At 53.0% G+C, this 57671-nt stretch carries 53 protein-coding genes (2 of these 53 cut by a window edge); 9 read left to right on the forward strand and 44 right to left on the reverse strand.

Annotated features, from left to right (window positions below):
• The 9 genes from DWX59_RS04770 to DWX59_RS04810 form a co-directional block, all read right to left on the reverse strand.
• Positions 1–648 carry the 5' portion of a sugar phosphate isomerase/epimerase family protein gene (locus DWX59_RS04770; RefSeq protein ID WP_166460164.1) on the reverse strand. 261 nt of this gene lie to the left of the window's left edge, so the window shows 648 of its 909 coding nt (coding positions 1–648); its start codon is at positions 646–648; its stop codon lies off the left edge, out of view.
• A 57-nt stretch (positions 649–705) separates the two neighbouring features.
• Entirely contained in the window at positions 706–1104 is a 399-nt protein-coding gene (locus DWX59_RS04775) for a cupin domain-containing protein (RefSeq protein ID WP_117556558.1), read from the reverse strand.
• Positions 1105–1114: 10 nt separating this feature from the next.
• The gene (locus tag DWX59_RS04780) at positions 1115–2506 is read right to left on the reverse strand and encodes an ABC transporter substrate-binding protein (protein ID WP_227115864.1); all 1392 of its coding nucleotides are present in this window, start codon (positions 2504–2506) and stop codon (positions 1115–1117) included.
• Positions 2507–2620: 114 nt separating this feature from the next.
• On the reverse strand, positions 2621–3448 hold the full coding sequence (locus DWX59_RS04785) for a carbohydrate ABC transporter permease (RefSeq protein ID WP_117556560.1): 828 nt from the start codon (positions 3446–3448) through the stop codon (positions 2621–2623).
• A gap of 16 nt (positions 3449–3464) precedes the next feature.
• On the reverse strand, positions 3465–4349 hold the full coding sequence (locus DWX59_RS04790; RefSeq protein ID WP_117556562.1) for a carbohydrate ABC transporter permease: 885 nt from the start codon (positions 4347–4349) through the stop codon (positions 3465–3467).
• A gap of 37 nt (positions 4350–4386) precedes the next feature.
• Entirely contained in the window at positions 4387–5319 is a 933-nt protein-coding gene (locus DWX59_RS04795) for a transketolase family protein (RefSeq protein ID WP_117556564.1), read from the reverse strand.
• 2 nt (positions 5320–5321) lie between these two features.
• Complete coding sequence (locus tag DWX59_RS04800; RefSeq protein WP_117556566.1) at positions 5322–6140, reverse strand: transketolase; 819 nt, start codon at positions 6138–6140, stop codon at positions 5322–5324.
• Positions 6141–6159: 19 nt separating this feature from the next.
• Positions 6160–6819 carry a fructose-6-phosphate aldolase gene (fsa, locus tag DWX59_RS04805; RefSeq protein ID WP_008719743.1) on the reverse strand — a complete coding sequence of 220 codons (660 nt, stop codon included), beginning with the start codon at positions 6817–6819 and terminating at the stop codon, positions 6160–6162.
• Between the two features lie 611 nt (positions 6820–7430).
• Positions 7431–7706 (reverse strand): helix-turn-helix domain-containing protein, encoded by a 276-nt coding sequence (locus DWX59_RS04810; protein ID WP_117556568.1) that lies wholly within the window; start codon positions 7704–7706, stop codon positions 7431–7433.
• Between the two features lie 127 nt (positions 7707–7833).
• Between DWX59_RS04810 and DWX59_RS04815 the strand changes: the two genes are divergently transcribed.
• Both DWX59_RS04815 and DWX59_RS04820 read left to right on the forward strand, forming a co-directional pair.
• Positions 7834–8163: a helix-turn-helix domain-containing protein gene (locus tag DWX59_RS04815; protein ID WP_117556570.1), complete on the forward strand. Its 330-nt coding sequence runs from the start codon at positions 7834–7836 to the stop codon at positions 8161–8163.
• Positions 8164–8544: 381 nt separating this feature from the next.
• A complete protein-coding gene (locus DWX59_RS04820) occupies positions 8545–8874 on the forward strand; it encodes a helix-turn-helix domain-containing protein (RefSeq protein WP_117556572.1) in 330 nt (109 codons plus the stop codon).
• A 66-nt stretch (positions 8875–8940) separates the two neighbouring features.
• Here the strand turns inward: DWX59_RS04820 and DWX59_RS04825 are convergent, their stop codons facing one another.
• The 12 genes from DWX59_RS04825 to DWX59_RS29200 all read right to left on the reverse strand — a co-directional run bounded on the left by DWX59_RS04825 (position 8941) and on the right by DWX59_RS29200 (position 19723).
• Entirely contained in the window at positions 8941–9903 is a 963-nt protein-coding gene (locus DWX59_RS04825) for a uroporphyrinogen decarboxylase family protein (RefSeq protein ID WP_166460165.1), read from the reverse strand.
• A gap of 79 nt (positions 9904–9982) precedes the next feature.
• Positions 9983–10975, reverse strand: a complete 993-nt coding sequence (locus DWX59_RS04830) for a Gfo/Idh/MocA family protein (protein ID WP_117556576.1) — start codon at positions 10973–10975, stop codon at positions 9983–9985.
• A 9-nt stretch (positions 10976–10984) separates the two neighbouring features.
• Positions 10985–11956, reverse strand: coding sequence for an aldo/keto reductase (locus tag DWX59_RS04835; RefSeq protein WP_117556578.1), 972 nt, complete (start codon positions 11954–11956; stop codon positions 10985–10987).
• Between the two features lie 83 nt (positions 11957–12039).
• A complete protein-coding gene (locus tag DWX59_RS04840) occupies positions 12040–12759 on the reverse strand; it encodes an ABC transporter ATP-binding protein (RefSeq protein WP_117556580.1) in 720 nt (239 codons plus the stop codon).
• The gene (locus DWX59_RS04845; RefSeq protein WP_117556582.1) at positions 12752–13525 is read right to left on the reverse strand and encodes an ABC transporter ATP-binding protein; all 774 of its coding nucleotides are present in this window, start codon (positions 13523–13525) and stop codon (positions 12752–12754) included. The genes DWX59_RS04840 and DWX59_RS04845 overlap by 8 nt, the downstream gene beginning before the upstream one ends.
• On the reverse strand, positions 13522–14550 hold the full coding sequence (locus tag DWX59_RS04850) for a branched-chain amino acid ABC transporter permease (protein ID WP_117556584.1): 1029 nt from the start codon (positions 14548–14550) through the stop codon (positions 13522–13524). The genes DWX59_RS04845 and DWX59_RS04850 overlap by 4 nt, the downstream gene beginning before the upstream one ends.
• Position 14551: 1 nt before the next feature.
• Entirely contained in the window at positions 14552–15427 is an 876-nt protein-coding gene (locus tag DWX59_RS04855; RefSeq protein WP_025485551.1) for a branched-chain amino acid ABC transporter permease, read from the reverse strand.
• Positions 15428–15489: 62 nt separating this feature from the next.
• Complete coding sequence (locus DWX59_RS04860; protein ID WP_165640694.1) at positions 15490–16722, reverse strand: ABC transporter substrate-binding protein; 1233 nt, start codon at positions 16720–16722, stop codon at positions 15490–15492.
• Entirely contained in the window at positions 16706–17524 is an 819-nt protein-coding gene (locus tag DWX59_RS04865) for a triose-phosphate isomerase family protein (RefSeq protein ID WP_117556588.1), read from the reverse strand. Before DWX59_RS04865 ends, DWX59_RS04860 begins: the two co-directional genes overlap by 17 nt.
• 28 nt (positions 17525–17552) lie before the next feature.
• The gene (locus tag DWX59_RS04870) at positions 17553–18014 is read right to left on the reverse strand and encodes an RpiB/LacA/LacB family sugar-phosphate isomerase (protein WP_117556590.1); all 462 of its coding nucleotides are present in this window, start codon (positions 18012–18014) and stop codon (positions 17553–17555) included.
• A gap of 52 nt (positions 18015–18066) precedes the next feature.
• Complete coding sequence (gene dhaL / locus DWX59_RS29195; protein ID WP_227115859.1) at positions 18067–18714, reverse strand: dihydroxyacetone kinase subunit DhaL; 648 nt, start codon at positions 18712–18714, stop codon at positions 18067–18069.
• A 4-nt stretch (positions 18715–18718) separates the two neighbouring features.
• Entirely contained in the window at positions 18719–19723 is a 1005-nt protein-coding gene (locus tag DWX59_RS29200; RefSeq protein ID WP_227115858.1) for a dihydroxyacetone kinase subunit DhaK, read from the reverse strand.
• Positions 19724–20528: 805 nt separating this feature from the next.
• Between DWX59_RS29200 and DWX59_RS04885 the strand changes: the two genes are divergently transcribed.
• Positions 20529–21317: a DeoR/GlpR family DNA-binding transcription regulator gene (locus DWX59_RS04885; RefSeq protein WP_117556594.1), complete on the forward strand. Its 789-nt coding sequence runs from the start codon at positions 20529–20531 to the stop codon at positions 21315–21317.
• Positions 21318–21475: 158 nt separating this feature from the next.
• Here the strand turns inward: DWX59_RS04885 and rpoC are convergent, their stop codons facing one another.
• A complete protein-coding gene (gene rpoC, locus DWX59_RS04890; RefSeq protein ID WP_207660396.1) occupies positions 21476–25189 on the reverse strand; it encodes a DNA-directed RNA polymerase subunit beta' in 3714 nt (1237 codons plus the stop codon).
• An 11-nt stretch (positions 25190–25200) separates the two neighbouring features.
• On the reverse strand, positions 25201–29091 hold the full coding sequence (gene rpoB / locus DWX59_RS04895; protein WP_117556596.1) for a DNA-directed RNA polymerase subunit beta: 3891 nt from the start codon (positions 29089–29091) through the stop codon (positions 25201–25203).
• A 347-nt stretch (positions 29092–29438) separates the two neighbouring features.
• On the opposite strand from rpoB, the gene DWX59_RS04900 reads away from it, so the two are divergent.
• A complete protein-coding gene (locus DWX59_RS04900; protein ID WP_117556598.1) occupies positions 29439–29888 on the forward strand; it encodes a hypothetical protein in 450 nt (149 codons plus the stop codon).
• 74 nt (positions 29889–29962) lie between these two features.
• Here the strand turns inward: DWX59_RS04900 and DWX59_RS04905 are convergent, their stop codons facing one another.
• Both DWX59_RS04905 and DWX59_RS04910 read right to left on the reverse strand, forming a co-directional pair.
• Positions 29963–30403, reverse strand: coding sequence for a YwiB family protein (locus tag DWX59_RS04905; RefSeq protein WP_117556599.1), 441 nt, complete (start codon positions 30401–30403; stop codon positions 29963–29965).
• 17 nt (positions 30404–30420) lie between these two features.
• Positions 30421–31482 (reverse strand): D-alanine--D-alanine ligase family protein, encoded by a 1062-nt coding sequence (locus DWX59_RS04910; RefSeq protein ID WP_117556601.1) that lies wholly within the window; start codon positions 31480–31482, stop codon positions 30421–30423.
• A gap of 144 nt (positions 31483–31626) precedes the next feature.
• Between DWX59_RS04910 and DWX59_RS04915 the strand changes: the two genes are divergently transcribed.
• On the forward strand, positions 31627–32274 hold the full coding sequence (locus tag DWX59_RS04915; protein ID WP_117556603.1) for a stage II sporulation protein R: 648 nt from the start codon (positions 31627–31629) through the stop codon (positions 32272–32274).
• A gap of 10 nt (positions 32275–32284) precedes the next feature.
• On the opposite strand, the gene DWX59_RS04920 is transcribed toward DWX59_RS04915, so the two are convergent.
• The 4 genes from DWX59_RS04920 to DWX59_RS04935 all read right to left on the reverse strand — a co-directional run bounded on the left by DWX59_RS04920 (position 32285) and on the right by DWX59_RS04935 (position 35159).
• A complete protein-coding gene (locus DWX59_RS04920) occupies positions 32285–32488 on the reverse strand; it encodes a hypothetical protein (RefSeq protein WP_117556605.1) in 204 nt (67 codons plus the stop codon).
• Positions 32488–33189 carry a GntR family transcriptional regulator gene (locus DWX59_RS04925; protein WP_117556607.1) on the reverse strand — a complete coding sequence of 234 codons (702 nt, stop codon included), beginning with the start codon at positions 33187–33189 and terminating at the stop codon, positions 32488–32490. Before DWX59_RS04925 ends, DWX59_RS04920 begins: the two co-directional genes overlap by 1 nt.
• 78 nt (positions 33190–33267) lie before the next feature.
• The gene (gene ispE / locus DWX59_RS04930) at positions 33268–34164 is read right to left on the reverse strand and encodes a 4-(cytidine 5'-diphospho)-2-C-methyl-D-erythritol kinase (RefSeq protein WP_117556609.1); all 897 of its coding nucleotides are present in this window, start codon (positions 34162–34164) and stop codon (positions 33268–33270) included.
• Between the two features lie 266 nt (positions 34165–34430).
• Positions 34431–35159, reverse strand: coding sequence for a YesL family protein (locus DWX59_RS04935; RefSeq protein ID WP_117556611.1), 729 nt, complete (start codon positions 35157–35159; stop codon positions 34431–34433).
• A gap of 171 nt (positions 35160–35330) precedes the next feature.
• Between DWX59_RS04935 and DWX59_RS04940 the strand changes: the two genes are divergently transcribed.
• Positions 35331–36002: a hypothetical protein gene (locus DWX59_RS04940; protein ID WP_117556613.1), complete on the forward strand. Its 672-nt coding sequence runs from the start codon at positions 35331–35333 to the stop codon at positions 36000–36002.
• Here DWX59_RS04940 and DWX59_RS04945 read toward each other — a convergent pair.
• The 12 genes from DWX59_RS04945 to DWX59_RS05000 form a co-directional block, all read right to left on the reverse strand.
• Entirely contained in the window at positions 35917–36843 is a 927-nt protein-coding gene (locus DWX59_RS04945) for a GNAT family N-acetyltransferase (protein ID WP_117556615.1), read from the reverse strand. The two genes, DWX59_RS04940 and DWX59_RS04945, sit on opposite strands and share 86 nt — an antisense overlap.
• A 31-nt stretch (positions 36844–36874) precedes the next feature.
• Entirely contained in the window at positions 36875–37393 is a 519-nt protein-coding gene (locus DWX59_RS04950; RefSeq protein ID WP_117556617.1) for a peptidylprolyl isomerase, read from the reverse strand.
• Positions 37394–37449: 56 nt separating this feature from the next.
• Complete coding sequence (locus DWX59_RS04955) at positions 37450–38853, reverse strand: MATE family efflux transporter (protein ID WP_117556619.1); 1404 nt, start codon at positions 38851–38853, stop codon at positions 37450–37452.
• A gap of 129 nt (positions 38854–38982) precedes the next feature.
• Positions 38983–39249, reverse strand: a complete 267-nt coding sequence (locus DWX59_RS04960; protein WP_207660397.1) for a type 2 periplasmic-binding domain-containing protein — start codon at positions 39247–39249, stop codon at positions 38983–38985.
• Complete coding sequence (locus tag DWX59_RS04965; RefSeq protein ID WP_117556623.1) at positions 39185–40147, reverse strand: glycoside hydrolase family 28 protein; 963 nt, start codon at positions 40145–40147, stop codon at positions 39185–39187. The genes DWX59_RS04960 and DWX59_RS04965 overlap by 65 nt, the downstream gene beginning before the upstream one ends.
• Before the next feature lie 287 nt (positions 40148–40434).
• On the reverse strand, positions 40435–41280 hold the full coding sequence (locus DWX59_RS04970; protein WP_117556625.1) for a sugar phosphate isomerase/epimerase family protein: 846 nt from the start codon (positions 41278–41280) through the stop codon (positions 40435–40437).
• Positions 41268–42389: a glycoside hydrolase family 88/105 protein gene (locus tag DWX59_RS04975; protein WP_117556627.1), complete on the reverse strand. Its 1122-nt coding sequence runs from the start codon at positions 42387–42389 to the stop codon at positions 41268–41270. The genes DWX59_RS04970 and DWX59_RS04975 overlap by 13 nt, the downstream gene beginning before the upstream one ends.
• Before the next feature lie 55 nt (positions 42390–42444).
• Complete coding sequence (locus DWX59_RS29205) at positions 42445–44607, reverse strand: glycoside hydrolase family 28 protein (protein ID WP_227115856.1); 2163 nt, start codon at positions 44605–44607, stop codon at positions 42445–42447.
• A complete protein-coding gene (locus DWX59_RS04985; RefSeq protein ID WP_227115855.1) occupies positions 44600–45730 on the reverse strand; it encodes a dienelactone hydrolase family protein in 1131 nt (376 codons plus the stop codon). Before DWX59_RS04985 ends, DWX59_RS29205 begins: the two co-directional genes overlap by 8 nt.
• Positions 45723–47249 carry a tripartite tricarboxylate transporter permease gene (locus DWX59_RS04990; RefSeq protein WP_117556629.1) on the reverse strand — a complete coding sequence of 509 codons (1527 nt, stop codon included), beginning with the start codon at positions 47247–47249 and terminating at the stop codon, positions 45723–45725. Before DWX59_RS04990 ends, DWX59_RS04985 begins: the two co-directional genes overlap by 8 nt.
• Positions 47250–47270: 21 nt before the next feature.
• Positions 47271–47738: a tripartite tricarboxylate transporter TctB family protein gene (locus DWX59_RS04995; protein ID WP_117556631.1), complete on the reverse strand. Its 468-nt coding sequence runs from the start codon at positions 47736–47738 to the stop codon at positions 47271–47273.
• A gap of 96 nt (positions 47739–47834) precedes the next feature.
• On the reverse strand, positions 47835–48911 hold the full coding sequence (locus DWX59_RS05000) for a tripartite tricarboxylate transporter substrate binding protein (RefSeq protein ID WP_117556633.1): 1077 nt from the start codon (positions 48909–48911) through the stop codon (positions 47835–47837).
• Between the two features lie 295 nt (positions 48912–49206).
• Between DWX59_RS05000 and DWX59_RS05005 the strand changes: the two genes are divergently transcribed.
• Together DWX59_RS05005 and DWX59_RS05010 are read left to right on the forward strand one after the other, a co-directional pair.
• On the forward strand, positions 49207–51165 hold the full coding sequence (locus tag DWX59_RS05005) for a LysR family transcriptional regulator (RefSeq protein ID WP_117556635.1): 1959 nt from the start codon (positions 49207–49209) through the stop codon (positions 51163–51165).
• Positions 51158–52324, forward strand: a complete 1167-nt coding sequence (locus tag DWX59_RS05010) for an enolase C-terminal domain-like protein (protein WP_117556637.1) — start codon at positions 51158–51160, stop codon at positions 52322–52324. The genes DWX59_RS05005 and DWX59_RS05010 overlap by 8 nt, the downstream gene beginning before the upstream one ends.
• A 736-nt stretch (positions 52325–53060) precedes the next feature.
• Here DWX59_RS05010 and DWX59_RS05015 read toward each other — a convergent pair.
• Both DWX59_RS05015 and DWX59_RS05020 read right to left on the reverse strand, forming a co-directional pair.
• Positions 53061–53642, reverse strand: coding sequence for a zinc ribbon domain-containing protein (locus DWX59_RS05015; RefSeq protein ID WP_117556639.1), 582 nt, complete (start codon positions 53640–53642; stop codon positions 53061–53063).
• A 262-nt stretch (positions 53643–53904) separates the two neighbouring features.
• Entirely contained in the window at positions 53905–55311 is a 1407-nt protein-coding gene (locus tag DWX59_RS05020; RefSeq protein ID WP_117556641.1) for an alanine/glycine:cation symporter family protein, read from the reverse strand.
• 171 nt (positions 55312–55482) lie between these two features.
• Between DWX59_RS05020 and DWX59_RS05025 the strand changes: the two genes are divergently transcribed.
• Complete coding sequence (locus DWX59_RS05025) at positions 55483–56466, forward strand: zinc dependent phospholipase C family protein (protein WP_117556643.1); 984 nt, start codon at positions 55483–55485, stop codon at positions 56464–56466.
• Between the two features lie 374 nt (positions 56467–56840).
• On the opposite strand, the gene DWX59_RS05035 is transcribed toward DWX59_RS05025, so the two are convergent.
• On the reverse strand, positions 56841–57671 hold the 3' portion of the coding sequence (locus DWX59_RS05035) for a ComEC/Rec2 family competence protein (protein WP_117556647.1). Its footprint extends 390 nt past the window's final position; the window shows 831 of its 1221 coding nt (coding positions 391–1221); its start codon lies beyond the right edge, outside the window; the stop codon is at positions 56841–56843.

Genomic DNA, 57671 nt, shown 5'->3' on the forward strand with positions numbered 1-57671 from the left:
GATTTCTCCTATTTTATCATGCATGTGGGCATGACGTATGGCTTCCCCCATATCATCCTCTTCTATATTCATATGGAATGAATCCAGCAGCACCTTGCAGAAACCGCTCTCCGTCTCCTCTGCCATCCTCACCCCTTCCTCTGCCGTGTTCAGCAGATAATGCTCATACCGGTTCACCACCTCCAGGCTCAGGGTCACCTGGTAATCCCCGGCTGTCCTTAATATTTCCTTTAATGAATTGACACTGTGTTCCCAGGCCTGTTTCTTATGGTCCGCAGTAAAAATACTGCCCGGGGCCGGAAGCATTTTCCATGCCCCATAGACAACTCCGGACCAGCTGGTAATGTCCATGCGGCTCAGTCCTTCGATGATCCGCTTTGCCAGTTCAATCCCTCTCCTCCTCACAGCAGGGTCATCTGAAGCAATGTCAGTCTCCGGGCCAAATCCGCCATTGGCCGACAATCCAAGGCCCAGTCCCAAGGCCTTTTGCCGGATTCTTTCCCTTTGCCCCGGGTCAAGCCCTTCCATGGCAGCGGCCGATACCTCGAGATAATCCACGCCGGATCCTGCCGACGCCTCCAGGACCTGGTCCATGGATTCACAGCCAGATCCAATCCAATAACAATTGTGTATTCCCACCTTCCACATACGCAAGCCTCCTCCCGCCCCGGGGGTCATATTATGTATATAGCCCCCGGATATGACTTATGGTATCAGACTCCGCAGTTCCCCGGCTTCCCCGGCTCCCAGATGATATATATCGCTGTTGGACATGCCCGTCCCCGGGTCTTCAATCAGCACCATCCTGGTTCCCGGGACCGTAATGGTATTATGCCACAGCCCCTGCGGGATATTGTATACCTTTCCCATCTCCATGGAAACAGCGCCAAACTTCATTTTTCCGTCCATCTCTTCTGCATATACAAGGGTGCACGCCCCTGAAATCAGAACGAACAGTTCATCTGTTTCATTGTGGCGTTCCAGCTCATTAAAAAGGGATTTGTCATTGGCCGGCTTGTAGTTTTTGATTCCCACGGTCCACTGCCCATTCTCATAGACCCGGCGCATGCCTTCGCCGGTATATTCAAAGGATTGTATTTTCATCCTGCCCTCCTTACTGTCCGTTCAGGGACTGGTTCATAATCTTAAGCGCATCCTCCGGGGCAACCTGCCCCAGCAGCGCCTGCTGGTTGGTATTGGACCATACACTGTTGATAAACTCCGTTACCGTGTCAGTGGGCGGCAGCACGCCTGCTATGGGTATGCTTTGGGAGGAAACCGCCTGGAACGGGTTGGCTGCGTACTCAGGGGTAGAGGTTATGTTGTCCGTCCCCAGGCTTTTGCCTGTGCCTTTAAACCATTTGCTTCCGCCATCGCCTGTAATCATATATTCGATGAACGCAAAGGCTGCTTCCTTGTCCTTGCACTGCTCATATACCACCAGCTCCGTGTCCCCGGTGCAGGTCCACTGCCCTTTTTCCGTGCCGGGCATCACAAAGGCATCCACATCATCCCCGAATGTTTCCAGCCATATGCTGCTGGAGCCCACGTGATGAAGCATCATGGCGGTCAGGCCGGTCTTGAACCCGTCCACCAGTTCCGCATAACCTGCGTTGGGGGCGGATTCAGGCGCCCATCCGTTTTCATAAATGCCAAGATAGGCCTTATAGGCTTCTACGGCCTCAGGCGCTGTCAGGTCGCTCCAGTCCGCCCCGTAGGCATACAGGAAGCTTCCCAGATGTTCCTGTCCCCCGTTGGCGCCCCTCAGGCCATATCCGTACACATCGGTCTGGCCGTCCCCGTCCGTGTCCATGGTACACTTTTCAATGCACTCCAGCCACTGGTCAAAGGTTTCGGGGACACTGACCCCGGCCTTTTCAAAGTAAGACGGCCTGTAATACACATACAATGGCTCCAGGGTCCAGGGCATGACGTTAAGCTGCCCATTCCCCGTGCTCTCCCTCATGATATCCCAAACAGAGTCACTGATCTGGCCCGCCTTGTCCCAATTTTCCACATAGGATGACATGTCGGCCAGCAGCTGGTTGGCAGCGTACATTTTCCCGGCCGACAGCTTGAAGGTGGACACATCCGGGCCGCCTCCGCCCATGACAGCCGTAAAGGTATCCTCGCTGAAGCCCCCGCCGTTCCAAGGATATTCCTCTGCCTTTACCGTAATCCCCCTGCCGTTGTCCCTGTTAAAATCCTCCACAATGCCCTGAATCAGGTCTGACTGTTCCGTGTTGTCGGCCCAATACCAGAACATCAGCTCCACCTCCCTGGCTGCTGCCCCATCCGTGCCTCCGGCAGGGCTGCCTGTCTGGGCGCCTGTCCCTTCGGCGTCCGCATCCTGGGAACTGACGGCCTCCCCGGCCCCAGGACTTCCTGCTCCTCCTGCAGCGCCTCCGCCGGGACTTCCCGCGCCGCTGCCAGAACCGCCTGAGCATGCTGCCAGCATCAGGGCTGCCGCTGTTGCTGCGGCGAATATGGTTAATCTTTTCTTCATAAAATTCTCCTCCTTACTGTCTTTCGTCTTATACTGTCTTTCTATATTCCAAAACACCGGATTATCCTGAGGCATGCAGGGAGGACACACTCCCCCTGCATCCCCGGACCTTCCCTAACCCTTCACAGCCCCGGCGGTCAGCCCTTCCACCAGCCTCTTCTGTGCAAAGAAGAACATGACGCACACAGGAAGGATGGCAACCATGCCGCCAGCACACAGCATATCCCACTCCACCCCCAGCTGTCCGATCAGGCTGTTGAGGGCCACTGGTATGGTCCTTGTCTGGGGGTTGGTAAACATGGAGGACAGCGTGTATTCATTCCATGCCTGCATGAATATGTAGACCCCCGCCGCAATGAGGCACTGCTTCATGATTGGAAGGAATACATGGAAAAACGCGGTCAGCCGGCTGCACCCGTCCACCAGGGCCGCCTCCTCCAGGGAAAACGGGAAATCCCTGATGAATCCCTGAAGCAGCCAGATGGTGAATGGAATCGTAAAGGTTGTATAGGAAAGCACCAGGGCGCCCGGCGTGTACAAAAGCCCAATCTGCCGCATGATGGAATAAAGGGGTATCATCAGCAGCACGGTCGGAAACATATTGTTGGACAGGAAAATGCACATCAGCAGCTTCCTTCCCCGAAACTGGTACCTGGAAAATGCATAGGCAGCCAGGAGGGACACGCTCAATGAAAGGATCATGGTAATCACCGCCACCATCAGGCTGTTCTTCATGTAACGGAGAAAGTTAAAATATCCGAACAGCTTTTTATAGGTTGTCCAGACGACTTCCTTTGGCCAGTAAACCAGGGGGCTGGCATAAATTTCCGCATCTGTCTTCACCGACGTGACAAACATCCAATAAAATGGAAACAGTAAAAACACCAGGAACAATAGGACAAGTATCCATACTAAGACGGAACGTTTCCGGTTATGGTTCATCTGCACTCCTCCCTTCCTAATCATCAATCTGGCGGAAGGTATACCTTAAGTAGGGAACCGATACGGCCAGAAGTATGATTGTCATGATTACTGCCAGGGCGGAAGCGTATCCCAGGTTCAGGACCCTGGCTTTCTGATACACATAGATGCCAATGGTCTGGGTAGCGTAAGCCGGCCCTCCCGCCGTCATGTTCTGTATGATGTCAATGGAATTGGCAACCCAGATGACCCGCAGCAGCAGCGTTACATATATGGTATTCCGTATGGACGGGATGGTGATGTAAAACAGCTTCTGGAAAAAACGGGCCCCGTCAATGTCAGCCGCCTCGTACATTTCCGTGGAAACGCCCTGGAGCGCAGCCAGGAGCATCAGGGCAAAAAACGGAACTCCCTGCCACACAACAGAGAAAATGGCTGCGGGCAGCGCAGTATCCACCCTGGACAGATAGGCAATTCCCCTGGCAAGGAATCCCATCCGTTTCAGAAGGTCGTTGATGACCCCATAATCCCCGTCATACAGCCACCGCCAGATAAGTCCGATGAGGACGCCGGGCGTGACCCATGGAACCATGGCCGCTGCCCGGACAATCCCGCGGAACCGGAACCTGGCGTTCAGCACCAGGGCCAGCACGAACCCCAGAAGGAACTGAAACCCCACGCCAAATATGACCCACAGGATGGTCCTGCATAATGAAGGCCAGAACTGGGCATCCGCTGTCAGCAGGTCGGCATAATTCTGAAGCCCCACCCAGGCCGTACGGTCCGGATAGCGCAGGTCGTGGTATTTAAGGCTGGTGATTACAGCTTCAATCACAGGTATGAACACCACGCAGATAACCACGGTCAGCGCTGGCGTTATGAGCAGGTAGGGCCATATCCAGGAGTATTTCTTTACATTCATCGGGTATATGCCTCCTTTCTCCGGCCGTCTGGCAGTATCATAATAAGCCCTTCACTTTCATGACCGTATCCTCGGCAGTCATATGGTAATACCGCATCAGGTCCGCCGCGTCCCCGGACTGGCCAAAGGTATCGTCCATGCCGATGAAGGCCATCGGCACCGGGCATGTTTCAGAGAGGGCTGCCGCCACGGCGGAGCCAAGGCCGCCCACAACGATTCCTTCCTCCATCACAACCGCCTTTCCAGTCTTTTGGACGGACTTTGTGATGATTTCCCTGTCCAGGGGCTTAATGGTGGCAATGTTGATGATTTCAGCGGAAATACCTTCCTGTAAAAGGATATCCGCCGCCTTCACGGCCACGTCCAGCAGGCAGCCCGTGGCTACCAGGGTCACGTCCCCGCCTTCCCGCACAACGGTTCCCCTGCCGATTTGAAACCGGTAGGTTTCCCTGTCAAATACAACAGGAACCGGATTCCTGCCAAGGCGCACATAGACCGGCCCGTCGTATTCCACCATGGCCTTCACGGCAGCTTCCATCTCAACCGCATCCCCTGGGTTGAGCACCACCATGTTGGGAATGGCCGACATGATGGCAAGGTCCTCTATGGCCTGATGGGTGGCGCCGTCCTTGCCCACCTGTACCCCGCCGTGGCTGCCGCAGATTTTCACGTTCAGCCTGGGGTAGGCCACTGAGTTGCGTATCTGTTCAAAGGCGCGCCCCGCTGCAAATACGGCAAATGTACATGCAAAGGGAATCCTTCCTGTCATGGACAGTCCCGCGGCCGTGTCAATCAGATCCCCCTCTGCAATCCCCACATCAAAAAAGCGCTCCGGATATGCTTCCTTAAACCTTACGCTCATGGTCGCCTTGGCCAGGTCCGCATCCAGCACAACAATATCCTTGTTCTCCCCGCCGCAGGCAATCAATGCGTTGCCAAAGGCGTCCCTTGTTGCTATCAATTCTCCCATGGTCAATTCCCCTCCAATTCTTTCAGTGCCAGCTCCACCTGTTCTTTGGTGGGGGCTGTCCCATGCCATCCGGCCTGGTTCTCCATGAATGAGACACCCTTGCCTTTTACCGTGTTCATGATGATGCAGGTGGGCAGGCCCTGTGTCTTTTTGGCTTCCTCAACAGCGTTCAGGATTTCTTCCATATCATGACCGTCAATGGTCATGGTACGCCAGCCAAATGCCTGGAACTTCTCCTCAATCCTGCCATTGCCGATGACTTCCTCAATGGTGCCGTCAATCTGGAGGTGGTTGTAATCCACGAATCCGATTACATGGTCCAGTCCGTAGTGTGCGCCTGTCATGGCTGCTTCCCAGACCTGGCCCTCTTCAATCTCCCCATCCCCCAGCAGGCAGTACACATAGTAGTCCTTATGGTTCAGCCTGCCGCCCAGGGCAATGCCGTTGGCAATGGACAGTCCCTGGCCCAGGGATCCGGTGGAAACATCCACCCCCGGCGTCTTGCCGGAATAAGGATGGCCCTGGAGCATGGAACCCAGTTCCCGCAGATGGTCCAGTTCCTCCACCGGGAAATACCCCTTTAACGCCAACGCCGCGTACAGCGCAGGGCACGCATGTCCCTTGGAAAGCACAAAACGGTCCCTGTCCTCCCACTGGGGATTCCCCGGGTCGATGTCCATGATATCAAAATACAAAGCCGCAATCAGGTCCGCACAGGACAGGGAGCCGCCGGGGTGTCCGGAGCGGGCCTGTCCAATGGAACGGATGATCAGTTTCCTGATTTCTTTTGCTTTTGTCTGCAATTCTCCTATATTGCCCATGATTTTTCCCTTTCTTTCATTATAGGATTTTCTTGTCGCCCATTGCCTTTTTCCAGTCGCTCATAAAGCCGTCCAGACTCACGTCCGTCATGGGGTGCCAGAACAATTTCTTCATGCACTCATAGGGAATGGTGGCAATATCAGCCCCTGCCTTGGCAGCACCCACAACATAGGCCGGGGTACGCATGCTGGCCGCTATGATCTCCGTCTTTATATTATGGATGCGGTAAATCAGGGATATCTCAGCCAGCATCCCCAGTCCGTCCATCAACACATCATCGGACCTGCCTACAAAGGGACTTACATAGGTGGCGCCTGCCTTGGCCGCAACCAGGGCCTGGGCAGAGTCATAGACCGTTGTCACATTGGTCCTTATTCCCTTTGCCGACAAAGCCCTCACTGCCTTGATTCCCTCCGGCGTCATGGGGATTTTTACCACCATGTTACGGTGCCAGCCCGCAATCTCCAGGCCCTCTTTAATCATGGTTTCCGCATCCAGTGCCAGCACTTCCCCGCTGATCGGGCCGTCCACCATGTTGCAGATCCGGATCAGGGTTTCTTTTAAGTCCTTCCCCTCCCTTGCAATGATGGAAGGATTGGTGGTAACCCCGTCCACGATCCCGTAGGCAGACATTTCCTCAATCTCTTCCAGGTTGGCGGTGTCGATAAAAAATTTCATACTGTTTTCCTCCTTTGTCTGATGTGTATGTTAACAGCGGTGTGACGCTGTGTAACTGTGTGGTTTGGTTGTGTGGTTTGGTATTGCCTTTTGGAAGTCCCAACATACGGCCTGGTTTTCTTTTTTACTGTCCCTTAACCGAAGTGCCGGACCAGCCACCGTTCGAATGTATCATCCAGCCCTTTTTATAGAATATTTGTACATTCCATCCACTTTCCTCCTTTTTATGTGCAAACTTTTGTGATTCTTCTCCTCTAATTACACTCGTTATAGTTAGTTTGTTTTTATGTTTTTGTAAAAGGTATCTTACCTTTCATCCGTCATAAACCGTTATGTTCCAGCTATCGGTCAGCGCTGTACGCATAATATGCCGCCCCAAAGACAACATATCCTCATCAAACGCACCTTCGGGTTATGCGGGCTATAAAGACAGCCCTTAGGTCCGGGGCTATGGGTGCATATATCTTCCAACCGCAGGAATTCCACTGTAGGAAAAAGAACTCCCATCAAGTAATCTATGGCAGTTCTCCCTTCACGTTCCATAAAGCCGTTAAAAATCCATTATGGATACCTTCTATTCACAGCCATCTTACATGAGAATCATAAGGGGTTCAGGGTATCCCCCTTTCTCTTTGTTTTATAAAAGGCTCCATTGTAATCATCCCCCCATAGCGGAGCTGCTTAACCCCCTCTCTCCTATGTCCTACCAGATAGTCCAGTGAACAGCCAAAGAGATCTGCCAGACATTCCATTTCATAAAGGGTGAACTCACACTTTCCATAAAGCTTATAAATCAATGTGTTCAAAGGAAGTCCCAGAATGGCTGCAAGCTGATGGACCGTAAAGCCACCCCGTTCCATCTCAATACGGATATTCGGATAAATCATGTGGTTCCTCCTTTTATATATTAACTTTTGTTAGCATATAGTTTTATTATACTCGCTTTAGATAGTTTGTCAATAAAAGATTGACGCATCTCCTCTCAAATGTTAATATCGTTCTGGAGGTAAGAATATGGAATTTAATGAAAGTCTGAAACGGTTATTGATAGAAAAAAACATGAAACAGGCAGACCTGTGCCGCCTGGCCCACATCCAGACATCCCTTATGTCCGAGTATATCAATGGCAAAAAAAGCCCCACCATCGGCAATGCCATCCAGATTGCTGATGCCCTGGACATATCCCTGGACGTCCTGGCTGGCAGGGAAGAACGGGTCCGCTACTCAGAATCTGTACCTAACGTCTATGTATCGCAGTTAAATGATTGTATGAATGGATTATCTGAAAATGAATGTACATTTGTAATGGATGTCATACGCGCAATGAGGGAAGATTTGAGGTAGTTCACAGAATAAAAAGCAAGGGATGCAGTCTCTTCGGCTACGTCCCCTCTGCCTTAAATCCCCTGCATATCTTTTCTTATACTCAGATATCAGTGAGTAATACAGGTAATGGTATTCTTGACTGGTTAGTTATCCATGTCTCTGTAAATCAGCAGACAGCAGCCAATCCCTGCTCCAAACAGCCAGTCTTCTGGAACCGCCAATTCCTCAGGCCCCAACTAATGTACATTCCATTCATATTACTCAGGAAGATGCCTTTTCCTCCTATAGCATTATCATTTGCGAGTCATGTACACCATTTTTACTATCTTTTATCAGTTTGTCAATAAAATATTGACTGCGGCACACACAAATGCTAATATCTTCCTGGAGGTAGGAAACATGGGATTTAATGAGAATTTAAGATTGTTATTGATACAGAAAGAAATGAAGCAGGCAGACCTGTGCCGCATGACCGGCATACAGACCTCCCTTATGTCCGAATACATAAGCGGCAAGAAAAGCCCCACCATCAGAAACGCCATTCTCATTGCTGATGCTTTCGATATCTCCCTGGACACCCTTGTGGGAAGGGAAGAACGGGTCCGCTATTCAAGACGCGCCGATCATGCATATGGGATACAGCTGAACGAATCCATGGACGGATTGTCGGAAAAGGAATATACCTTTGTGCTGGATGTGATAAAGGCCATGCGCCAGCACCTTAAGTAGGAAAGAGCCAGGCGCATTAACTGCGCCTGGCCTTTGTATACACAAACTTCATTATATTAAATGTAATCATCCCATGGACTCCAGGGCTTCCCGCACCCATATAAGATGCTTCCAGTCAATGGAGAACGGCAGCGAACAGTCCGCGGCCACCACCAGCCCTTCCCGGCCTGCATCCTCAACAATCTTTTTGGCAGCAGCCTTAATCTCCTCCTCACTCCCCATATTCAGGATTCCCTGGGCCGTATTGGCAAAACCGCCCACCACGCAGCGGTTTCCAAACAGCCTCTTACCTTCTGACAGAGGAACCCCTTCCACATTAACAGCCCAGTTAACCGCCTTTGACTTATATCCGGTCCACTGGTCCACATGGTTGTGCCTTCCCTCATAACCGCATACATGTAAAATGGAGCAGTCATTGATGGCATTGGCAGCCTCCAGCACCTGCCGGTCCGCCTCCCCAAAATACTTCTCATGTTCCTCGTCGCTGATAAGATCCACATTCTGGTTCTGCACGCAGTAGTAAATGCCGTCCATACCGCCGTCCTCCATCAAAGCCCGCACCAGGTTCACGGTGCCCTCGCTTATCCGCTTCATGGCATCCCCCATTTTCACCGGATTTTCCCGGAACGCAGCCATGAACACCTCCTCACCGTGCAGTATGCGGAACAGCATGGAAGGCGAGAACACATTATAGATATAAACCGTCTCATCACGCAGCTGTGAAATACGCCGCGCGCTTTTCACATGTGCCTGGATCCAGGGATGTTCCCGGTCCAGGGCCTCAATCCCCGCAAAATCCTCCACGGACTTAAAGTGGACCAGCCCGTCACTTGGATATCTGAACAGCCCATCGCACATGACCTTCACAAAATCCGGCTGCACTTCATTGATATAACGCCGGTGCCCCTCATATAACGCGTCCAGTATGCCCGGATCCTCCATTGCATCAACCTTGTCTTCATTTTTCACAAAATGGAACCAAAAGGAAAACGGTACACGGTCAACCGGCTGCCCGTTAAAAGCAGCCATAATACGTTCGCGGTGATTCATCATAGCCCTTCTTTCTTCAAATTATATGGTAATCCAATGATTTACATTTCCCTGTAATCTAAATCTCGATATAGCGCCCTTCCCGGTTGGAACGGTAAACCGCGTCCACAACCTCCATGACCCGCAGCCCGTCCCTGGCGGATACAGGCGGCGGCCCGCCATTAAGGATGCATTGAAAAAACGCCTCATCCACAAGGGTTTTCTCCACCTCCCTCTGGCTGGGCACATCCGGCAGGCAGAAGTATTCCGTCTGGCCGTCCGCCAGTTCCACGCAGACCGGCGCCTTCTGGCCGTATAAGGTAATGCTGCCTTTGGTGCCAAATATCCGGGTGGTGCGGTCATTGCCGTTATAACTGACACGGCTGGCCGTCAGACTGGCAATCACGCCGTTTTCATACTGGAGGATTGCCATGGCGGTGTCGTCCCCGCTGGTCACGTAGCGGCTGCGCCCCTGTGCGTCAACCCGAGTCAGACGCGCCGTCACACCGCTCACAGAGGATGAGAGCAGGTAATGCATCAAATCAATCCGGTGGCTCAGTACCTCGCTTGCCGCATTGTAATCTTCCGGACAGGCATCATCCATGGGCAGATCCAGTCCCAGGCAGCTGCGCACATTCAGCACTATGCCAATCACACCTGCATCCAGTAATTCCCTGGCCTTTATGTGGGGTCCGTAATAACGCTGGTTATGGGAAACCATCAGTTTGGCTTCTGCATTATCCGAAGCCTCCAGCATGAGCGCTGCCTCCCCGGCCGTAACACTCATTGGCTTTTCACACAGGACATGTTTCCCAGCAGCCAGGGCAGCCAGCGTATACCTGCAGTGGGTAGATGCCGGGGTACAGATGATAACTGCGTCCACGCAGCTGTCCGCCCAGATTTCATCCAGACATGTATAGGCTTTACAGCCCAATTCACCGGCATCCTTCCTGCTGTGTTCCAGGCTGCGGTTATAGATTCCGTGAAGGACCGCCAGACCCGACCGCCTTATATTAGGAATATGCCTGGTATGGGCAATATTCCCGCTTCCGATTATAACTGTGCGTATCATAAAATGCCCCTACTTCTTTTGTTTGGACACAGAGCTGGACAAATCGCTTTTGCCCTCGTCCCTCAGCTGCGCCCGGTACAGTTCATACCACTCTTCCCTGGTCAGCTCCACATCGATGCCCGTGCATATATCCTTCAGCCTCTGTGCATTGGTGGTACCGATAAGGGGCTGGATTTTCGCAGGATGGCGCAGGATCCAGGCAATGGCAATGGCTGATTTGGAAACCTGTCTTTCATCCGCCAGACGCCCGGCCACCTGGTTCAGCTCAGGATACTGTTCATTTTCCATAAAAGGTCCGCCGTAAAAGCCGAACTGGAAAGGGCTCCATGCCTGGATGGTCATTTTATGGATGCGGCTGTAGGTAAGGACATCCCCATTGGTATCCGCCAGGGCATGGGGCTGCATGCGCAGGGGCTGGGACGCGTCCACCAGGTCGGGATGCGCCACGGAAAACTGGAGCTGGTTCATGATAAGGGGCTGCTGCACACAGGTTTTCAGCAGTTCCACCTGCATGGGCTTGTGGTTGGAAACGCCGAAGTACCGCACTTTCCCGGTGGAGTGGAGATAATCAAATGCCTCTGCCACTTCCTCCGGTTCCACCAGGGTATCCGGGTGGTGGAGCAGGAACATATCCAGATAATCCGTGCCCAGACGTTTTAAGCTTGCCTCTGCGGACTTGATGATATGCTCCTTTGACTGGTCGTTATAGAGGGTCTGCACCTGGTCGCGGATAAGGGTGCACTTGGACTGGATCTGAATCCGTTCCCTGACGGAAGGCGTCTTCAAATCCAGTATTTCCCCAAAAATCTCCTCACTTTTCCCAAACCCGTAAACATCCGCATGGTCAAACAGGCGGATACCCAGGTCCAGGGCCTGATGGACCACCTTCCTGGCATCCTCCAGGGGTACACGGCAGATGCGCATACATCCCAGTGCTGCTGCCGAGGATTCCACCATGCCGCCAATCATAATATGTTTCATAAATGCTCCTCTCCTTGGCCGTATCTGAACCTTCTCATTTACGCCATTTTACTTTAACATATATTATACCACATCTGCCTCAATCAGGAATGGGCATTTCCCAGGTAGGCCCTCTTTACCTCTTCATTGCTGCGCAGTTCCTTGGCCGGCCCGTGGAGCGTGATCCTGCCTGTCTCCAGCACATATCCGTAATCAGCTACCTTAAGCGCCATGTTGGCGTTCTGCTCTATCAGCAGGATGGTCACGCCCTGCCGGTTGATATCGCGGATCAGGTCAAAAATCAGCTGTACCAGATTGGGCGCCAGGCCCAGGGAAGGCTCGTCCAGCAGCAGAAGCTTTGGATTGCCCATCAGGGACCGGCCGATTGCCAGCATCTGCTGTTCACCGCCGGACAAGGTGCCTGCCTGCTGCTTCAGGCGTTCCTTGAGCCTGGGGAATAGCTGGCAGACCCGTTCATAGCCGTCGCTAACCAGCTTTTTCTGGTTCCTGACCGGAAATGCACCCAGCCGCAGGTTCTCCTCCACCGTAAGGGAGGGGAACACCTCCCGGCCTTCCGGGGAAAGGCTGACGCCCCTTTTCACAATCTTGTGCGGCCCCATATTGGCAATATTTTCACCGTTCAGTTCAATAACAGAGCCTTCCGCCACCTTTAATATCCCTGTGGCGGAAAGGACCGTGGTGCTTTTTCCCGCCCCATTAGACCCTACCAGGGTTACGATTTTTCCTTCCGGCACATCCAGGTCAATGCCTTTCAGGGCATGGATGGCCCCATAATATGTATTCAGGTTCCGTATTCTAAGCATCCTCATCCTCCTCCTGGCCAAGATAGGCTTCAATGACCCTGGGATTGGCGGCAATCTCCTTTGGCAGGCCGGAAGCTATAAGCTTGCCGTAATCCAGCACATAAATGCGGTCCGAGATATTCATGACCACGTTCATATCGTGCTCAATCATCAGGATGGTATATCCCTGGTCCCGCAGCTCTTTTATGAAATCCAGCAGGTCCCCGGATTCCTGCGGGTTCATGCCTGCCGCAGGCTCATCCAGAAGCAGTACCGAGGTATCCGTGGCAATGGCGCGGGCAATCTCCAGCCGGCGCTGGAGGCCGTAGGGCAGGTTCTGGGCATAGTCATCGGCATAATCCGCCAGACCGATGGATTCCAGGATGTCCATGGCCTTCTGGGTGCTTTCCCGTTCAGCCCTGCGGTATCTGGCCGTCTTAAACACCAGGTCGGGAAATGAATACCGGATATTGATACTGCCGCCTATAAGGACATTTTCAATGACACGCATTTCCTTAAACAGCCTGATATTCTGGAAGGTACGGGCAATACCCGCCCCCACGATGGTCTGGGGCCTGTTATTCTGGATTGGTTTTCCCTTAAATATGATTTCCCCTGATGTCACCTGGTAGACACCGGTCAGCATATTGAACAGCGTTGTTTTGCCCGCCCCATTGGGCCCGATGATGCTGATGATTTCCCCCTGTTCCACGTGGAGGGAAACGTCATTGACAGCCACAAGGCCCTTAAACTTTTTAGTCACGTTTTTCATTTCAAGAAGACTCATACCGTGTCACCGCCTGGACTAGATTTGTGTTTAAAGGTTACGCCCTTTGGAAATCGGTAGGGCCGGTCGGATAAGCTGCCCAAGAGGCCCTGGGAGCGGAAACGCATCATGACGAGAAGTATGAGCCCGTATACCACAAACCGGTATAATGCAAATGACCGCAATACTTCGGGGAATGCCACTAATAGCACCGCTCCGAGGATCTGCCCCTTGATACTGCCCATGCCGCCCAGAATACAGATGCAGACAATGAGCATCGAAGTGTCAAAGTTAAATGTGTTAGGGTCAATGTAACGGTTCATTGCGGCAAAGGTTGCGCCCGCAAGCCCTGCCAGTCCCCCTGCGATGGCAAAAGCCGTTACTTTATAGCGTTCCACGCTGACTCCCATGAGAACGGTGGCCAGCTCATCGTTTTTGATTGCCCGCAGGGTCCGTCCCAGCTTCGAATTGTCAATGGCCGCGCAGAATGCAATGGAAAGGATGAGGAAGGACAGCACCAGCAGGTACAGGCCGCCATTGGCCGTTGTCAGCTCATACCCCATGACGCTGGGACGCGGGATCTGCTGGATGCCAAAGGCCCCATTGGTCACATCCTCCCAGCTGAGCAGGACCATCCGGACAACCTCTGCAAAACCCATGGTGGTGATGGCCAGATAAGAACCGGAAAGCCTCATGGTGGTCAGACCCAGCAGCATGCCAAGAACCACGGAGAACAGGACGCCGATGATTGCTGAGCTAAAAAAGCCCATGCCGTACCGGGTGCCCATGATGGCCGATGCATAGGCGCCGATGGAATAAAATGCAGCATGTCCCATGGACAGCATGCCGGTCAGCCCAAGTATGATATTCAGGCTCAGCGCCAGTATGGCATACAGGCCAATCATAATCAGCACGCGGTACATGTACTGGTTTACGTCAAGGAAATAAAGGGCCGCCAGCGCCATGACCAGCGCCAGATGGACGGGCTTGTCATATTTCCAGTAAAGCTCCTTCAGATTGCGGAATATATTTTTCATGGTATCCATTCTACACCTTCACCGTCACTTTCTTACCAAAAACCCCGTTGGGGCGGATGATCAAAACCAGGAACAGGATGATGAACGCGGTGGCGTCCCTGTAGGCCCCGCCCAGATAGGTAACGGCAAGGGCCTCCGCAACCCCCACCACCAGTCCTCCCACCACGGCCCCATGGAGCACGCCGATACCGCCAAGTACAGCTGCGGCAAAGGCCTTCAGAGCAATCTGGACACCCATTGTGGGATAAACAGTGTTGTAGTAGCCTGCAACCAAAAACGCTGCAAGGGCCGCTGAAATCCCTGAAAGGGCAAAGGTAAAGGTTATGACATTGCGCACATTGACGCCCACCAGCTGCGCCGCACGCACATTCTGTTCCGTCCCCCGCATGGAAAGCCCTATGCTTGTCCGGTAAATCAAGAGGGTAAATACAGACAGCATCACAAGGGATACAAGCGCAATCACCACCTGTGTGGAATTCAGCCGGATACCGGCCACATTCCACACCCCGAAATCAAATATCTTGGGAAATGGTTTGCGTTCGCTTCCAAACGCAATCATCAGAAGATTCTGGACGATATAGGAAAATCCCACCGTACTGATAAGCGCCGCAATGCTGGGCGTGTTTTTTTCCCTCAGGGGTGCCAGCACGATCCGGTCAAAGCCCACATTAATGATGGCGGTCAGGACGCACGACAGGATTAGGGCGGGTCCCCATCCCCATTCCAGCGTCACGAACAGCAGGGCCACATGGGCGCCCAGCGCATATACGGCGCCATGGGACATATTGACCAGACGTAAAATCCCGAATACAAGGGAATACCCCACGGCAATCAATGCATAAATCATGCCAAGAGACAACCCGTTAATAAGCTGCTGAAATAACATGTACTTACCCCCAGTCAATTCATTAAAAAAACAATCCGGTTTCCCTTACCGTGAAGCTTCCCTTACAGAGAAGCAACAAACTCATCCCACGGCAGGATTGCCATGTCTGTCAGTTCCACGAACTTGCCGCCGCTCACTTCAAATACCAGCAGGTTCTTCTGCGCATCGCCAATCCCGTTAAAGGTGATGTGTCCTGTGATGGCGTCATAATCCGTATCATACAGCGCATCCTTGATGGCTGAACGCTCAGCGCTGCCCGCCCGCTCAATGGCCTGGGCAATCATGTTCACATTCTCATAGGTCTGCACCGCCATGTTGTCCGGGTCGTGCCCTGTCTTCTCATTGAACTGCTGCACAAACTTCTGGGCTGCAGGGTCAGGATTCTCAGGATTAAAGCCGGCACACATGCGCACGCCTTCCACCGCGCTTCCCCCAAGGTTAATCAGCTCCGTGGAATAGGCGGAACCAACCGAGAACATTTTAATATCAGGATTTAAGGTGCGGTACTGGTTCGCAAACGGAGCAAAGGTGGCGTACATAGTCAGCACGAAAACCGTGTCGCAGTCCTGTTCCATGAACTTGGTGATATTGGCGGAGAACTCCTCGGTTCCATCCATGACCTCTTCCTGGAGCACGATCTCAAAGTCCACTTTGCCCTTTACCTGCTCATAGGCAGTTTCCATGGCCTGCAGCGCGCCCTGCCCCCAGTCGTTTTTCAGTACCAGCACGCCTACCCGTTTGCTGCCGCTGTTCTGGCATATCTGGAGGACCGTCTCAACCTCCTGTGAAATCAGTACATTGTTGCGGAAAATATATTCACCCATGCCGGAATAGTCGGGATGTGACGCGGACGCGGATAACAGCGGTATCCCTGCGTCCATATATGTATTGGCAGCCGTCATGGCAACGCCTGATGAAAAATGTCCCAGGACCGCTGCAATGGAATCATCCGAAGCAATCATCTCCGCAATGGCGCCTACCTCCTCCTGGCTGTTCTTGTCATCAAACTGCAGCAGTTCCATGGGCGCGCCGTCTAAAAGACCGCCGCTGCTGTTGATTTCATCCACCGCAATCTCGCAGGCAGCGTAGAAGTTCTGGCCGTATTCCGCGTAATCGCCTGTCATGGGACCGGAAAATGCAATCTTAATCGGGGTCTTTCCGGAATCAGCCGCGGTTTCGCCCGGCGCGTCCGCATTCCTGCTCACAGCCGGTGCATCTGTGGTTTTGCCGCCGCAGGCGCCTAGGGCGCTTGCCATCATCAGGACTGACAGGACAATACTAATCTTTTTTTTCATATAATTTTCCTCCATTTTTCTTTATCGTGCAGATATCCACTAAATCATGGATAATCCTGCTGAAGTTATCCGCGTCCCAGGCGCTCCGGCCGATAAAAAGGCCGTCAACATCCTGGGCCTGGATCAGTTCCCGCGCATTCATGTTGTTGACGCTGCCGCCGTAAAGGATGGGGATCCCATCCCCGGCCTCCCTGCCGTATATCTCCCTCAGCGTCTGCCGGATTACCGTATGCATCTGACCGGCATACCGGACTCCGGCCGGCGTGCCTCTAACGCCGATGGCCCAGACCGGCTCATAGGCAATCCATATACCCCGTGCCTGCTCAGGGGTGGTATCCCTCAGCCCTGCCTTTAACTGGTTCCTCAAAATCTCGTCCTGGATGCCCAGCCCTTTCTGCCCATCCGTCTCCCCCACGCACAGCAGCGGGGTGATATGATGCCGCAGGGCTGCCAGGACCTTCCTGTTCTCAGCCTCATCGTCCTCACCAAATACATGGCGGCGCTCGCTGTGTCCTATACAGACCACCCGTACCCCTGTCTCCTCCAGCATAAGAGGCGACACCTCTCCGGTAAACTGCCCTTCATCCTCCCAGTTCATGTTCTGCGCCCCAAGGGTAATGTCCCAGGCATGGGCGGTTCCTGCCGAGGCGTCCAGGGCCGTATAGGAAGGCATCACGAACAGTTCCAGCAGGCTTCTGTCAATATCCCTGGTAAGGCTTCCCAACCGGTCTAAAAAGGCAACGGTCTGGCGTATGGTCTTATACATCTTTGTATTTGTACCGATATACAGTTTTTTCTGCATTTGCCGTATCTTCTTTCTAAAGGATTCTTCAGCGGAAATTCGCTGTTTCCAAACTCGTGATTACCTTTATCTTCGGGGTGGAGGGACCGTCGATATAATCCAGCTTCAGCCACTCCCTTAAAATCGTCTTTGCCAGCTCCGGCCCAATGACGCGAGCCCCAAAACAGATGACATTACCGTTATTGCTGAGCACGGAACGCTGGGCGGAAAAAATATCGTGTCCCACCGCTGCCCGGATTCCCTTAAACTTGTTGGCCGTCATACACATGCCGATTCCCGTACCGCAGATCAGCACTCCCCGTTTCTCATAACCGCTGTCAATAATCCTATCGCATACAGCCTTGGCGGTCAGGGCATAGGGCAGCTGGTCCGCCTCGCTTGACACCCCCATATCCTCCACGGCAATGCCCATCTCCTCTATCGAACGCTTTAAGATATCCTTCATAGGCACCGCAGCGTTATCGCAGCCTATGACAACACATCCTGTCATGTCAGTTTCCTCCATTTTGGTTTATCAAGAATTGTTATGTGGATTCCTTTTCCTAAACGCTCCCCTGCTGTTCCACAAACTCCCGCATGGACCGTATGATGATCCAGACCGAGGTGGCCCCCGCGTCCTGGAAGCCCACGGAACGCTCCATCAGGGATTTGGCCCGCCCGTATCTGGCCTGATACTGTTTTGTGTCTTCCACCCCTTGTGCCGCGGCCTTTTCCGCGGCCTGCAGCATGGGCAGCAGTCCCTGGTCCCAGGTCAGGCCCATGGCCCTTACCGCGGGTTCCAGGGCATCCACCATGGTTTTATCCCCCAGCCGGGCCTTACCTCTTTCCTGGATCACGGCAAGGCTTTTCTCCATCATCCGGTACAGGTCCTCTGCCGTAAGTGCAGGAGCCGGCCCTGCGTCCTTTGCACCGCCCAGGAAAAGGCTGCCGAACAGGACGCCGGACGCGCCTCCCATACTCATCAGCATGGTTTTCCCGGCCAGTCCGAATAAGGCGTACGCGTTCCCGCAGTCAGCTGCCGCCGCCACCTTATCCTTTGCCTTCTGCATCCCCAGTGCCATACCGATTCCATGGTCCCCGTCCCCGATGGCGCTGTCCACCTCCGTCAGATACGCCTTGTTCTCAATTATCCTGTCAGCTATGTATAGAATCAGATTACGGACCTTCTGTTCATTCAGCGTGTCCAGCATTGTCTCACCTTTCCTCTCTTGTATAATATGGGCTGTGGCATGGAGCGTCGTAATACCTTTTCAATTCATCATCCACTTTCATGACCGAAATGGAAAATCCTCCCATCTCCATACAGGTACAATAATTATTAATGTCCGCGTCATATACAATGACGCCGTCCGAATCCAGCAGTTCCTTAAGCTTGCGGTAGACAATGCCCATCTCCATGATTGTGGTGGAGCCCAGGCCGTTAACCAGCACGCAGACCTCATCGCCCGGATTTAAGGGCATATCCTTTACCAGGTTCTGGTACATGACCTGGGTCAGCTCATCGGCCGGGCACATCTTGGCCCGTTTGATTCCCGGCTCCCCATGGATTCCCATTCCATATTCAAGTTCATCCTCTGCCAGCTGGAAGGTGGGCTTTTCAGAGCCCGGTATCTGTCCCGGACTGGTGGCGACCCCAATGGTCCGCAACAATGCCCTGGCTTTTTCAGTGACCCGCACCACCTCCTCCAGTCCAAGTCCCTCATCACAGGCAGCCCCTGCAACCTTGATGACGAACACGTTCCCCGCAATGCCCCTTCTGTCCTCCATACGGTCAGAGGGCGCGGAAGCGCAGTCATCCCAGGTCCGCACATGGGCGGTTTGAATGCCTTCATCCTGCAGCATCTCCTCCGCCATGTCAAAGTTCAGGTTGTCTCCCGCATAATTGCCGTAGATGAAAAGGACGCCCCGGCCTCCATTGACAGCCTGGCCCACCTCCATGATGGTTCCCGGGTCCGGGGAAGCAAACACATTGCCGCAGGCAGCCGCGTCAGCCAGTCCCCGGCCCACAAAACCGGCAAACATGGGATCGTGGCCGCTTCCGCCCCCAATCACCAGCCCAACCTGGTTTTTCCTGTGATTTTTATAGAGTATGCCGTTTACGTCGCCAACCTTCTCATAATAACGGTCATAAGCTGCAACAAACCCTTCCATCATCTCCGACACCACATCATCCGCCTGGTTGATAATTTTCTTGGACATTAATCGTTCCTCCTACGAATTTTTGTTCGTTTACAGAATATATTTTGTTACTTTTAATAGATTATGTTTGATTTACACCAATACTAGCACATATTTTTTTTGCGGTCAATGTTTTATTGTTGTTTATTATAAAAATTGTATAGATTATCAAAAAATGCCCGCTTTTATTGTGCATATTATCTACCATTAATTGTGTGTTTGCAATAAATCGAACACCTTTTTTATATTAAGTCCATTTTTTGTTCGTTTTTGTATCAGAGCCTAAAGCATTCAGATTCATCCATGTAAGTTGTCCGTGATGTATCAGAACCAAACCACGGGCTTGACACACACCGGCCTGCACATATGTAACCCCCGGCTTCCCGCAATCGCTAAGGCATGTGACCTTTATGTACCTAGATATTTCTACGTCCTGGTGAGGTATGCCTGCACCCCAGGCAGGTATCCCCGCGCTACGGATAGGTATCCCCGCGCCACGGATAGGTATCCCCGCCCCGGACGCCTCCCCACCCCCATAAAACCCCGGACCTGCCCGATTCCTCTCTCTGCTTCCGGTCCAGCGCCGCCTCCGGGTCCCTATCAAGAACATTTTAAGTGAAACAAACATATATCCCTAAAAGTCAAACATTTTCTCCCCATTTCAGATTGACATTTTCATTTACATTGTTTAATATGAATACAGGGGTAATTATATCTGCTTGCGGATATTCTGTTCGATTGTTCGTTTTTTATTATACAGACAAACAGTATATACAGCGGAAAGGCAGGCAGGTCCAAGACATTTGCCCATCAGGAAGAGGTAATTATGGAAAAAAAGAGGCAGCGGCTTTCCAAGATTGTGGATATCCTGCGCAGCCAGGACACGATGACCGTGCGTGAGTTATCAGAGCGTCTGGAGGTTTCCCTTATGACGGTCCGCCGGGATTTAGATGAACTTCAGGCAGAAGGTATTGTTGAACGTTCTTATGGAAAGGCGGTTCTGTGCAGGAACGCGCCACACAGCCTTTACGAAAACATTGAAAACATTTACAGCCTGACATGGGCAAGCGGTTCCATGGACGAACAAAAAAGCCGCATTGCACAATATGCAGCCAGCCTGATAGAACCGGGAGAAGTCATAATCCTGGACAACGGATCCACCACGGACCGGATTGCGGATCATATCCCCTATGGCATAGACCTGACCGTGGCCTGTTATAACCTGAACATCCTGGTCAAGCTGGCAAACCGGGACAAGATGAACATTATTTTTGCCGGCGGGTATTTCCATCCCAGCGACCAGATGTTTGAATCAGCGGAGAACATCAATTTCCTGGGTACCATCCGCGCCCATAAGCTGTTCTTATCTGCATCCGGCGTACATACGGCCCTGGGCATGACCTGTGCGCATGACTTTGAGGTTGCAGTAAAACAGACCGTGCTCAAGTCCGCCCTAAAGAAGATATTGGTGGCGGATTCCAGCAAATTCGGGACCGTAAAAACCGTATACTTTGAAAAAATGGATGTGCTGGACATGATCATCACTGACACCGGACTTTCCAGCGAGTGGGCCGAGATTATCCGTGGCAAGGGAATCGAGCTGGTGATGGTCTGACATCCGCCCGCCATGACTCCATCAACCGGACAGGATTTCCCCCAAAGCGTGGCGCGCGGCGTTTTGGGAAATCAGCAGCCCGGACAGCGGCAAAAAACAAAAAAACCATGGTCCTCCCTTCAGGGATTCCCATGGTTTTTTCATATCTATATCCGATTCTATCCTTCTGTTACTTCTGCATCGTCCTCATCAATATCCGCCATATCATCCATTGCCAGGACTTCCTCTGCCACATTGTCCTCGGTCAGGTTGATTTCGTTGTCATCTTCTGCTGAAAGGATGATCTCGTCATCTTCTGACAGCAGGATATCATCCGAAACCATGTCGTCCGTATCCAGCTTCACATTGCGGTAGCGCTTCATACCCGTACCGGCCGGGATAGGCTTACCAATGATGACATTTTCCTTAAGGCCGATCAGGTGGTCAATCTTGCCGTTGATGGCTGCCTCGGTCAGGACCTTGGTGGTCTCCTGGAAGGATGCTGCTGACAGGAAGGAGTCGGTTGCCAGGGACGCCTTGGTGATACCAAGCATTACCTGCCTGCCTTCTGCCGGCGTCTTGCCGTCCGCAATCAGCGCCTCATTCATCTCGTTGTAATCAAGGACATCCATGGATACGCCTGGCAGCACGTCGCTGTCACCGCTTTCCTCAATCTTGATTTTCTTAAGCATCTGATGGACAATCATCTCGATATGCTTATCATTGATTTCCACGCCCTGGAGACGGTAAACACGCTGTACTTCCTGGAGCATGTAATCCTGTACCGCACGCACACCCTTGATTTTCAGGATGTCGTGAGGATTGATGCTGCCTTCTGTCAGCTCGTCGCCGGCTTCCAGCACCTGTCCGTCCAGAACCTTGATCCTGGAACCATATGGGATGAGATAGGTCTTGGAGTTGCCTGTCTCGTTGTCCGTCACCGTAATCTCGCGCTTCTTCTTGGTGTCCTTAATCTGCACCACGCCGCCAAACTCCGTGATGATGGCAAGACCCTTTGGCTTACGGGCCTCGAAAAGCTCCTCTACACGGGGAAGACCCTGTGTGATATCGCCGCCGGCCACGCCGCCCGTATGGAACGTACGCATGGTCAGCTGTGTTCCAGGCTCACCGATGGATTGCGCGGCAATGATTCCGACCGCCTCACCCACCTGCACGGGCTGGCCGGTTGCCATGTTGGCGCCGTAACACTTGGCGCACACGCCGATATGGGACTTACAGCTTAAGACGGTACGAATCTTGACGGTCTTACGTCCCGTCTTATTCAGCACCTTCATGACAGCTGCCGCGCGCTTAGGCGTGCACATATGGTTCGCCTTAACCACAACCTCGCCCGTATCCGGGTCAGTGATGGTCTCAGCAATATAACGTCCTGTAATCCTCTCTTCCAGGTCCTCAATGACCTCGTTTCCGTCCATGAAGGCCTTGATTTCCATAAATGGGATATCCCTGCCCTCACAGCAGTCCACTTCACGGATGATCAAATCCTGTGAAACGTCTACCAGACGCCTTGTCAGGTAACCGGAGTCAGCCGTACGCAGGGCCGTATCGGACAGACCTTTACGTGCGCCGTGGGCGGAAATAAAGTACTCCAGTACGTCCAGTCCTTCACGGAAGTTGGACTTGATGGGAAGCTCGATGGTGTGTCCTGTGGTATCCGCCATCAGTCCGCGCATACCTGCCAGCTGCTTAATCTGCTTATCAGAACCACGGGCGCCGGAGTCAGCCATCATGTAGATATTGTTGTACTTATCCAGGCCGGTCAGCAGGTCGTGGGTCAGCTGGTCATCGGTGGTCTTCCAGGTCTCGATTACCTCTTTGTAACGCTCCTCCTCAGTGATGAGGCCGCGGCGGTAGTTCTTGGCAATCTGATCCACGGTTGCCTGGGCATCCTCAATCAGCCCCGGCTTGCTTGCAGGCACGGTCATGTCGGAAATCGATACGGTCATGGCTGCCCTGGTGGAATATTTGTAACCGATTGCCTTGATATCATCCAGGGTCACGGCTGTCTGGGTAGCGCCATGGACATTGATGACTTTCTCAAGTATCTGCTTTAACTGCTTCTTGGCAACATGGAAATCCACTTCCAGCTTTAATTCATTGCCCGGAACGCTTCTGTCCACGAATCCCAGGTCCTGAGGGATGATTTCATTGAAAATGAACCTGCCGATGGTGGATTCAATGATATCTGTCTTCACAGTGCCGTCGGCCAGGGTCTTTGCAACCCTTACCTTTACGCGTGAATGCAGGGTAGCCTCCTGGTTCTCATAAGCCAGGATTGCCTCGTTGACATTCTTGAATACCATGCCTTCGCCCTTTGCCCCCGGACGCTCCTGGGTCAGGTAGTAGATACCAAGTACCATATCCTGGGAAGGAACAGCAACCGGTCCGCCGTCAGAAGGCTTTAACAGGTTGTTGGGGCTTAACAGGAGGAAGCGGCACTCTGCCTGGGCCTCTACGGACAGGGGCAGATGCACGGCCATCTGGTCGCCGTCAAAATCAGCGTTGAACGCGGTACACACAAGGGGATGGAGCTTAATGGCCTTACCCTCTACCAGAATCGGCTCAAAGGCCTGGATACCAAGCCTGTGCAGCGTAGGCGCACGGTTCAGCATGACAGGATGCTCCTTGATGACGTCCTCCAGCACATCCCATACCTCGGGCTGCAGCCGTTCCACCATCTTCTTGGCATTCTTTATATTGTGGGCGGTTCCGTTGGATACCAGCTCCTTCATTACAAAGGGCTTGAACAGCTCAATGGCCATTTCCTTGGGAAGTCCGCACTGGTAAATCTTAAGTTCAGGTCCGACCACGATAACTGACCGTCCGGAATAGTCAACACGCTTACCCAGCAGGTTCTGACGGAAACGTCCCTGCTTACCCTTAAGCATGTCGGAAAGGGATTTGAGGGCCCGGTTGCCAGGTCCTGTCACGGGCCTGCCGCGGCGGCCGTTGTCAATCAGGGCGTCCACTGCCTCCTGGAGCATGCGCTTCTCGTTGCGGACAATGATGTCCGGCGCGCCCAGTTCCAGCAGCCTTGCAAGACGGTTGTTCCTGTTGATGATCCTTCTGTATAAGTCATTGAGGTCAGAGGTTGCGAAACGTCCGCCGTCCAGCTGTACCATGGGACGGATATCCGGAGGGATTACCGGAATCACATCCATAATCATCCACTCAGGACGGTTGCCCGAGGTCAGGAATGCCTCCACCACCTCTAATCTCTTGATAATCCTTGCGCGCTTCTGTCCCGTGGAATCAGCCAGGGCCTTGCGCAGGTCCTGGGAATCCTTTTCCAGGTTGATGGAACGGAGCAGTTCCTGGATGGCCTCAGCGCCCATACCAACGCGGAAACCGCCTGTGCCGCCGTACTTCTCAACCTCTTCCCTGTATTCCTTCTCGGACAGGACCTGCTTATACTGCAGGCTGGTTGAACCGGCGTCCAGCACAACGTAGGAGGCAAAATACAGCACCTTCTCCAGTGTCCTGGGCGAGATGTCCAGAATCAGTCCCATACGGCTGGGAATACCCTTAAAATACCAGATATGGGATACGGGAGCGGCCAGCTTGATGTGGCCCATGCGCTCTCTACGGACACTTGCCTTTGTAACTTCCACGCCGCAACGGTCGCAGATAACACCTTTATAACGAATCTTTTTGTATTTACCGCAATGACACTCCCAGTCCTTACTAGGCCCGAAGATCCTCTCGCAGAACAGTCCGTCCTTCTCAGGCTTTAGTGTCCTGTAGTTGATGGTCTCAGGCTTCTTAACCTCGCCGTGGGACCACTCCAGAATCTTATCAGGGGAGGCCAGACCAATCTTAATGGCATCAAATGTCATTGGATGATAAGTTTCATTAGTTTCTGGCATGAGCATTAACTCCCTTCTTATTCTTCGTCTTCACCGCAGGCAGAGTCGTCCAGAATCAGTTCGTCCTCCGCATCGTCGGTGTAATCATCGGCCAAATCGTCCTCTACTGCTGCTTCGTCCTCCACTGTCACAAGTTCATTATCCTTGAACTCCTGCTTCTGGTATCCGAACTCAGCGTAGGGCTCCTCAGAAGAGCCAAAGCGGCGGTCGCCCTCTAACATGGCGCGCAGCTCAGTATCGCCGTAATCAATATTTTCCGCCATCTCAACCTCGGTGCCGTCATCCCTCAGGACCTGTACGTCCAGGCCAAGGGACTGCATCTCCTTAAGGAGTACCTTAAATGACTCAGGCACGCCGGGCTCAGGTATATTCTCGCCCTTGATGATGGCTTCATAGGTCTTCACACGGCCTACAACGTCATCGGACTTAACCGTCATGATTTCCTGCAGGGTATAGGAAGCGCCGTATGCCTCCAACGCCCAAACCTCCATCTCACCGAAACGCTGGCCGCCGAACTGCGCCTTACCGCCCAGGGGCTGCTGTGTAACCAGGGAGTATGGGCCGGTTGAACGGGCATGGATCTTATCGTCAACCAGATGGTGCAGTTTCAGGTAGTGCATGTGTCCGATGGTAACCGCGCCGTCAAAGAACTCGCCGGTACGTCCGTCGCGCAGGCGCACTTTTCCGTCCCTGCTGATTGGAACACCTTTCCACAGTTCCCGGTGCTCAAGGTGCGCACCCAGATATTCCATTACAGAAGGCTTGATAAGGTCTTTATATTTAACTTCGAACTCTTCCCAGGGCAGGTTAACATAGTCGTTGGCCAGCTCCAGGGTATCCATGATGTCATTCTCGTTTGCGCCGTCAAAGATAGGGGTGGATACATTAAAGCCCAGGGCCTTGGCTGCAAGGCTTAAGTGGATTTCCAGCACCTGTCCGATGTTCATACGTGAAGGCACGCCCAGGGGGTTAAGCACGATATCCAGGGGGCGTCCGTTGGGCAGGAACGGCATATCCTCAACAGGAAGCACACGGGACACAACACCCTTGTTGCCGTGACGTCCTGCCATCTTATCGCCCACGGAAATCTTACGCTTCTGGGCAATGTAGATGCGCACGGTTTCATTTACGCCAGGTGAAAGCTCGTCTCCATTCTCCCTTGTGAACACCTTTGCGTCCACAATAATGCCGTATGCGCCGTGGGGCACTTTAAGGGATGTGTCACGCACTTCCCTTGCCTTCTCACCGAAGATGGCGCGCAGCAGCCTCTCTTCAGCAGTCAGCTCCGTCTCTCCCTTAGGGGTCACCTTACCCACCAGGATATCCCCTGCGCGGACCTCGGCCCCGATGCGGATGATTCCGCGCTCGTCCAGGTCCTTAAGGGCATCTTCACCAACGCCGGGAACATCCCGGGTGATTTCTTCCGGTCCCAGCTTGGTGTCACGGGCTTCTGCCTCGTATTCCTCAATGTGGACCGATGTATATACATCTTCCTGAACAAGGCGTTCAGAAAGAAGGACAGCATCCTCGTAGTTGTAACCTTCCCAGGTCATGAACCCGATTAAGGGATTCTTTCCAAGTGCAATCTCGCCGTTATCCGTGGACGGGCCGTCCGCAATGACTTCTCCGGCTTCCACATGGTCGTTCTTGTACACAATCGGCTTCTGGTTGTAGCAGTTGCTCTGGTTGCTTCTCTTGAATTTGGTCAGATGATACACATCCCGGTTGCCGTCCTTATCCCTCTTGATGATAATCTCATTGGAAGCGGAACGTTCTACCACGCCTGCATTCCTGGCAACCACACACACACCGGAGTCAACCGCTGCCTTTGACTCAATACCGGTTCCTACCGCAGGCGCTTCCGTGGTCAGAAGAGGCACTGCCTGACGCTGCATGTTGGAACCCATGAGGGCACGGTTGGCATCGTCGTTCTCCAGGAAAGGAATCATGGCCGTTGCCACGGAGAATACCATCTTAGGAGATACGTCCATCAGGTCAATGGTCTTTTTCTGGAACTCGGATGTCTCTGTACGGAAACGTCCGGATACGTTATTATGGATGAAATGTCCTTCCTCGTCCAGGGCTTCGTTGGCCTGGGCCACCACGAAATTATCCTCCTCGTCGGCAGTCAGGTACACAACCTCATCCGTTACCCTTGGATTCGCAGGATCCGTGGTCTTATCCACCACACGGTACGGCGCCTCAATGAAGCCGTACTGGTTCACCCTTGCATAGGTTGCCAGGGAGTTGATCAGACCGATGTTAGGACCTTCAGGCGTCTCGATGGGACACATACGACCGTAGTGGGTATAGTGTACGTCACGCACCTCGAATCCGGCACGGTCCCTGGACAGACCGCCAGGTCCCAGGGCGGAGAGACGGCGCTTATGGGTCAGCTCTGCCAGAGGGTTGTTCTGGTCCATGAACTGGGACAGCTGGGAACTTCCGAAGAATTCCTTCACGGCCGCGGTCACGGGCTTAATGTTAATCAGGGACTGGGGTGTGATGCCATCCATGTCCTGGGTGGTCATACGCTCCCTTACCACACGTTCCATACGTGAAAGGCCGATGCGGTACTGGTTCTGGAGCAGTTCCCCCACCGCGCGGATACGGCGGTTGCCCAGATGGTCAATGTCATCCGCATTGCCCACCTGCTCCTCCAGGTGCATATTATAGTTAATGGAAGCAAGGATATCTTCCTTTGTAATGTGCTTCGGGATCAGGTCGTGGATGTTCCTGCGGACAGCCTCTTTCAGCTCCTTTGGATCCGTGCCAGCTTCTTCCAGGATAGAAGCCAGGGCCGGGTAGTATACTAACTCGGTAATACCCACTTCCTCCGGGTCAAAGGGAACATGTGCAGAAAGCTCAACCATCATATTGGAAAGCACCTTCTGCTTCCTGTCAGGTCCGTCAACCCACACAAACGGAACAGCCGCATTCTGGATCCTCATGGCTGATTCCTTGTCAAGCTTGGTTCCTGCCTCTGCAAGGATCTCACCTGTGGTGGTGTCCACAACATCCTCTGCAAGGATCTGGCCGTTTAAGCGGTACTTAAAGGACAGCTTTTTGTTGAATTTGTATCGGCCTACTTTTGCCAGGTCATATCTTCTGGGGTCAAAGAACATGCTGTTCAGCAGACTTTCCGCACTGTCAACAGATAAGGGCTCACCGGGACGAATCTTCTTATATAATTCCAAAAGGCCATCCTGGTAATTATCGGATGTGTCCTTGCCAAAGCTGGCTAATAATTTGGGCTCCTCGCCAAAGAGCTCAAGGATTTCTGCGTTGGTACCAAATCCCAGGGCACGGATCAGGACAGTTACCGGCACCTTACGGGTCCTGTCTACACGTACATAAAATACGTCATTGGAATCTGTCTCATATTCCAGCCATGCGCCACGGTTGGGGATGACGGTGCAGGTATACAGTTCCTTACCTACCTTATCATGGCCAATACCGTAGTAGATACCAGGGGAACGTACCAGCTGGCTGACAATAACACGCTCAGCACCGTTAATTACAAAGGAACCGGTATCTGTCATCAGGGGCAGGTCGCCCATGAATATCTCGTGTTCGTTCATTTCATCTTTATCTTTATTGTACAGTCTTACCTTTACCTTAAGTGGTGCGGCGTAAGTTGCATCCCGTTCTTTACACTCCTCGATGGTATATTTAATATCATCCTTACACAATGTAAAGTCAACGAATTCCAGACTCAGATGTCCTGCAAAGTCTGCTATCGGAGAGATATCATCAAACGCTTCCCTGAGTCCTTCGTCGAGGAACCACTGGTAGGAGTCTTTTTGAATCTCAATCAGGTTTGGCATCTCAAGAACTTCTTTCTGTCTTGAGTAGCTCATTCTTACGCTTTTCCCGGCCGGTACCGGACGTATTCTGCTTTTCTCCATTGACGTTTCACCCCTGTTTTCTAATTTGGTTCGCAATATTTTCATTCCGTTCATACGGCATGGACGCACCATACGCCATTCCGTAAAAACACAAATATCACTGTCGTTCTCTGTGATTGGGCGAGAGGCACAGGCCAAAGGGCGCAAAAAGCCCACCTCACCACAATAGTGCACACTCCATAATAACACAGCCCTGTCAAGGTGTCAAGCATTTTTTGCTTGCATTTTGTTTACGAAAATGATATACTATTATAGAATGTCTCCTGAGGGGTTGTTGATTTTTACCCTCGTTTTGCCGGGGTAACAGGGGCAAATGATAATATATTTACGTTTGGAGGTATACCTTTATGGCAAATACCATTATGCACGTACTGCTTGTGGTCTTGATCATTGCAGTGGTGGTTCTGGCTGTTCTCTACTTTCTGGGGAACAAACTTCAGAAGCGGCAGGTGGAACAGCAGCAGCTTCTGGACGCGGCGGCCCAGACCGTATCCATCCTGGTGATTGACAAGAAGAAGATGAAGCTTACGCAGGCCGGACTTCCAAAAGCAGTGACAGACCAGACGCCTAAGTACATGCGCTGGGCCAAGGTACCGGTTGTAAAAGCAAAAATCGGTCCCAAAGTCATGACTCTCATTGCTGACGGACGGGTATTTGAGTCCCTTCCCATCAAGACAGAGGCCAAGGTTGTAATCAGCGGGATTTACATCACCCAGATTAAGAGCGTGCGCGGGGGCGCTATCCCAACTCCTCCTAAGAAGAAGGGATTCTTCGCAAGATTCAGGAAGAATAAGTAATTAAAAAGAAGCGGCATGGCCGCTTCTTTTTTATGTTCTTCTTTCTGTCTTCTGTTGAATTCCCGTCCCTGTCCTTACATGGGGGCATACGACTGGGGACACGACTGTACATCCAGCCGGATGCTGCAGTCTGACAGATGCTCATAATTAATATCCAGGGAATAATCGATATCCACCTTCAGTTTGTCAGGCTGTTCATTGATTTTAATCTTGTTGGCCTGGATGCCCACCACCATATCGCCCAGGGGCGTGGTATAGCAGGACAGGTTCTTCTTGTTTTTCTCAAACTGCATATGGGTGTTGGCTATGCCCTTCTTGATGATATCCATCCCGACCTGTGAAATCTTAATCACATTCTTTACCTTGCCCTCAAAGCCCTCCATCACTTCCTCATAGAGGATATAGTGCTTTCCGTTTTTCTGATAATAATCTCCTCTTACTATCATCTCAACATCGGAGTCTTCTTCGTCCATCATCTGGATACCGCTGATTGTAATCAGCACATCTTTTGTCATCCTTCATCCTCTTTCCATTATGCGTAGCGTTCCATACCATGGGACAACAGCATACCTACCAGCTGGTCCTTGCCGATTCCCCTGGCCTCCCACAGCATGGGATACATGCTGATGGCCGTGAAACCAGGCATGGTATTAATCTCGTTGAATACCACTTCTCCGTCATCCTTAACAAAAAAGTCCACCCGGGCCAGACCGTATCCGTCCACTGCCCTGAATATGTCCATGGCTGCCTGGCGCACCTTTTCCGTGGCACCGTCCGGAAGCTCGGGGTCCGTGACCGTCCTGGACTCCTCATTGAAATACTTGGCGTCAAAATCATAAAATTCTGCTGCTGCCAGGATTTCCCCAACCCCTGAGGCTTCAATCCCACGGCGTCCTCCGCCGAATACCGAGCATTCGATTTCCCTTCCGACAATGGTTTCTTCCACCAGCAGCTTCCGGTCATGGCGGGCCGCTTCCAGAAGCCCTGCCTCCAGTTCCTGCCGGTTTCCCGCCTTGCTGATTCCTCTGGAGGAGCCTGCGTTGGACGGCTTGATAAACACGGGATAAGGGAAATGCTTCTCAATCCTGTCCACCACCTGTTCCATGTCCTCCAACTCTTCCCTGTAAACCGGTTCATATCCGGCCTGGCGGATTCCCAGGTCCGACACAATGATCTTGGTGTACAGTTTATCCATGGAAACAGCAGAAGCCAGGACGCCGCAGCCCACATAGGGAATCCTGGCCAGTTCCAGAAGCCCCTGGATCGTGCCGTCCTCGCCGTACAGCCCGTGAAGGACAGGGAACACGATATCCACCCTCACCTCTTCCACCTTGTCTCCATCCATAAGTAAAATACACTTCCTGGTCGCATCCGGCAGGAGGGCTGCGCCTACCTTGCCGTCTCTCCAGGCACCGCTTTTCACATCTTCCAGTGAATCAGCCTTAATCCAATGTCCCTCTTGCGTAATGCCTACCAGTATAATATTGTAACGCGCGCTGTCTATGTGTTCTATGACATTGACCGCCGACATGCAGGACACAATGTGCTCTGATGACTGGCCGCCAAATATAACCGCCACTGTTAGTTTGCTCATGTCTGTCTCCTTTATGTACGCAAAAAAATGCGTTTGGTTCATGATTATAGTATATCATATGTGGCAATAATTACAAACAGAAATTAATTTGGCATTTACATCCAGATTATAGAAAATCTTTGATTCCGGGAGGATTAACCATATATGAAACATAGAATCAGTCTGTGCATTTCCGCTCTTTGTTTTTTTACCGCATTCCTTATCACCATGTCATCCCGCACAGCGGGCGAGGAGGCCCTGGCCGCCCGCATTGCGCCGGAGATACTGCGTTTCCATATCCTGGCAGAAAGCAACGCGGCCCATGACCAGGAACTGAAAATAGGCCTGAAAGGCCTTGTGCTGGACTATGTGCACAGCCAGGTGCCGGACAGCGCCGGCAAGGAAGGACTGATAGAGTGGCTGGAAAACAACAGGACCAGCATTGAAACCATGTCTGAGGACTGGCTTGCCGATCAGGGCGCGCCCTATGGGGTCACCCTGGAAATCACAAAAGACTATTTCCCCACAAAGGCCTACGGGGACATGGTATTCCCCTGCGGCACATATGATGCGGTGCGCATAACCATTGGGCAGGGAAAAGGGCACAACTGGTGGTGTGTCCTCTATCCTTCCCTCTGTTATACGGATTCCCTCAACGCCGTTGTCCCTGAATCATCCAAACAGACCCTTTCCTGCCTTCTGGACCAGGACGACTACGGCGCCCTTCTCCCCCGCAGGGAGAAGGACGGAAAAAAGCCGGAAGTCCATGTCCGCTTCCGGCTGCTGGATCTGCTGCGCCAAGCGGATACGTGAAGTGGTTTCCTTACCCCTTCTGCCCATCCAGCATATCCTGGAGCGCATCGTCGCTCTCATCAATCCACACATCCTCTTCCTCCGCGTTCAGGCCCAGGTACCGGGCCAGGGTGCGGGGATCATCGCTGTTGTTCCAGCGGCTTATATACCGGTCTATCTCCTCAAAGGGAATCTCCCCTGCCAGATACCGTTCCTTAAATGTGCCTTCTGCCATTATTTCCTCCCCCGTCCTAAAACCGCGGTGTCCTGTTCCTTAATATTGCGGGATACCGTAATCTCCTGGTTGTCAATATGTTCCCTGGCGGCATTCTTGGCATCCGCGATATTGCGGTTCCTCAATGCCTTCAAAATGTGTTCATGCTCCACCAGCAGCACCTGCCTCTTATCCTCATCCTTTATATACTCCAGGCGGTAGCGGTACATTTGTTCCCTCAGGTTGTTAAGCATCTGGACCAGCTTGTCATTGCCAGTGCCCTGATAAATCACATCATGGTACTGCTCATCTGTTTCCGCAATGGTCATGGCTTCCCCTTTGGCAATGGCATTCCTGAAATTCCCCTGCACGCGCTCCAGCTCATCCATGTCCTCCTCAGACATCCTCTGACATGCAAGTTCAATGGCAAGTTCTTCCAGTGAGCGGCGCACCTCCAGCACGTCCCTTAGACTTTTTTCCGATATCTTGGCAACCTCAGCGCCTTTCCTTGGAATCATAAGCACCAGGCCTTCCAGTTCCAGCTTGCGGATAGCTTCCCTTATGGGCGTCCTGCTGACCCCCAGCTTCTCAGCCAGCTGTATTTCCATCAGGCGCTCTCCCGGCGCCAGCTCCCCCTTAAGTATGGCCTGCCGCAGCGTATTAAAAACCACATCCCGCAGCGGCAGATACTCATTCATGTTAACCTTAAAATTATTCTCCATTCCGTGAATCCCCTTTCCCGTGTAACCTGGTACGTTTCTCCTGTATGGCTGTTTTACATGTTCCTTCTATAATAATAGTCATGGATTCCTTCCCACATTATAAAAATTGGTCAGGTAAACCTGCTTGGCAAGCTCTGATTCCTTCCCAAAACGCAGCGCCTCATATGCGTCCTGCGCAGCCCTCGGGCTGGTAAACAGTCCGAATACCGTGGGACCGCTTCCGCTCATCATGGCATTGATTGCGCCGTAATCCTTCATTACCCCCTCAATCCTGGCAATGATGGGATATTTCTCTCCTGTGACCAGTTCCAGCACATTGCCGAACTTGCCCGCCACATCCATCAGGTCCCGGCGGCGTATGGCTTCCACCATGCCGTCGATGTCCGGATGGTCTTTTGGCGCCAGGTCCATGGCGTCCAGGCTTTCGTACACGGTCCTGGTGGACACGCTGATGCCAGGCTTGGCAATCAGCACCTGGCACTGGGGCATGGGAGGCAGCTGCGACAGTTTTTCCCCGATTCCCTCTGAAAGCGCGGTCCCCCTCATGAGACAGTAGGGGATATCCGCGCCCAGGGTCACTCCCCGCTTCATGAGTTCGCCGGCTGACAGTCCCAGGCCGAACATCTTATTCACCCCGAACAGGACGGAAGCAGCGTCCGTGCTCCCCCCCGCCATGCCGGCTGACACAGGAATGAATTTACGCAGATGGATGGACACGCCCTGGCTGATATGGAATTCGTCCATCAGAAGCTTTGCCGCCCTGTACGCCAGGTTCTGTTCATTGGTGGGCAGATAGAACAGGTTTGTCTCTATCCGGATGCCTGGTTCGCTGGTCCTGTACAGGTCAATACGGTCATGAAGCCCAACGGTCTGCATAATCATACGCACTTCATGGTATCCATCCTGGCGCTTTCCCAGTACATCCAGGGCCAGATTGATTTTGCCGTATGCTTTTAAGCGTAAATGTGTAATCATCCCCGTGCTCCTCTTTATGTATATTGTTTGTATCTCTGTTTTTATAATACATTATATTGTATACAATACTTTTTGCTTTTTTTCAAGTACAAAATGAAAAAAACATAAGTTTTTTTGCGAAAACCTGCATGATGTAAAAAGCACTGCCCGGCAGGTTGATAATGTGATATCACGGGGCAGTGCTTTTATATTGTGAGGCAGCGTATGGTCAATCCGCCTCTTGATAATGTGTTTTACTTGATACGGTCAGCTTGCCCCTTGACGGCCTATCTGCCTTTTAAACTTTCAATGGCCTGCTTCATGGCCTCGTCCTCTTCTCCCAGCATCGGCGTCCCTTCCCTGTGTTCCTCATCCTCCTTTGGTATGTAACGCCCAAAGACAGGATTTAAAATATAAGAATTCACAAATGCCAGAAGGGGCATTCCAAAGAGCATGAGAAGCACGGACATCTGGGGCAGGTAGAACAGCCCGAAGTACGAAGCAGCCAGGATTGCAGCGTCAGCCCCAAGGATGCCCAAGGTCTGCAGAAGATGCCTGGCAGACATGAAGAATGCGTTGAGCAGCGTCCTCTTCACCGGATTATAGAATCTGGCCTGCAATGGGAATGCATACGACACAATGAACAGGTAGATTAAGAACATTCCCCCGGAAACCGCTGTAAGCACAACACTTAGTACGCCCCCAATCCCCATCTGGCCCGTGGCAAAAAACCAGAAATCAATGCCCAGCACAATGCCAGCTGCCAGGAGGATCAGCCAGATTGCAGTGGCCTGCCTGAAATTGCTTTTAAAGGAGTGGAAAAAGGAACGGATGGTGGAATCCCCCTCGTCCCGCGCCAGCTTAAGGGTCACATAATACACGGCTGTGGTGGATGCGCCTATGGTAAAAACCGGGATGGAACAGACAATCCAAAGAATGTTAAGGAGGATCAGGTCCCCCAGCTTTCCTATGAACCGCCATACCGGATTATCGTAATTAAAAAAGCCCTGCAACATAGTCTGTCCTCTTCTTTCTGTAAATAAAACTGTAGTGAACCTGGTGTTATTCTACCATATTAGCGGGAAATTGCAAAGGGATGGATTCATTTCATAAAATTTTCATACACTGCGCCATATTCTATGATATACTACAGGAAATGATATTTAATTGCGGAAGGAACCATCCCCATGTCTATACGGAAAGAAGCGGAAACTGAAAGACAGAAGTTAAGGAGCATGCCCCCAAAAGACCGGGCATGGTATATCTGGGAATACTACAAATTCCATATCCTGGCCCTTATCCTGGCAGCCGCCGCACTGTGGACCCTTGGCAGCATGCTGTACCGCCAGACCTTCACCACCCGGCTGTCCATTGCCATTGTCAATGACCAGGCCGGAGGCGCCAGTTCCACGGCCGGCCTGGAAGCCAATCTGAGGCAAGCCCTTGGTTTTGGCAAAAAGGATCTGATTGAGATTAACGAGGGCCTGAGCGCCCGGTTTGGCCAGGAGGGCATGTCCCAGTTTGAATATGCCAGCCTGGCCAAGATATCCGCCCTGGTTGCCAGCAAGTCCCTGGATGTCTTCATCGGGGACCAGGAGGCGGTGGACCACTATGGGACCGTCAATGCATTCCAGGACCTGGAGGCGTACCTTCCCCCTGAGATTTACAGCCTGGCAGAGGATTCCATATACAGCACGGAGGATGAACAGGGCATCCTTAAGCCCGTGGCCCTGTCCCTTGAGGGAACCTCCTTTGCCGGCCAGACCGGCATTGTCATGAATCCGCCTTATCTGGCCGTGATGTCCACCTCTCAGCATAAAGAAGAGGTTCTTCAGATGATTGAATACCTGTTCCGATGATATCCGTCTCACTTGAACCTGTTCCGATAATATTCATCCTTCCGATACATTCCATACCCAGGCCTTCTGCCACTGCGCGGCTGGCCTGGTTTTTTGTTTGGATCATGGCGCACAGCCTTGCTCCAAGCACTTCATGGGCATAGTCCCTGATGGCTGCGGCTGCTTCCCTGGCATATCCCATATGGCGGAAGGGGCGGAAAATGTGATATCCCAGTTCCAGCCAGGGCAGGCATGGTTCCTGCCCCTGCTTATCCGGGCCGGAATACGAAGCACCGGACAGCGCAGCACCGGAATCTATAGCACCGGATAGCGCAGCACCGGAATCTATAGCACCGGACAGCGCAGCCTCAAACCGGCTGAGCATGCCTTCCATGTCCTTGGGCAGCCGCGGATTGGATACGCCAGCCATCCCCACCAGCGCGCCGCTCCCCTTCTCCTCCAATGCCCATGTCCCATATTCATAGAAACCATACTGCTTTTCAATGTAATGGGCCAGCAGCTCCGGGGACCGGAATACTTTTTCCTCCACGCCGTACTCTTCTTCCGGTATGCGGCCCGCGTCTTCTTTCACAAACTCCCTGATAAGCAGACGGCCCGTGGTCCCGATTGTCCATGGAAGCCCCAGGTGGCGGCGCAGCACCAGCTCTGCCAATTCCCTGGACGCGGACATGAAATCCGGTATTATGTAATGGGCGCAGGTGATATTCCATTTATTTCCATTTCCTTCAACGCCAATAATGGCCCTTCCGGCTGCTTTTGCTGCCAGAAGGGCCTCAGGCTCATCTGATATGACCACCGGATGGGACCTGCCATCCAGTACTATGCTGTATTCGATTACCATATGCGGCCTGCCTTCTGTTTCTGTACCGTGATCAGCATGTCTCCGGTTCCGGATATGTCTCCCCAAAGGTTTCCACTGTCATGGATTTAATCTTCTGTTCCTTTAAAGGGCGGTCCTGGTAATCCGTCTGTACGGCCGCAATCTTGTCCACAATATCCAGGCCCTCGGTAACCTTGCCGAATGCGGCATAGGAACCGTCCAGATGGGGGGAGTCCTTGTGCATGATGAAGAACTGGGAACCCGCTGAATCAGGAGCCATTGCCCTTGCCATGGACAGGACGCCCGGGGTGTGCTTCAGGTCGTTCTTAAAACGGTTCTGGGAAAATTCACCCTTGATGCAGTAACCCGGGCCGCCCATGCCGTTTCCGTTGGGACATCCGCCCTGAATCATGAATCCGCTGATTACCCGGTGGAAAATCTTACCGTCGTAAAATCCCTTGTTAATCAGGCTGATGAAGTTATTCACTGTGTTAGGTGCAATCTCAGGGTATAACTCTGCTTTCATTACATCCCCATTGTCCATGGTAATGGTAACTACTGGATTGGTCATAATGTCATTCTCCTTTTTGTCGCCGGCCGGATACCCCCGGCCTTATTCATTTCTAACTATAACAAATTCTGTCCGGTTTGTCCAGCGGACTGCTTTTTCCTGTCTTCCTTCTGCATTTTCCCGAAAATGCGGGCCAGCATGATAACGGCCGCTGCCGCCAGCACGAACTCTGCCGTGAACTGGGCATAGGCAAGGCCATACAGCGGGAACAGCCAATTCAGCAGATAAAGGGCAGGGATTTCCAGCACAATCTTGCGCAGGATGGCAAAGCTTAAGGCAGCCCCTCCCATACCGATGGCCTGGAACACGCCCACTGCCAGGAAATCCATGCACATGAAGGGAAGTCCCAGGCAGAAGCCCCGCAGGAATCTTGTGCCGTAGGCCACAATGGCATCATTGTCCATAAATGCCCTTGTCATTATGCCCGCGCCAAAATAATAGCCCAGGGACACCGCCACCAGGAACGGAAGCAGGGTCTTCACGGTAAAGGACACGGTCTCCTTCATACGCTTATGGTTCCCGCTGGCATAATTGTAGCTGATAAGGGGCATGATTCCCTGGCAGAACCCCATGGCAACCTGCAGGGGCACCATATTGATTTTCTGGGTAATGCCCATGGCCGCCACTTCCTGGGCCCCATAGGCAGATGTAAAATTGTTCAGGATTGTCATGCCCGTAACATTCAGCAGGTTCTGGATCGCAGCCGGTATTCCCACGCCGCACACGCCCAGCACGATTGCCTTTTGCATGGTAAACTTCCTGGGCAGTATGCAGACAAAGGTGGTCTTCCTTCTGACGTATAAAAGCACAAAAAAGTAAATACATGCAACACAGTTGGAAAGGAACGTAGCCAGCCCTGCCCCGGCCGCCCCCATATTAAGCCCCCATGGCAGGATGAAGATGGGGTCCAGGATGATATTTAACAGACAGCCGCTCATGGTGCCCACGCTTGCGTGGAGGGAGGCGCCCTCGGAACGGACCATATAAGCCAATACCACGTTCAGGATAGCGGGAGCGGCGCCAAAGAGCACGGTCCACTTAAGGTATCCGGCGGTGGCCTCCATTGTATTGGGACCCGCCCCTAAAATACCCAGAAGCGGCCCCTGGAACACGGTGCACGCCAAGGAAAAAAGAACCCCGCAAAACAGGGCGCAGTAAAAACCGAATGCAGAACTGTGGCGCACCGCCTCATAGTCCTTCCTGCCCAGCGCCCTGCTCATCATACTGGAGCTTCCCACGCCGAACAGGTTATTGACCGCGTTGAATGCCAGCAGTACCGGCGCGGCCAGGGTTACGGCCGCATTCTGGATGGGATCGTTCATCATGCCCACAAAATAAGTATCAGCCAGATTATAGATTACCATGACCAGAGAACTTAAGATGGTCGGCACTGCCAGCTGCATGACCGCCTTTGGCACCGGTGTCTGCTCAAATAAAACCGTTTTCTGGTTATCCATCATTTGTATACTACCTCCTTGCCTGGCGCAGCAGGCGGCTGCGCGCACTTCCTTTTATTCTATCACGGCAGGGATTGCAAAACAAGACGTTCATTTTTTGTCCTTTGGAATCCGGTAATGGGAGAGGGACCCTTAAGGGTCAGGATTACCCATCTGCTCTATCTGACTGAGGAGATTTCCATAGGGCTGGCCGTACATGTCATAAATCGGCCGGACCATTTCCAGGAATCCGGTTTTATCCTCAGGATAAATCATGTGTACTCCTGCCTTTTCCAGCACCTTCCATTGCCTGCGCTCATATTCAGTCCATAGCTCCCTTTGCCTTAAGGAGGATTCATATGCCGCCTGCCGGATGGTTTCCTGGTCCTCGGGGCTTAACGTTGCTGCTCTCCGGGTCAATGCCGTCATTGTTGGCAGCCTTGGTGCTGATATGGATTCCCCTTACGGTCACATTGGTACAAAGCACGGGGTTGACCTCCCACATGGGGGAGCGGACAAGGGTGATGCCTTCCACCAGTACGTTTTCGCATCCAATGACCTGGATGAAATTGGGCCTTAAGAAATGCCCTTGGCCAAATATGCGTTCTTCTACCGGCACACGGTTATTGTTCATATTAATCAGGGCCGTACGGTCATCATCCTGGTAATCCGTCATATAATCCCTGGACATCCAGCACCATGGGGTGCCGTCACCAGCCTGCCCGTCCAGGGTTCCCTGTCCTGTCAGGGCAATATTAACCGCGTCCTTGGCATAGATGAACGCACTGTAGTTATACATGGGCTGTCCTTCCCAGTGGGAATAGACCAGGGGATAATTATCATGATTGATATCCTGGGTAAACTGCAGCTTAGTCTTCTTGTCCTCCAGGCAGAGGTTCACATTGTCTTTCAGCGTAATGGCGCCGGTGTCATATGTACCTTCCGGTATGATTACCTTTCCGCCGCCCTTTTCAGAAACCTGGTCAATGGCTTTCTGGATGGCTGCCGTGTCCAGTTCATCATCATCGGCAACAGCGCCGAAATCCAATACATTTACGGTAAAATCCGGAAATTCAGGGTCGTTTATATGGGTCAGTATCTCCTCTGCCATATCCCAGGTCATGCCGCCTTCCCCGCCTTCATCCCCGCTTTCTTCATCCTGTGCTTCTGTTTGGTTCTCAGTTTCCATCGTCGTCCCAGCAGCCGTTGTAGATGGCGCTGCCGGCTGTGTATCTGCTGTTTCCTGGCTGCCGCCGCATGCCGTAAGCCCTATGGCTAATGCTGCTGCCAGGGAAATTCCCCATAACTTTTTTTTCATGACACTTGCTCCTTTAGTATATTCGGTTCATCCATTTATAAGGCGCGCGTTCCTTATCTGACCTAATTATACTAATCCGGTCCGTGTCCGGACAACAGGACTTTTCCGCTATTCACAGCATTTTTCGGAACCAGCCCCCGAACCATGATTGTCCGGCATCCCACATAATGGCAGCATGTTCCCGTCAGCCTGCCGGCAGCCAGTCATAAAAGCCGTGTAAAAAAGGTCCTGTGGGGACATTTCCCCACAGGACCTTCATCCGGACTCCATCCGGGCTTCAACCGCACTTAAGCTTCATCATAAAGCGCTTTCATCCTGGCCCCGCACCAGGCGGCATTTTCCGGGACCGTGTTCTCCAGGGTGCAGTATAGGAACGGCTTCTGCTGTTTTATGAACTTCATGACTGATGTATAATCCATCTCGCCGGTTCCCGCGCCCACTGCCTTCAGACCATGGCCTTGGGGCACACGGATGAAATCCTTCAAATGCACCATGGCAATATCCGGGCCCAGAAGCTCCATTGCTTCTGCAAATACCTCTTCCCTGCAATCCACATTGTCCAGATCCAGCATGTTCACCGGGTCGAACAGGATCTGAAGGTTGCGTGAACCAATCTCATCCAGCACGGTGCGTGCGCGCCTGGGATTCCATACAATGTGCCGCGCCACCGGCTCCAGGGCAAGGATTACGCCAAACTGTTCCGCACAGCGCACCACGGGCCTGATATTCCTTATAAAGGCGGACAGGGCCGCGTCCGTCCTGCATTCCGGGCAGTATTTATACTCCGGGTTGGGGGCTCCTGTTTCTGTTCCCACCATACCGCAGCCCAGGAGGGAGGCGAAACGGATATGGGCATAATATTTCTCAAGGGACACGCGGATTACCTCCGGGTCCGGATGGGCCAGATTCAGGTAGTTGCCGAGAACAGCCACATCCATCTGGTTCTTCTCAAACAGATGCTTCAGATAATGGGCATAGCCGGGCGTAAGGGCAGAGGGGCCGCAGGGGTATTCCTTCATTGACTTGCTAAGGGCCAGATGGACACAGGTATAGCCTTTTTTCCGCACAATGGGTAGCTGCTCTTCAATGGGCAGCTGTTCCGCGTCATGGAGGCGCAGTCCTAATTGGAGCATGGCTGATTCCCCTTTCTCCTCAGCTGTTCGCTTACCGCCATCATGCAGGCAGCCGCGCCATGCTGGTTGTCGGGCATCTGTGCCTCACTTATGTAGTACTCCGGGGTTCCGTTGCGGTCCTTCCGGTTATGGGGGTCCGGTCCGGCGCCCAGGCCCGCGCTTGCGCAAATCCCGTGGAGATGCCAGCCATCCTCCTCCTTTTTAAGCCAGGTACGGCGGATGCCTTCAAGGACTTCACTTCCTTTGTCCCAATAAGAGCCGTCAAGCATCCCAAGGCGGACGCCCTTCATCAGGGCATAGGCTGCCATGGCGCTTCCCGATGTCTCAGGATAGTTGCCGGGAAGACCAGCATGGTCCACTACCTGAAGGAACATTTGGGATTCCCTGTCCTGATACTGCAAAAGGCCGTCCAGACCGTTTTTGAGCAGCACCACCAGTTCCCCTGCACGGGGCGTATAATCCTTTGCCAGCTCATATACATCTGCCAGCGCCATCAGGAACCAGCCTTCCGCCCGGCTCCATACCCCGGGGCTGCGGCCGGTTGCCGGATCCGCCCAGTCCGCCTTACGGCTTACGTCACACCCGTGCAGGTATAGCCCTGTCTTTCCGTCCCACAGCAGGCGGTGGGTGCTTTGGAACTGGTCCATGATATCATCCCACCGTTCCTCACCATTTTCCGCCAGGCATTTTGCATAGAATGGCATGGCCATATAAAGGCCGTCCAGCCACACCTGGTCGGGGTAGATATCCTTATGCCAGAAGTTGCCGGTGGATGTCCGCGGATAATGTTCCAGAAATGCATATGCCCTCTCAACCCCACGGCCATACCGCCCATCCCCGGTCAGATCCCGCAGGATCCGCAGGGACTTGCCAAAACTGACCTTGTCAATATTATGTTCATACTCTTTCCAATTGGCAACCCTGCCCTCCTCATCCACCAGCCACTTAGCGGCATCCAGGATATAACGGTTCCAGCGCGGACTGCCTGTGGCATCGGCCAGCATGGCTGCTCCTGTTACACAGAGGTCGTTCTTATAATTCCAGGGCCTTTCACTGAGGAAACGTGGAAATGCCGTCTCCATGTACTGTGAAAAATACTCTAACCACATATCGCTTTATTCTCCTTCACACTCTATAAAATTCACCGGGCCGTCAAACGGCTGCTCAGATACCGGCAAAATCAGCAACCCGGTTTAATATCCCTGCAGCCTCTCCAATGGTAACAGGGCGCCGGGGCTTAAAGCATCCGTCCGGTTCCAGGCTCATGAAGCCAAAATACAGGGCGCGGGCCACATTGGTGCCGTAATTATTGTTTACCAGGGCCGCATCCGCGCAGACAGGCATGGTGCTGGAGGCGTTGCGGTAATTCACGCCGCAGGCCTGCATGGCTACCGTGGCCATCTCCTGGCGGGTGACGTGGCCGTCCGGCATAAGCCGGGGCGCGTGGTCATACGCATGAGCCCCGGACACATGGCCTTTTGCATGAACCTCCGCATGAGCCCCGGACACATGGCCCTCCGGCCCTGTCCGGTTCTCCGGCGCAAGGAACCCATTGCCCACCGCGATCCGCAGCGCATCACCGCAGTCCTCATCATCGTACCCTTCCCAGCGCAGCGCCGGGTCTGCCAATGGCAGCAGCATGCATGCCAGCTGTTCCCGGGTTATGATCCTGTCTGCCGGCATGGATGACGGACCCTCCCCCATTCCCCGGCAGTACAGCCGCTGCCACTCATAATCCCAGCGGCTGGCGGACAGGCCCTGGGGAAGGACACGGTACACGCGGCTGGTTTCGGCATTTCCCTTCTGGTCCATGACCGTCACCCGTATGAAATCAGCTGTCCCGGGAACCTGGAAATCTTCCCCTTCCCCGGCCTGCTGCCAGGAAACGCGGTCAGCGGACGTCTGCCACCTATACATAAAGTCCATATCCCCGCCGCAGGTCCTCCCTTGGGCCCGGACCCTTCCCCCCCTTACAGGGACGCCAAGGATGCGGACACCGCCCGGCCGTGGAAAACACTTTCCGTTAATCACCACATCGTCAACCACAGGCTCCTTCCAGTTCATGCTGCGCATGGGACGGGTCACCCCGTCAATACGGATGTTTCTCAAGGTCAAACCGGTAACAGGAACTTCATCAAATGCCTCCAGGAAAATCCCGTAGTCCCCCCCGTGGGCAATGATGTTTTCAATGGTTATATTATGGAATACCGGCAGGTCACTGCCATTGCGCCCGTCTTCATAAAGCATGGTACCGTGGACCGCGGCCCCGTGGACATGGTCCATCACACTATCCGCCAGTATGATATCCTCCACCCTGCCTCCGCGGCGGGCATTGGTCTTTAAGCGGAGCGCATAGGTCAGGCTGGGGCTGCTGAACCGGTTATTAACAGCCAGCACGCGGCGGATTCCGCCGCTCATCTCACTGCCAAGGGCAATACCGCCATGGCCGTCTGCAAACTCGTTGTTTTCTATCAGTACGTCCTCACAGGGCATGCTGGCCAGGCGGCCATCCCTGTCCCGGCCGGATTTCAGGCTGATGCAGTCGTCCCCGGTGTCGAACCGGCAATTACAGATATGTACCCCATGGCAGCTCTCCGGATCGCAGCCGTCATTGTTGGCGCCGTGACTGTACAATGTGACGCCGTCCACGGACAGACTCCGGCACATCACCGGGTTCAGCTGCCACATAGGACTGTTTATCAGGGTAAACCCATGAAGAAGCACACGGCTGCAGCGGATGGGCTGTATGAAATTAGGCCTCAGGTAATGGCCCGGTCCAAAGACCCTCTCTTTAACAGGCACTCCGTCCACATTCATACGGCGCAGGGTCCGGCGGTCTTCCAGCTGAAGGTCCGGCTTATCATCTGACCATGCATCCTCCACCTGATGATGCCAGTTCCACCAGTGGCCGGAATCAGCGCCCCCGTCCAGGGTTCCTTCCCCGGTAACAGCAATATCATGGGCATCGCATGCATAAATCAATGGGCTGTAATTATAGCAGGGCGTTGCCTCCCAGTGGGAGAACACCACCGGGTAGTGAAGCTCTGGCTCTTCATTGACAAAGGACAGCACGGACTCCCTGTGCTGAAGGTGAAGCTCCACCCTGCTCTTCAGTTCCAGGGCGCCGGTGCGGATCGTGCCGCGGGGAAGCGTGAGCCTTCCTCCGCCTTCCCTGCTGATTGTGTCTATGGCCAGCTGCAGGGCCCGTGTCTGGACCTCCCGGCTGTCCGCAGCCACGCCGAACATACAGGCCGGGAACTCCCGTTCAGGAATATGCGGTCTTTCTATCTGTTTCAGGATTGTCTCCCTCAACTGTAATTTATCCATGGAAAACCTCCTGATTGGTTTTGATTTGATCATAACTGTCTATCAGCTGTCCAAGATGGACGGCCAGGTTCTCCCCATGCCATTGGTGGGGACCTTGGCATATTTCATGAATCATGAGGCCGGGCGCATCCAGCAGCCTGTATGCGTTCCGGATAATGTCCACCTGTTCCGTGACATTGGCAATCCCGCGTGGACCGTTGAGCCGGTCGCCGGAACAGGACTGGATAAGAAGGGGCCTGGGGGCAATCAGGCTGGCAATATCCCCCATATCCAGATGTTCCCAAAGATGAGGCACATAGTTGCAGGAACAGTTCCGGTTCAGGGCCAGCAGCGCATCCCGGTATCCGTACATGTAGCCGCTGATCACAGCCAGCCTGACCCGTTCATCCATGGCCGACAGCCAAAGGGTCTGCATGCCGCCGCCTGAAAATCCCAGGCAGCTGATGGCGTCCAGGTCCCATTCCCCGCGTTCCATAAGATAATCCACAGCCCGCATCAGATCCCAGGCCAGCATTCCTGCCACAGGGATGCCCAGGGGTTCCCCCATATGGGCCAGGCGGCGGCAGTCACCCTTCATGGCGGTTTCCAGGTCCTTTGTATCCTCCAGGTCCTCGCGCCGCTCCCCAAAGCCCCGGCAGTCCGGGCAGATGGCCACATATCCAAGCATGGCAAGCTGATGGCCGTAATCGTAATGGTATTGGCGGATTTTTTCCCGGACCGGTCCATATCCATAAAGGCCTGCCACCGAATATTTCCCTGCCCCATTATGTCCGGGCGGACACAGGAAGGGGCGGGAAAAGGGACCGGCTCCCGGCGGGACCAGCACGAACATGGGCATCCATACATCCGGTTCCACCTGGATCCTTATGTGTTCCCTCCTGATGCCTCCTGGCAGCCGGACCACATCCTCCAGAACCGGGGACAGGGCACAGGACTCCATCTTATCAAGCCCAAGGAGACCGTGCAGAAGGGACCTGGTGCCGGATTGCCACGCATCAAACTCCTCCCTTGTGTGTCCCCGGAAGAAATCCCTGCGCGCATACCGGTCAAACTTCCTGCGCATGGAGGGAAGCGTGCCCCAGCATTGTCCCATCACAGGCAGATTGTTGTTAAAATCAGTCATCCCTTGCTTCGCTTCCGCCAACAGGTGCTACGGCCGCTGCTTTTTTCTTCTTCAGGTGCTCTGACAGGACCGGCCAGACAACACAGAACACGGAAACCAGCAGCAGGGCGCAGGACAGGGGACGGGTGAAAAATTCCTTATAGCTGCCATGGGCATAGCTGATACCCTGACGGAAATACCGCTCCAGCTTGCTGGACAGGATGAAGGCCAGCACCAGCGGGGAGGTGGGAAGTCCGGACATGCTCATGAAAATTGCCAGCAGGCACAGGGCCAGCATCACGTAGATATTAAACATGGTATTGGATATCCCGTATCCCCCGATGTAGCAGATAACCAGGATTACCGTGTAAAGGTAATGGTAAGGAACCTTCAATATGTATGGGAACCAGCGTTTCCCAATGATCTGCACGATATATGTCACGATTGCGGCCACCATGACGCAGGCAAAGATAAGCATGGCCAGATCCGGCTGTTCGGTCATGAACAGAGGGCCTGCCTGAAGCCCGTGGATGGTCAGCCCTGCAATCAGCATTGCGGTAATTCCGTCGCCGGGAATCCCCAGGGCCATCATGGGGATAAGGGCACCGCCCAGAGATGCGTTGTTGGCTGTCTCAGAAGCCCACACACCGGCCGGATTTCCTTTTCCAAAGCTCTCCGGATCCTTGCTGATGCTTTTTGCATAGCCATAGGCAACCATGTTGGAAATGCCGGAGCCCATGCCCGGAAGGAATCCAATCCACAGACCGGATATAAATGCAAAGACAATGGTCTTGATATTCTGTACAATGTCCCTTATCCCCACTCCCAGACCTTTCATGTCCACCATGTCGGCTTCAGGCATCTTTGCCTCGCCCCTGGCCGAGTCACGGATGATCTGGCACATTGCAAACATTCCCAGCATCTGGGCAACCGTGCTGATGCCGGAGCTTAAGTAAATATTGCCAAAGGTGAAACGGTTGGAACCATTGATCGGGTCCATGCCGATGCATCCCATCAAAAGGCCGATACCGGCTGCCATGATGCCCTTGAAGATATTTCCCTTGGACAGGGAAGCAACCAGGGTGATGGCGCAGAAACAAAGAGAGAAATACTCCCACGGCCCAAGGTGGAGGGCAAACTCTGCAATGACCGGGGAAAGCACGGTAGCCAGGGCTACGGAACCCACCGTACCGATAAAGGAAGCCGTCATGCCGATTCCCAGGGCTTTGCCGGCCTGTCCGTTCTTGGTCATGGGGAAGCCGTCAAAGCAGGTGGCGATTGCGGACGATGACCCCGGGATCCCAATGAGCACAGCGGAAATGAATGTGCCGGAAACGCCGCCAATCCAGATGGCAAGCAGCAGCACAAAGGATGTTTCAGTGGAAAGGCCGAAGGTAACCGGCAGCAAAAGGGCAATGCCCAGGGTTGCGGAAAGTCCCGGGATGGCCCCGAATACGATTCCCAGGGAAACCATGGCAATAATCAGCAGCAGATTGATTGGCTGCAGGCAGACCATTAACGCACTTATATATTCTGTCATTTATCCTGTTCCTCCTTATCCTTATTCAAACAGCCGCCCGGCCGGCAGCTTTACCTGGAAGCCAAACACGAACATGGCGTAAAGGCCTGCGGTTACCAGCACGGAAATGATGACTGCGGGAACGGGTTTCACCTTGCTGACCCCCTTTAAATCATAAATCAGTGCAAAGGTGGCAAAGGGCGTTGTCATCAGGAACCCGAGCCAGGTCATGGCAAAGGCATAGACAATTAACAGCAGGTAGCTCTTGGTAATCTTAAGGGCGCCTCCCTTTGGAAAATACGGTTTCTCTTCTTTTGCCCGTTCCTTGATGCCCTTGATGATCAGTGCGACCGAACTCATTGCAATCAGTACGATTGCCACATAAGGCAGAAGGCGCGGGCCTGGCTCCAGAAGCTTGGCCGGCTGCTTAATGGACTGGGCTGCGCACAGGAAGAACGCACATCCTAAAAGGCCCACAATACCGGTAACTGTATCTCTGCGCAATTTCATAAATAATTCCCCTTTCTTTTAAAATGTCCCGGGAGGTTTCTCCCAGGACATCCGGTGCATCGCTGCGTGTATATGTATTTCCTGAATATGACAGGCTTACTCCTGGACAAACATATCCAGTTCTTTGGCAATCTCCACAAACTGTGCGTACTCCTTTTCGTGAATCTCTTTGGATTCAGCAAGGTCGTGCCAGCCAGGAATATTGCCGATGCCGGCAATACCGGCGCTTACAGTCTCATCTTCACATACAGCCTTCATGGCCGCGTTCATGTCTGCAACCATGGTCTCATCCATGCCGGCCGGTCCCAGAAGATAGTGGTAAATAGACATCACGCATTTATCAAAGCCCTGTTCCTGAAGGGTCTTGTAGTTGTCCGGCAGTTCCTCAGGATATTTGGAAATGGTGGTTCCGTCAGAGGAAACCGTACCAATCACCTTCAGCTTGCCTGCTTTCTCATATTCCTGGGCATTACCCACTCCTACTACGCCGATATCGATGAAGCCTCCTGCCAGGTTGGTCAGGCGGTCGGACTCGGATGCGCACTCAACTGAGTTAAGCTCAATGCCGGTGGTGGAGGTCAGCATACCAAAAAGGAAGGTATTGGCGCCCGCCGCAGGCATGCCTGCATTCAGCTCGCCCGGATGGGCCTTTGCATACTCAACAAACCCGGCAAAGTCATCATATGGGGCGTCGGCCGGTACTGCCAGGGTGGAGAAGCCATTGTCCTGGAGGCAGGCAATCAAGGTGAAATCCTTCATCGGGTTAACCTCGGCATTGCCCGTGATGTACTGGATGTTCAGGGCTGAGGTAGCAACGGTCAGGGTCGTGCCGTCGGGTTTAGCGGTGGCAACGGTCTGATGGCCGATGGTGTTGCTGTCATAGTTGGTAACGGTTGTCTTCAGGCCGTAAATCCGGTTCAGCCCTTCGCTGTAATAACGGATGCCCAGGTCAGAGCCGCCGCCTGCCTTGCCGGGCACCACCAGGGTAATGGTCTCCTTTTTAGGAAATCCGATGTCCTCCCCTGATGCTGTTTCACCTGCAGCGCTGCTGTCTGCCGCCGCTGCCGCCGCTGCGGTGTCACCTGTGCCTGTTTTACTGCCGCAGGCAGTCATCCCCAACATCGCTGCAGCCATAACCCCTGTCATTAAGAAACGGTACATCCTTTTTTTCATAACGTTTTTCTCCTTTTATTCCACTTTTTAGACAGACGGATTCCGTCTGATTTTAAGAACTGATTCTCAACACACCACCTGGAAGAAACTGGATATATAGGGAAATATTGTATAATCTGTCTGATTTTAACCCTTCGTGTGTTTACATTTTGTATTATATAGTATTTATACGGATTTTACAAAGCAGATTTAATTATAGCTTTCATACCACTTTGGTTATAGTAAAAGTTTTTTTCTTGACAGTCAGCCAAAATCATATATGATGGAATTAAATCCTTAACTCGTGCATGCAGTTATGAACCGGAAGGAGGCAGCCATGACCACGCGCCAGCTTTATTACCTTGTTACCATCTCCGACCTGGGCAGCCTTTCAAGTGCAGCCCAGGTGCTGGGGATTTCACAGCCAGCCCTGAGCAAGTTCCTGACCGAATATGAAGCGTCCCTGGGTTTTCTGATATTCCTCCGTTATCACCGCCAGCTGACACCCACTTCCGTGGGCAGGTACGTGATTGACTGCGCCCAGAAGATCCTGGACGAGCAGACCCGCATGCTGCAGATGCTCCGGGCCGTGACGGACAGCAATCACGCCCGCATACGGCTGGCCACCGCGCCTAACCGGGGCGCCATCATCTACAGCCGTATCTACAACCAGTTTTCACACCGCTATCCGGACATTTCCCTGACACTGACCGAGCTTTATGCCCGGGACCAGCCGGGAGCCATCCTCCATGGACAGATTGACCTGGCCATCGGTTCAGGCAAGGATTCCGATAAGGTGACGGACCTGCCCATTGCATATGAGGAGCTGCTGGTATCCCTTCCCGTGTCCCATCCCCTGGCAACAGCAAAGAAAATCCGCCTGTCCGATCTCAGGGATACCCCCTTTGTACTCCAGGGGCCCAGGCATAGTATCCGGATCCTGGCGGAGGAGCTTTTCCAGGAAGCCGGGTTCAATCCTGTGGTGACCTTTGAATCCAATGACGTGATTCTGGTGGATTCCATGCTGCACCAGGCCGTTGGGGTGGGGCTGGTGTCCCAGGCCCACGTCTTTCCCTGCGAGGAGCTGGTTTACCGCTCCCTGGACCCTCCCATCCACCAGACCCTCCATATCCGGTATCCGCTTGGGCATACCCTGACTGAACCGGAGCGCTATCTTGCAGGCCTCCTGATACATGAGCGGTTATCCGATTCCCGTTACAAGGCCATCCCCTGCGCAGAGACAGAGGAGCTGCTTCGGATTGTGGACCAGGACAACCTGCCTGAGGCCGGCGCCTCCTCCTCCCCGTCCCAGGCCGCAATCCGCGCCCATACGGCCCATTATACGGCGCCGGAACTCAACCTGAATACCCAGCTGCTTAAATACGTCATTGCCATTGTGGATGAAAAGAGCCTGACAAAGGCAGCTGAAAAATATTTCCTTACCCAGCCGGCCCTGTCCCGCCATCTGCACAACGTGGAGGACATGCTGTGCGCCCAGCTGTTCACCCGCGTACATAACCGCCTCCAGCCAACCAACGCAGGTAAGGTATTTGTCAACTTTGCCCGTAACATCCTTCAGATTGAAGCTGAGATGTCCGCCCATATCCATGCATACCAGACCGGACATGGGGGCGGTATCTACCTGCACTGCGACCCCGGGCTGTCCGGTATCCTGCGCAGGCAGGTCGCAGGCAGCTTCCGCAGGCTCCACCCGGATGTGAACCTGTATATAATAGAAAGCGGCTGCGAAACCGCCCAGGAAGCCCTGCTCAATGCATCAGCTGACTTCGGCCTCTACTTTTCCTGCCAGGAGGAACATCCTATCCTGGACAGCCGGATCCTGGACGAGGATGAATTGGTGTATTGTTTTGGGTCAGCGGATTGTCCGGACCCTGGCCAGGATAACCATGTGCCTGTTCCGGTTTCCACAGCCATGCAGCCCCGCCGCATCATGCTGGCCCCCAAAAACAGCGCCCTGCGCCTGGAGCAGGACCGCCTCCTGGGGGAATGGACCGGACTGTCCGGCGCGGTTGTGTGCGAGGCGCGGCCCGATATCCTCCGGACCCTGGCCGGATGCGGGGCCGCGGACACCATACTTCCCGCCCGTTCCCTGGATCAGGAAGCATTATCCCGGTGCAGGCCATTTGAGGAACCGCAGTATTACTATCTGCTGCTGGTCCACCACCCGGGGCGCAACCTTCCGGCCTTTGTCAAGGACCTGGTCCGCCTGCTGAACGATACATTTGAAACTTACTTTTCCAACCAAGATGAATGATGATAAGGAGACCACAATGAACCAGTTATTCTGTCACCCGGAAATAATCACACTCAAGAAAGCAGTGTACTACGACATTGCCCCCATCCCCCTGCCAGTGCCGTTTAAGGACGGCACTGGCGGTGTCCGGCATGCATCCTTTTTCAAAGGCTGGATGAAGATTTATGATGAGGACGGCTTCTGCGGACAGGGACCGGCCGGTCCTCTGATGACGGACTTCTTCCTTCCCAGGATGTTGGATGTCCCTGGAAAATCCAACGGCGCGTGGATGGAGTATTTCTGGTGGGAAGTCCGCAATTTCGGGTATCAAAGTCCCTATATTGCCGAAATGACCAATCTGGACTGGCTGCTTTTAGACCTTCTGGCCAACCGCGCAGGACTGCCCCTCCACCGTTTCCTGGGCGCTGACCGGGACTGGGCCGCTGTGTACAAAGGCGGTGGTTCCGTCCTCCTCAGCGATGAGGCGCTGATTCAGGACCTGCAGCGTTTTAAGGATGAGGGCTATCAAACCACGAAGTTCAAAATCGGAGGCAGCGGCGCCGGCTTCTCCCAGGACATACGCCGGCTTGAAAAGGCCCGCCGGGCGCTGGGGGATGATTTTGGGATTGCCGTGGATGCCAACCAGGCCTGGGACGCCAAAACAGCCTTTGCCTTTGCAAAAGAAGCAGCCCCCTTTGGCGTGGCATGGCTTGAGGAGCCCGTCCATGCCTATGACATGGACGCCCTGAGGGAGCTTAGGGACCTGCTTGACAATGCCGGGATTGTCATGGAGATTGCCATGGGAGAATCCGTGCGCAGCTACCACACCCATGTGGCCTACGCACAGCACGGCGTGGACCACCTGCAGCCTGCGCGCCTTTGCTGCATTGCCGAAAACATGCGGGTCCGGGAATATGCCCGCCAGCACGGGTGCAGGATTTCCACCGGAGGCTTTACCTTCCAGAACGCTGCCCTGGGAGCCCTTTACTCAGAGGACGAGCTGTTAGAATACCACCAGCCCCTCAATGAAGTGCTGGTGCCCTACTTCAGCCTTGTATCCGAGATGAAGGATGGGCGGTTCTACCTGCCTGATGTCCCGGGGCTGCCGGTACACCTGGACTTTGGGCGCCTGGAGCGGGACGGACTGCTGAAGGGGATACGGTTTTACTACCATAACTGAGAAACACCCATTGGCATATATGTTTCCGGAACTTAGAAAACGCTGCTGACGAATCTTTAAGATAAAGGTCTGTAATGGGAGAATGAACATACCAAAGGCCAGGGCCAGTACTTTGTAATACATGATTGTTCCCTATGGATATTTTATCAAATTATTTTCTGTCTTTTGATGACGGAAAAAACAGATAGTCTCTTCTATAACATAAAAGCAATCTCTGTTTAGAGCCTGTTGATTTTGCCGATTGGATTCTTTGTATTTTGTATACAGGATTTAAAAGTCCGTGAACATCTGCCAAAATCAGACACATTTTAGGAAAGCCTTTACTATAAGATTCTATGGTTTGTTATACGAAATCGACGAATGAATCATTATTAGGGCAGCTTCGCGGGCCGCGGCTGGAAAATAGGGCGGTTTTCATGGATATGAGGTAAAAAACAGGTGAACTGCACTCACCGGCGGGAAGATGACAAAAAACCTGTGTGTATTCACACTATGTTCACACTTCATTCAAAAACCTTTTACACAATCAACATTATTTCTTCATGTTTTCCCTATATACTTTAACCATAGACAGTTAGAGATAGCTGCCACACAAAAACGCTTACAAGATTTTTTTCATAATACTCGAGCTGATAAGAAATTATCAGCTCTCCTCCCTTTTAATAATACTTTTAAAAAAACGTATCATCCATTGGATGGTACGTTTTTTCACGATGTGCGTATTCACTGGGGTGTGTCAGAAAAACAGGATCCTGCCCAGGCCCAGAAGGAACAGGCCTCCGACAAGCCCCACAATCAGCTTCATGGCCATATCCTGGTCCCCCAGCCATCCCCACAGGCCTCCCCTGGATTCTTCCCCGTCAGTCCAGCTGTCGGATCCGTCTGATGCATCATTCCCCAGGTCATCACCAGTCCCTTCCTCCGGCATATCCAAAAACACAACAGGCGCCGCCTGGTCCTTCCTGGTCTCCTCCCCGGCAGACTTAAGCGCCTCCCTGGCTGCTTTCCAGTTACTTTTATCCACATAATAATTTGTAAATGGAACGACTTCCACAATTCCTTCTTTAAACCGGTTGGTAGGCACTGTATTCTGGCCTTCCTCCACATAGTACGGCACATTGGCGGCCTTTAACGCTTCTTCCAGGTACACGGTGTCAACATCATGCCCGTTAGACAGGAGCACCGGCTCCTTTACCATTGAGAAAGAGGCCTCAAAATCAGATGCAGCGTCAATCAGCTGTTCACCACAGTCCTCACACACAACCTCATCCCTGGAGAACCGTTTCCTGCATTTCGGACAAATCCTTCTTGTTTCCATAGCTGCTCCTTTCCGGATCCCGGTCCTGGCGTCTCATGATGCGGCCTGAGATACGCCAGCAGGACCTCGGTCTGTCTTTTGTTTTGCTGTATGTCCATTATAGCTGTACCATGCAGTATTTTCAAGGGAAGGTTTTCCCATATATACCGGCATGCCTGCCGCCATATCTGCCGCCATCCATTCCACCATATCTTATTGTGTCCGTTTTATAGGGTACATTTTATCCACAGCCGGATTCCAGCCCCCTATATCAGGCCTTGGCTCATCCCCTTGTCTTTCCTGTCCTGAATCCCTCCGGCAGTGTTACCTCCTTATATAAAAACAGCAGGGCTGTCAGGTTTGGGAATGCCATAAGCCCGTTCCATATATCTGACAGCATCCACACAACATCCAGCCTGGCCTCGCTGCCGAGGAACACCGCCCCGAGAAACAGCACCGGATAAATCCGGGCAGCAAACCATGTTCCCGCCCGTTCCCCCAGACCGGTCCCCCTGATAAAATAGGCGGCTGCCTGCCTGCCCAGGTAAAACCACGCCATGATGGTTGCAAATGCAAATACCACCATGGAACCGCTGACCAGGTATTCCCCTGCGATTCCCAGCCTGCCGCTGAAACACCAGGCAGCAAGGGCGGCTCCCTCATAGGGCGCTGCATCCAGGGCCGGGCCTGTCATGCACAGGATGACCAGGGCCGTAAGCGTACACAGGATCACGGTGTCAAAAAAGACTTCGAACATGGCCCACATCCCCTGCTCATGAGGCGTTGTGTCCTCAGCCGGACCATGAAGCACGGCCAGGGTGCCAAGCCCCGCCTCATTGGAGAACACCCCCCTGGAAATGCCGTAGCGGATGCTGCGGCTTACCACGTACCCTGCTCCCCCTCCCGCGGCTGCCTCGGGGCGGAACGCGGATGACACCATGGATGCCAGGGCGCCGGGGATCCGGTCGTAGCAGGAAAATATCACAATCAGCGAAAATACAATATAGATGCCGGAAGCAGCAGGCATCAGCTTCTCGGCCACATTGCCAATCCTCTTTATGCCACCGCAGATGACCAACATCAGGACTCCGGTAAATACCAGGCCTCCGGTCAGCACCGGGACCTTCCATGTATATTCCATGGTGCTGATGGCAGAATTGGCCTGTACCATGCTGCCCATGCCCAAGGAACACATCAGGCACAGGAAGCTGTAGAGGATTCCCATCCCCTTTATCCCAAGGCCCCGTTCCATATACACAAAAGGGCCGCACACATAATGTCCGTCGCTGTCCTTATACCGGTAACGGATGCCCAGCATAGTCTCGCTGTAGGCTGTAATCATTCCGATAAGGGCCGACACCCACATCCAGAACAAGGCCCCCGGACCGCCTGCTGTCAAGGCCGTGGCCACCCCGGCAATGTTGCCGGTTCCCACCGTTGCCGCCAGGGCCGTGCATACGGACTGGAACTGGCTGATGCCCTTTTTCCTGCCCGTATCACTCCCTTCTCCCGTTCCCCCTGATACCTTTCCTGACAGGATACGTCCTGCCGTGTTCTTCCACCAGTATGAAAATCCTCTTATCTGGAAAAAATGACATTTAAAAGTAAAAAATATGCCAACCCCCAGGAATATCACAAGGGTCCATGGTCCCCATACCATACCATGTACCTGTTCCAGCCATTCCATCATCTGCTGCCTTACCGCCCGGCGTCTGTTCTTATTAAATGTCTTATTCCGGCAAATGCCGCGCTATGACAATTCCAGGAATTTTCTTATGGATGTACCTCGCATTTTATGGTGGTTTATGATAAAATAATGAATAGGTATCATAAAAGAATGAATGAGAAAAGAGGTATGCCGATGCCAGGTTTTACAACCCATTACGTTCTAGGCATGAAAGCATACAATGATATGCCGCAGAACAATCTGAAGTTTATCATTGCCAAGTACCGGTGGCTTTATCAGCTGGGACTGCAGGGGCCGGATATGTTTTTCTATAACCTGCCTATCCTGCGCCACCGTGACCACCGCAATGTGGGTTCCCATATGCACGAACACCATGTGAATGATTTTTTCCGGTGCTGTTTCCTCCAGCTTGCCAGGATTGACTCGCGGCAGCAGCGGGAAGAGGGGCTGGCCTATATGTGCGGTTTTATATGCCATTATATCGGCGATTCCATATGCCACCCTTATGTATATGGACGGATTGAATATGACGTCCATCATCCGGGCGCTTATTACCACGGACTCCATGCAAAACTGGAGAACGACATTGACGCCCTGCTGCTACAGAAGTACAAGAGGAAGAAGCCGTCCCAGTTCAATCAGGCCGCTACCATCTGCCTGAATGGCATGGAGACACAGTTCATCTCCCGTTTCCTGTCTGACTGCATCAATGAAGCATTTTATCCGCTCAGCTATAAGAACCGGTATCAGGTCACCGCGCCCATGATCCACAGATCCATACTGGCCCTTCGTTTTGGCTGCCGCACCTTATCAGATCCCAACAGCAGGAAGAAGGACAGGATTGAATTTTTTGAATCCATTTTCCTTAAGAATCCAGTGGCCTCCAGCAAGCTGGTGACGGATGTGGTTGAAAACCCGGCCTGGAGCCTGAACCTGCATCATGAGACATGGTGTAATCCATGGGATAAGCGGATTGCCTCCAAGGCATCCTTCCCGGACCTGTTCAAACAGTCCCTGGGCAAGCTGAGCACTATCTTTTATATGATTAATTCCATGCTGGACACAGGACAGCCCCTGCGCAAAGGCAGCCTGGAGATGCTTTTATCAGAACTGGGCAACTACTCCTACCACAGCGGACTGCCCTGTATTGATGAATAAAAACACCAGCACACGGGCCCCTGGATTGCCTTGATTACCATGACCAGGGGCCCGTATGAACGGGTTGACAGCAGGATTAATCTTCTTTTGCCTTTCTCACGGACCACTTCTTTGCCTGAAATGTCAACAAGCACAAAACCGTTCATCTTCCATAAAACGCCAAATGCGAATGGCATAAGCCATCCGCACTTTTATTTCTATATACAATTATATGTGAACAAGGATGTTTTGTCAAAGCGGTGCCGTTGGAGGAATTACGCGGCAGCCAGAACAGGCAGAAATCCCGGACACGTTTAAATAGGTCTATCTGCCATATAAAAACAGGGCTGCGTACCAAGTACGGCAACCCATGTTCTGGTTAACGGCATTCTATATCATTCAATTACCTGGTCCCCATCCTTAATACAATAGGATGTCTTAATGCCCAGACGTACCATCCAGTTCTTGGTATCCTGGGTCAGCCAGGGACCGGTGCCTGCACCGCTGCCGCCATCATTATCCCACAGCCACTGCGGGGTTGGCCACAGGGCGACGCTGGGTCTTAATGCCTTGTAAACTTCAAAATCAACACCGTTCTGTCCGTGGTGGGCCAGCTGCACAACATCACACTTCAGTGCACGCAGGTCGTGGTCCGCCATGAGCATCTCGCCTCCAGCCCTGGCAAGGTCCCCCAGGAACACCACATTGGTTCCATTCAGGCTTACCATGTAGGCCACGCTACTGTTATTCACAAAGTCACTGTTGGCCTTATACGCCTTGTTCAGCACCTGTATCTTGGCCGGGCCCGCGTCAATGACCTGCCCGGACACAATGTCACCGTGGAGCGTGTTCTGCGGCACAAGGGCAAATGCTCCCTTGAGGTAGGCAACCATGTTGGCAACCTCCGCATCCTTCTCCGCATACCAGCTGTCCTCGTGGAAGGAATAGTAAATCCCGTCAATGGTTATCTCACCATTGTGCTTGTAAAGTATATCGGCAAGGGCTCCTGCGTGGTCTGAGTCAGGATGGGTAATCAGCCAGGCCTTAACATGGCCGCCCTTCTGTTTAATCTGGTTCAGAAGATATTCCGCATTGTTGGTCCATCCGCCATCCACAACAATCAGCCCGCCTTCCCCGTTTTCAATAATCACGGACAGAAGCTGTGCATTGGTATCATGATTTGCAAACATGGTAAGGCGGCCCGCGCCAAACAATGAGGATGTGTC

It is taken from the genome of Enterocloster aldenensis (genome assembly GCF_003434055.1).
Classification (GTDB): Bacteria; Bacillota; Clostridia; order Lachnospirales; family Lachnospiraceae; genus Enterocloster; species Enterocloster aldenensis.

Coding starts and splice junctions, on each gene's coding strand:
- DWX59_RS04820 (WP_117556572.1), top strand. CDS start 8,545: ATGGGATTTAATGAGAATTTAAGATTGTTATTGATACAGAAAGAAATG.
- DWX59_RS04990 (WP_117556629.1), bottom strand. CDS start 47,249: ATGACAGAATATATAAGTGCGTTAATGGTCTGCCTGCAGCCAATCAAT.
- DWX59_RS04860 (WP_165640694.1), bottom strand. CDS start 16,722: ATGAAAAAAAAGATTAGTATTGTCCTGTCAGTCCTGATGATGGCAAGC.
- DWX59_RS04935 (WP_117556611.1), bottom strand. CDS start 35,159: ATGTTGCAGGGCTTTTTTAATTACGATAATCCGGTATGGCGGTTCATA.
- DWX59_RS05015 (WP_117556639.1), bottom strand. CDS start 53,642: ATGGAAACAAGAAGGATTTGTCCGAAATGCAGGAAACGGTTCTCCAGG.
- DWX59_RS04870 (WP_117556590.1), bottom strand. CDS start 18,014: ATGACAGGATGTGTTGTCATAGGCTGCGATAACGCTGCGGTGCCTATG.
- fsa (WP_008719743.1), bottom strand. CDS start 6,819: ATGAAATTTTTTATCGACACCGCCAACCTGGAAGAGATTGAGGAAATG.
- DWX59_RS04840 (WP_117556580.1), bottom strand. CDS start 12,759: ATGCTTAGAATACGGAACCTGAATACATATTATGGGGCCATCCATGCC.
- DWX59_RS05005 (WP_117556635.1), top strand. CDS start 49,207: ATGAACCGGAAGGAGGCAGCCATGACCACGCGCCAGCTTTATTACCTT.
- DWX59_RS04775 (WP_117556558.1), bottom strand. CDS start 1,104: ATGAAAATACAATCCTTTGAATATACCGGCGAAGGCATGCGCCGGGTC.
- DWX59_RS04985 (WP_227115855.1), bottom strand. CDS start 45,730: ATGACTGATTTTAACAACAATCTGCCTGTGATGGGACAATGCTGGGGC.
- DWX59_RS04970 (WP_117556625.1), bottom strand. CDS start 41,280: ATGCTCCAATTAGGACTGCGCCTCCATGACGCGGAACAGCTGCCCATT.
- DWX59_RS04905 (WP_117556599.1), bottom strand. CDS start 30,403: ATGACAAAAGATGTGCTGATTACAATCAGCGGTATCCAGATGATGGAC.
- DWX59_RS05000 (WP_117556633.1), bottom strand. CDS start 48,911: ATGAAAAAAAGGATGTACCGTTTCTTAATGACAGGGGTTATGGCTGCA.
- DWX59_RS05010 (WP_117556637.1), top strand. CDS start 51,158: ATGAATGATGATAAGGAGACCACAATGAACCAGTTATTCTGTCACCCG.
- DWX59_RS04900 (WP_117556598.1), top strand. CDS start 29,439: ATGGCAAATACCATTATGCACGTACTGCTTGTGGTCTTGATCATTGCA.
- DWX59_RS04800 (WP_117556566.1), bottom strand. CDS start 6,140: ATGGGCAATATAGGAGAATTGCAGACAAAAGCAAAAGAAATCAGGAAA.
- dhaL (WP_227115859.1), bottom strand. CDS start 18,714: ATGCTGGACACGCTGAATGAACAGAAGGTCCGTAATCTGATTCTATAC.
- DWX59_RS04780 (WP_227115864.1), bottom strand. CDS start 2,506: ATGAAGAAAAGATTAACCATATTCGCCGCAGCAACAGCGGCAGCCCTG.
- DWX59_RS04940 (WP_117556613.1), top strand. CDS start 35,331: ATGTCTATACGGAAAGAAGCGGAAACTGAAAGACAGAAGTTAAGGAGC.
- DWX59_RS04845 (WP_117556582.1), bottom strand. CDS start 13,525: ATGAGTCTTCTTGAAATGAAAAACGTGACTAAAAAGTTTAAGGGCCTT.
- DWX59_RS04790 (WP_117556562.1), bottom strand. CDS start 4,349: ATGAATGTAAAGAAATACTCCTGGATATGGCCCTACCTGCTCATAACG.
- DWX59_RS04855 (WP_025485551.1), bottom strand. CDS start 15,427: ATGTTATTTCAGCAGCTTATTAACGGGTTGTCTCTTGGCATGATTTAT.
- DWX59_RS04995 (WP_117556631.1), bottom strand. CDS start 47,738: ATGAAATTGCGCAGAGATACAGTTACCGGTATTGTGGGCCTTTTAGGA.
- DWX59_RS04975 (WP_117556627.1), bottom strand. CDS start 42,389: ATGTGGTTAGAGTATTTTTCACAGTACATGGAGACGGCATTTCCACGT.
- DWX59_RS04925 (WP_117556607.1), bottom strand. CDS start 33,189: ATGGAGAATAATTTTAAGGTTAACATGAATGAGTATCTGCCGCTGCGG.
- DWX59_RS05020 (WP_117556641.1), bottom strand. CDS start 55,311: ATGATGGAATGGCTGGAACAGGTACATGGTATGGTATGGGGACCATGG.
- DWX59_RS04955 (WP_117556619.1), bottom strand. CDS start 38,853: ATGATGGATAACCAGAAAACGGTTTTATTTGAGCAGACACCGGTGCCA.
- DWX59_RS04835 (WP_117556578.1), bottom strand. CDS start 11,956: ATGAAACATATTATGATTGGCGGCATGGTGGAATCCTCGGCAGCAGCA.
- rpoC (WP_207660396.1), bottom strand. CDS start 25,189: ATGCTCATGCCAGAAACTAATGAAACTTATCATCCAATGACATTTGAT.
- DWX59_RS04945 (WP_117556615.1), bottom strand. CDS start 36,843: ATGGTAATCGAATACAGCATAGTACTGGATGGCAGGTCCCATCCGGTG.
- DWX59_RS04825 (WP_166460165.1), bottom strand. CDS start 9,903: ATGGCTGCTTTTAACGGGCAGCCGGTTGACCGTGTACCGTTTTCCTTT.
- DWX59_RS04950 (WP_117556617.1), bottom strand. CDS start 37,393: ATGACCAATCCAGTAGTTACCATTACCATGGACAATGGGGATGTAATG.
- ispE (WP_117556609.1), bottom strand. CDS start 34,164: ATGATTACACATTTACGCTTAAAAGCATACGGCAAAATCAATCTGGCC.
- DWX59_RS04850 (WP_117556584.1), bottom strand. CDS start 14,550: ATGGATACCATGAAAAATATATTCCGCAATCTGAAGGAGCTTTACTGG.
- DWX59_RS04795 (WP_117556564.1), bottom strand. CDS start 5,319: ATGGGAGAATTGATAGCAACAAGGGACGCCTTTGGCAACGCATTGATT.
- DWX59_RS29205 (WP_227115856.1), bottom strand. CDS start 44,607: ATGGATAAATTACAGTTGAGGGAGACAATCCTGAAACAGATAGAAAGA.
- DWX59_RS04965 (WP_117556623.1), bottom strand. CDS start 40,147: ATGAAAAAAAAGTTATGGGGAATTTCCCTGGCAGCAGCATTAGCCATA.
- DWX59_RS04920 (WP_117556605.1), bottom strand. CDS start 32,488: ATGGCAGAAGGCACATTTAAGGAACGGTATCTGGCAGGGGAGATTCCC.
- DWX59_RS05025 (WP_117556643.1), top strand. CDS start 55,483: ATGCCAGGTTTTACAACCCATTACGTTCTAGGCATGAAAGCATACAAT.
- rpoB (WP_117556596.1), bottom strand. CDS start 29,091: ATGGAGAAAAGCAGAATACGTCCGGTACCGGCCGGGAAAAGCGTAAGA.
- DWX59_RS04815 (WP_117556570.1), top strand. CDS start 7,834: ATGGAATTTAATGAAAGTCTGAAACGGTTATTGATAGAAAAAAACATG.
- DWX59_RS04910 (WP_117556601.1), bottom strand. CDS start 31,482: ATGAGCAAACTAACAGTGGCGGTTATATTTGGCGGCCAGTCATCAGAG.
- DWX59_RS04785 (WP_117556560.1), bottom strand. CDS start 3,448: ATGAACCATAACCGGAAACGTTCCGTCTTAGTATGGATACTTGTCCTA.
- DWX59_RS04885 (WP_117556594.1), top strand. CDS start 20,529: ATGGAAAAAAAGAGGCAGCGGCTTTCCAAGATTGTGGATATCCTGCGC.
- DWX59_RS04865 (WP_117556588.1), bottom strand. CDS start 17,524: ATGCAGAAAAAACTGTATATCGGTACAAATACAAAGATGTATAAGACC.
- DWX59_RS04830 (WP_117556576.1), bottom strand. CDS start 10,975: ATGATACGCACAGTTATAATCGGAAGCGGGAATATTGCCCATACCAGG.
- DWX59_RS29200 (WP_227115858.1), bottom strand. CDS start 19,723: ATGTCCAAGAAAATTATCAACCAGGCGGATGATGTGGTGTCGGAGATG.
- DWX59_RS04810 (WP_117556568.1), bottom strand. CDS start 7,706: ATGATTTATCCGAATATCCGTATTGAGATGGAACGGGGTGGCTTTACG.
- DWX59_RS04915 (WP_117556603.1), top strand. CDS start 31,627: ATGAAACATAGAATCAGTCTGTGCATTTCCGCTCTTTGTTTTTTTACC.